We start from the raw sequence: 57,671 nt of genomic DNA, 5'->3' as shown, positions 1-57,671 counted from the left end.
GCGCAGGTAGGGCCACCACTCCTGGTAGCCGACGGTTTGCAGGACGGGTAGGTCTTGGTGGGGGGCGAGCGACTGCACTTCGGCTTCCAGGCCAGCGGCAAGCATTGCGTCGACCCGCGCGTCGATGCGGGCGTAGAGCGCCTCCCGGGGCGGGTGGGCACGCAGGTAAAGGCAGCGGAAAGGACGCGCAGTCGTTTGCCCGAGGAAAGAAGAATAGGGCTGGCCGCTGGCGTAACACACTTGTAGCGCGCGCTCGAGACGGCGGGGGTTGGCCCGGTCCACTACGGCGTAGTAGGCGGGGTCCAGGCGGGAGAGTTCGGCTTGCAGTCCGGGCAATCCCTGCTCATTCAACAGACTTTGCACCTGCGACCGCGCCCCTTCCGTCACCTCCGGAAATTCGTCTAAACCCTCGCAAAGCGCGCGCAAATACAGCCCACTACCGCCCACGAGCACCGCGTAGGGATGGCTTTCGAAAATGGTATGGAGGCGCTGCAAAGCCTCCTCAGCAAAACGACCAGCGGAGAGGGGATCGAGCAAACTACGGTCCGCAATGAAGTGGTGCCGCACCAGTGCCAGTTCCTGATCCGTAGGCCGTGCATTCCCGATGGTCATCTCGCGGTAAAACTGCCGGCTATCTCCACTGATGATCTCCGTGCCGAAATGCTGCGCTACGGCAATGGCCAGGCCCGTTTTGCCGCTGGCCGTGGGGCCACCAATGACGATCAGCGTCTTCTTTTCCATGTACTCTTTTGGGCGGGCTAAAGCACTGGCTCCAGGATGCTTTCTACAAATGCTGTGGTGGTAGCGGCCACGTCTTCGGTATCCTTGAGGGCCCGGATAAACGCGCTGCCGATGATGGCCCCGTTGGCGTAAGCGCAGGCTTTCTGGAAGCTGCGCGCGTCGCTGATGCCGAAGCCAATGAGCCGGGGCTGCGGCAGGTTCAGGGCGGCGACGCGGGCGAAGTAGGCCTCCTGCTCCGGCGTAATCTCTCCGCTCTTGCCCGTGATGCTGCTGCTGGAAACGACGTAGAGGAAGCCCGTGCTGATGGCCCCTATTTTGCGGATCCGCTCCTCGCTCGTCTGCGGCGTGATGAGGAAGGTCACCTGCAAATCCTGGGCTTCGGCCAGGTGACGGAACTCGGCCTCGTACTCGACGATGGGCAAATCGGGTAAAATCAGGCCATCTACGCCGGCGGCTTTGGCGGCGGCAACGAAGCGTTCCGGACCGTACTGCAGCACCTGGTTGTAGTAGCCCATGAGCACCAGGGGAATGGTGGTGCCTTGGCGGGCGGCGGTGATTTGGGCGAAGAGGACATCCAGGGTCATCCCGTTTTTCAGGGCGTGCATGCTGGACTGCTGGATGGTCTCCCCATCTGCCATGGGATCGGAGTAGGGCATACCGATTTCGATCAGGTCGGCCCCCGCCTCGGCCAGGTTGTGGATGATGACGCCGGTACTCTCCAGGGTGGGGTAACCTGCGGTGAAGTAGACATTAAGGATGCCGGTGCTTTTGGACTGGAACAATTCCGTCAGGCGATTCATTGGACGCAAATTTTGGGTGCTCAGAGGCGGTTCAGGTAGGTTTCGTAGGCGGCCAGGTCTTTGTCGCCGCGGCCACTGAGGCAGATGACGATCACGTCTTCGGGTCCGTACTGCATCTGGTTGAGGGCGGCAAATGCGTGGGCGGTTTCCAGGGCGGGGATGATGCCTTCGGTGCGGGTGGTGAAGAGAGCCGCGGCCAGGGCGTCATCGTCGGTAACGCTGATGGCTTCGGCGCGGCGGGAGTCGATCAAATAGGCGTGCAAGGGGCCGATGCCGGGGTAATCGAGGCCGGCCGAGATGCTGTAGGGTTCGACGACCTGCCCGTCTGCGGTTTGCATGAGCAGGGTGCGGGCGCCGTGGATGATGCCTTCGGTCCCCAGCACGGAGGTGGCCGCCGACTCGCCAGAGTCTACGCCCAGGCCCGCTGCCTCAACGGCGATGAGGCGGACGCGCTCGTCGTTGAGGTAGTGGTAAAAAGCCCCGGCGGCGTTGCTGCCCCCACCCACGCAGGCCACTACGGCATCGGGGTATTCCCGGCCGACCTTTTCCTGCAATTGCCACTTCATCTCTTCAGAAATGACCGACTGGAAGCGGGCCACCATATCGGGGTAAGGGTGTGGGCCCACCACCGAACCGATGATGTAGTGCGTGTCTTCGGGGTTGTTGATCCAGTCGCGGATGGCCTCGTTGGTGGCGTCCTTGAGGGTACGGGAGCCGCTTTTGGCGGGACGCACCTCCGCGCCCAGCATGCGCATGCGGGCTACGTTGGGGGCCTGCCGCTCAATGTCTACCTCGCCCATGTAGACGATGCATTGCAGCCCGACCAAGGCACAGACGGTGGCCGTGGCTACGCCGTGCTGTCCTGCGCCGGTTTCGGCAATGATGCGGGTTTTGCCCAGGCGCTGGGCCACCATGATCTGCCCGATCGTGTTGTTGATTTTGTGGGCACCGGTGTGGTTGAGGTCTTCCCGCTTGAGGTAAATCCGGGCACCGTAGTGGGCGCTGAGGCGCTTGGCGTAGTAGAGCGGGCTGGGCCGGCCAACGTAGTCTTTCAGCAAACTGTCAAACTCGGCCTTGAAGGCAGGCTCGGCAATCATCTCCCGGTAGCAATTCCGCAGCTGCTCGATGTTGGGGTGCAGCATTTCGGGGATATACGCGCCGCCAAAACGACCGTAGTAGCCGTGCTCATCAACGTCGATGTGAATATTCTTGGTCATGGTAAAAACGCCGGGTGGCGTGGTTTGGAAAAGGTAGGAAAGTTGCTTCTCCGGGGCTGGAGCTAAACCCCGGTCGGCGGGGAAGGTTCCGCCGGGAAGTTTATACCACAGCGGGCTCCGCCACCCGCTGGCGGACGTACTGGAGCACGTTGCGGATCATCCGCCGGCCGTGGGCCGTCATGATGCTCTCGGGGTGAAACTGGACGCCAAAGATCGGGTACGCGCGGTGCTGGACGGCCATGATGCCCCCGCTTTCGTCGGTAGCCGTAACCTCAAGTTCGGCGGGTAAAGTGGCCGGGTCGAGTACCCAGCTGTGGTAACGCCCGGCGTTGAATTTTTCGGGAACGCCGGCGAAGAGCACATCGTCCGTTTTCGTCCGCAGCATCTCCGTTTCAATGCCGTGCAAGACCTGGTCGAGGTTGTGCAAAGTCCCCCCAAAGGCCTCGCCAATGGCCTGGTGCCCCAGGCAGACGCCCAGGATGGCCTTCTGGCCAGCGTACTGCCGGATCAAATCCGGCATGATGCCCGCTTCACGCGGGACGCCCGGGCCGGGAGACAAAACAATGAGGTCGTACTCCCCCACCCGGTCCAGGCTGATTTCGTCGTTGCGGAATACATCAATCTCACATTCCAGCTCTTCCTCGATGTACTGGACGAGGTTGTACGTGAAGCTGTCGTAATTATCGAGAACAAGAACTTTCATTTTGAGAAAATTTTGGATGAGTAACAATTAAATACCGATTCCGCCAGGGCTACTGGTGGCTCAGAAGGTTTCGGCCTTCGCCAGTGCTTTGGTGAGGGCCCCGAGTTTGTTGTAGACTTCCTGGCATTCACTGGCTTCGTCGCTGGCGGCAACCACGCCGGCACCGGCCTGGTAGTAAAGGACATTATCCTGGCTGAAGAACGAGCGGATGAGGATGGCCTGGTTCATGCCGCCCCGGAAGTCGATGAAGCCGATGGCCCCGCCGTAAAAACCCCGCTGCTGGTTTTCGTACTGGTTGATGAGTTCAATGGCCTTGTACTTCGGGGCGCCCGAGAGCGTGCCGGCGGGGAAAGTATCGCCGAAGATCCGTACCGTATGCGCAGCGTTTTCGAGGTCGCCTTCGACGGTAGAAACCAGGTGGATGACGTGGCTGTAGTAGTGGACTTCCCGCAGGCTCGTTACCCGGACGTTTTTGGTGTGGCGGCTGAGGTCGTTGCGGGCCAGATCGACGAGCATGACGTGCTCTGCGTTCTCCTTGGGATCGGCCAGGAGGGCTTTGGCGGCGGCATCGTCTTTGAGCTTATCCCCCGTACGGCGGTAGGTGCCGGCGATGGGGTTCAGCCGGGCCGTGCCATTGCCAATCACCATCTGGCTTTCCGGACTGGAGCCCATGATGCGGTAGTCGCCGTAGTCGAAGTAAAAGAGGTAGGGCGAAGGGTTGATGCTCCGCAGGGCGCGGTACACCTGAAATTCATCCCCCCGGAAGCCCTGCTGGAACTGCCGGCTGAAGACGATCTGAAAAACATCGCCGATCCGGCAGTGGTGTTTCCCCGCAGCAACGAGCTCCCGGAAAGCTTCGTCGGTGAGGTTGGAAGTTTCCTCGCCCCGGCGCGCGAAGGGGTGTACTCCCCCACCCCGCTTGATGGCCGCTTCGACCTCGGCAATGCGGGAGCTTTCCCCCACCGGCAGGTTTTCCAGCATAATGAGCTCATCCCGATAGTGGTGAAAGACGAGCACGAAACGGTAGAGGTGGTAGCGGAGGTCGGGAGCCCGCAACACCCGTTCGTTATCGAAGGTCAGCGTATCGAAGTACTGTACCCCTTCAAAATTGGTGTGCCCGATCAAGCCGTTGAACTGCCCGCTGACGGGGTCGGCCGTCGTGGTATCCAAGGCGAAACTGCCCAGGAATTCGTGCAGCGCCTGGGAGACGGTATTGACGTCCGTCACCCGCTCTGCGGGCAGCGCCCGGCCCAGCACCCGACGGTGAATGGTGCCGGCATCGACGCTGAACGAGGCCAGCGTTTCGAGGCCGAGGATGGAATAATAGTGTTCGTTGTCGCGCGCTTCGTTGGACTCCAGCAAGACGGGGTCAGTGAATTCATCGCGCAGGGCCAGGTAAAGCATCACCGGGGTGAGCTGGTCGGCGGTCAGCCGGTGGGTCAGCACCTGGAGGTGGGTACGGGTGGAAGGATCGGCAGAAACAGTCACGGTAAGGAGTTTGGGGTCAGAAAAGCCACCGGGCGGGCACAAAAAAAGCCCGCCGGAGCAATCCGACGGGCTTTCATTTTCTTTGTTTTACGCAAACAAGGCCACATCAGCTCGCTCGGAGAGAACGCTGCAGCCACCACCAGTTGTTGTTAAGGTTATTCGTTTGCATGGCGTGAAGGTAAGGGCGCGTGCGGGACATGTGCAAATGATTTTTAGCGGGGGATGGTTTTGTAGTTCATAGTTCAGTAGTTCAGTAGTTCATAGTTCAGAAGTTCATGGTTCAATAGACACACTTAAGAGGAACAGTCTCCGAAAGTGCCCTGGTCGAGGCGTTGTAGGCCGAACTGCCCCGTGCGGCAGCAAACCACGAAGTAGCAGCGGAGCTAATCAAATATCAAATATCAAGAATCGTCTATTGTCTATCAAAACGCCCCTTCGCCGCACAGCAATCAACCTTCTCAATCCACAATCTGCCCCGTCAAACGCAGCAGCTCGGTCTCGGTGTTCTTGAGGTTGAGCAGGGCGTTGAGGAGCTGGAATTCGGCGTTGACGTAGTTGAGCTGGATGGCGCGGTAGTCGAAGCTGTTGATGGTGCCGCCTTTCAGGCGTTCTTCGCTGATGTTGAGGTTTTGTTCGGCGTTAGCGATGAGGCGGCGGGTGAGGTCGACGATGGCGCGCTGGTTCTCGTAGCGGTCGAGGGTATTGAGCAGGGTGGCCCGGAGTTGCTGGCTGGTGGCCTCCACGTCGAGGCGGGCGGTGATTTCCTGGAGCTTGGCGGATTGGGTCCGGACGTTACGCGCGCCTCCGTCGAAGAGCAAGTGGTTAACGGTAAAGCCGAGCTGGCCGTTGAGCGTAGTGGCACCGATGCCGGGCAGGTCGCGGGGGTCGGGCGGGCCATCGCCAAAAACGAAAGTCTGCGTTCCGGTAGCTAAACTGTAATCGTAGCTGACGCCTGCGGTGAGGCCAATGGTGGGTTTGTGCTCGGCGGCAATCAGGCGGGTATTAAGGCTGGCCAGCACTTGGTTGACGCGCAGGGTGCGCAGTTGGCTGTTGGTGGCCAGCAGCTGGTTTTCCAAGCCCGCCCGATCGTAGTTTTCGGCCACCTCGTCCAAGGGCGTTGTCAGGGTCAGTTCCTGGTTCAGGTCTTCCTCACCCACCACCTGGAGGAGGTTGCGGATGGCCAACTGGAGATTGAGTTGTTGCACCACCAGGTTGGTGGAGTCGGTCAGGTAAGCATCCCGCGCCTGCAACTCTTCAAAGGTGCCGCCCTGGCCGTATTCGGCGCGGATTTGCTGGTAAGTGATGCGGTCACGGCTCAGGCCCAGAACGCGCTGGCGAACCTCTAGCTGTTCCTGCTGGACAACGGCGTTGTAGTAGGCATTGATAACGGCGGCCAGGGTGTTTTCCACCTGGATCTGGAGTTGACCGGCGCTGAGGTCGGCCAGCGTGGCCAGGCGGTCTTTGGTCATCTCGATTCGTCCGCCGTTGAACAGCGTCCAGTTGAGGTTAGCGGCCGGGGCTACGTTGTAGGAAAAAGTAGAGGAACTGACGACGATGCTGGCCGGGTTGTTATTGCTCCGGTAGCCGATGCCGGGGCTCAGGCCCAGGGTGATGGTGGGCATTTTGCCCGTCAGCGCATAGTTGTCGTCGTTGCGGGCCACGTCGAGATTGGCCTGGGCCAGCCGGATCTGGTAGTTGTTGGCCAGCCCCAGCTGGATGGCGTCGCTCAGGCTCAGGCTTTGCTGGGCGCTGACGCAGGTGCAAAGGAGCGGGATGAGAAAGCAAAGTTGGAGTGTACGCATTGTCGTTGGGTAGTAAATCTTGGGGATTGAAAATAGAATGGGTTGGCAGGCAGGCAAAATCAGCCGGGGTCCGACTCCTCCTTGCTCCTTGTCCAAACTCCCCCCTTCGGGGGGTCGGGGGGGAGCACCTGCGGCCGCGCCCCTTCGAACACGCGCCGCTTGGCGTAGAAATTGTAGAAAAAGACGACGCCCGTCGCCACCAGTTTGATGGCCCATTCCTCGGTGCCCACCAGGGGGAAGCGGTGGAGGCCGGTGACGATGAGCCAGTCGAGGAGCAGGCCCACCGCGCTGGCCAGCATGCTGAGCACGAAGGCACTCCAGAGCGAGCGCCGCAGCTGGAAAACGAAGTAACGCTGGAGAAAAAAATTGAGCACCACACTACTGGAATACGCCAGCACCGTGGCCGGCCCGGGCGGCAGGTAACGGTCTACCAGCACCAGATAGAGCCCGTAGTTGATGCCCGTAGCCACCAGCCCCGTCAGGGCAAAGGGGATTTTTTCCCGCACGAAGTGCCAAGCCCTTTCCCTCATGCCGTTTCCGCTCCGTTGGCCAGGGCCCGGAAGTAGTCGCGGACCTCCAGCCAGTTGTTTACGCGCCGGTACCCCGTGGCGTGGACGTTGTGGAAGGAAGTGAACAGCAGCCCGGTGCCGTTGAACCCGGCCAGGTTGCTCACCTTGTCGTCAATCATGTAATCACCGTGCACGATGCGCTTATCGCCGCAAAAAACGATGCGCGTGTGGTGGATGAAGGGCAGGTGCTCCTCCAGCCAGTTGTACTTATCGATGAAGCTGTAGCGGAACTCGGTGGCCGTAGTAACGATGAAGACTTCGTGGGCGTCGTAGAGTTCCCGGACGACCTCGGCGGCGTCGGGGAACAGGGCAACGTCGCGGAAAAAGCCCGGGTCGTACATGGCTTTGCGCAGTTCGGCGGCTTCGGGAAGGTCGTAGACCTTGATGCCGTGCAGTTCTTCGGCGCTGGGGCGGCGGCCGAAGCGTTGCTCGTGCAGGTCGATAAACTTAACGTAAGTATCGGCCAGCACTTCGTCCATGTCAATGATGATGCGGGGCATGAGGACTAAAGTTCGATTTCCTGGGGCGTTTCCCTGGCGGGGCTGCCGTAGTTTTCGTTTTCGAAGTTCAGTTGCTTGTACGCCGGTTCCACCTCGCGGTACTCCTCGATGGAGGAGTTCGTCAGGCGGGCCAGGTAGTAGCGGAAGCGGTTGAGCAAGACCACCAGGGCGGGCAACAGGACGAGCAGGATCAGCGTAGTGGCCAGCAACCCGAAGGCCACCGAAATGGCCATGGGGATGAGGAACTGGGCCTGCCGGCTCTTGTTGAGCAGCAGCGGCGCGAGGCCCGCAAAAGTAGTCACGGTGGTGAGCAGGATGGGCCGGAAGCGGCTGTAACCCGCATCCCGCAGCGCATCCATCATCGTCATCCCGTTGCGGATATTGTCGTTGTAGGTGGCGATGAAGACCAGTCCGTCGTTAACAATTACCCCCACCAGGGCAATGACGCCAAGGGCGGAGAAGAGCGAGATGGGCTTATCCATCAGCCAGTGCCCCCAGATCACGCCGATGAATCCGAAGGGGATGAGGAGGAAGAGGATGAGGGCCTGAAGAACGGACCGGAAGGTGAGGGCGACCACGAAAAACATGAGGGCCAGGACGACGGGTACGACGATGGCCGCCGAGGCCGCCGTCTTCTGTTGGTTGCGAACCTGCCCGTCGGTAACGGTACTCACGCCCGGGTAGCGATCAAGCACGGCGGGCAGGATGACGCCCTGGACTTTCCCGTTGACGTCGGTGACGGACACCGAGTTATCGGATACGTCGGCATCGATTTTCACTTCGCGTTTGCCATTGACGTGGTTGATGGCGATGACGCCGCGCTGGGGCTCCAGGTCGGCAATCTCGGAGAGCGGGTACTCACTGCCGTCGGGCAGGCGGATGCGCATATTTTGCAGGTCATAGATGCTGCGGCGGCTGTCTTCGCCGTAGCGGAGCCAGACGCGGACTTCATCCTCGCCCCGTTGCAGGCGCTGGGCCTCGGTACCGAAAAAGGCGGAACGGACTTGCCCGACGATGTCTTGGAGGTCGAGGCCGAGGTAACGGGCTTTTTCCTTGAGCGAAATGTTCATTTCCCGGAGCCCTTCCTGGTTGTTGTCGACTACGTCGGTCAGTTCCGTCATCTGTTCCAGCTCGGCTTTGAGGTCGGCCGTAGCCGCTTCGAGTTCGTCGATGTTGCTGCCGACGAGACTGACGCTGACGGGTTTACCAAAGAAGGAACCGCCGCCGAAGGAGAGTACCTCGGCTTCGTCGACCGGCCCCACGGCGGCGCGGATGGCGTTGGTGACCTCGCGTTGCGTGATCGGTTCCCGCTCTTCGCCGGGGATCAGGGCAACATTGATGCTTCCCTGGTAGGCGGTGGGGCCCACGGTGGTCTGGATGCGTTCCACCAGTTCTTTTTCGCCGTTGTACGTTTCGTCGCTCATCCGGCGATTGACTTTTTCGGCGGCCAGCACGATGCGGTCAAGGACTTCCTTGGTTTTGCTTTCCGGCGTGCCCGCGGGCAGTTGCAGCGTGATGGCCACGTCATCGCCCTCAATGATGGGGAAGAAAGTGGTTTTGACGAATCCGCCCTGCACGAGGCCAAAACTCAGGAAGAGCAGCGCCAGGCAGCAGGCCAGGGTAACGAATTTGTGGCGCACCGTCCAGTCGAGCACGGGCACGTACATGCGGTCGCGCATCAGGTTCATCAGGGCATCGAAGCGCCGCTGGATCCAGTTGGGCTCGGCCCCGGCGGCCAGGGCCTTGCTGTGGGCCACGTGAGTGGGCAGGATGACGGCACCCTCCACCAGGGAGAAGGCCAGGGAGAAGATCACGACGATGGCCATTTCCAGGAAAAAATCGCCGAGAGATCCATCGAGGAAGAAGAAACTGGAGAAGGCGATGATCGTCGTAAGCACCGCCGCGAATACGGCCGATAAGACGTTGTTGGTGCCGTCGATGGCGGCCTTGACGCGGGGCACTCCTTTTTCGTGGTAGCTGAAGATGTTTTCCCCGATCACGATGCCGTCGTCAACGAGGATGCCAATCACCAGGATCATCCCGAACAGGGAAATGACGTTGAGCGTGATGCCGAGGAAGTTGGCGATGATGAACATCCCGGCAAAACTGATGGGGATGGACAGGGCCACCCAAAAGGCAAGGCGCCAGTGGAGAAACACGGCCAGGAGCACACAGACTATGAGGAAGCCCTGCCAGCCGTTCTGGATCAGGGTATCGATGCGCTGCCGCAGCGTAATGCTGGCGTCGCTGATGACCGAGGCCCGGATGTTGGCGTTTTCGGCGTTGAATACTTCGAGGTACTCCTTGACGCGGTCGGTGATGTAGAGCATGTCTTCATCCAGGGTATTCTGGACGGAGACGCTGACCGAGGGGCTGCCATCGAGGTAGGCGCGGTTGGGTTGGTCGGACCAGCGGTCGCGCACCGTCGCCACCTGCGAGAGGCGGACGACGCCGCCGGCCGGGGTGGTTTTGACGATGATGTCGCGCAGGCCATCGGCGTAATATTCCTTGTTGCGGGCGCGGAGCAGCAGTTCTTCTTCCGTTCCTTTGACGGTGCCGCCGGTGATGTCAACGTTGGTGCGCCGCACGGCGTCGGCCGCCTCCTGGAAGGTCAGTTGGTAGGTCTGCAAGTCGGCTTCGCGGAAGGCGATTTCGATTTCTTCGTCGGGGAAGCCGGAGAGCTCCACCTTGGAGAGGCCTTCGATGGCCAGCAGGTCATCTTCCACCTGCCGGGCGGCGGCCTTGAGGGCTTCGAGGCTGACGTTATCCCCCGACAGCGCGAAGGTGATGGCCCGGCCCAGCTGCTCCTGCTTGTAAATCACGGGCGGCTCCATGCCCACGGGGAAGCTGCTGATGCGGTCTACCTCGTTTTTCACATCCTGCAAAATCAGGTCGGTATCGTAGCCCTTGAGGACTTCGACGGTGATGCGGCCGGAGTTTTCGGAGCTGACGCTGGTGTAGCGCTCCACGCCCGTAAGGCCCTTGAGGCCCTCTTCGATTTTGTTGATGATGCCCTCTTCCACTTCCTCCGGGCTGGCACCGGGGTAGATCAACTGTACGTTGATGATGCGGCTGGGGGACTCGGGAAAGAAGGTCGCCTTCATCTGCCCGAGGCTGATTACGCCCAGGATGAGGATGCCGAACATCAGCAGGTTGGCCGCAACCGGGTATTTGACGAAATAGGCAATGAATCCTTTCATCTTACTGGATTTTTGGGGTGGAACCGGGGTTCCTAAGGGGAAGGATTAGCGGGAAACGGGCTGGGGGGTGGTTGGGGCGTTCTGCTGCGCCTGGCCGGTGCCACCGGTGTTTTTCGTCTGTACGCGCATGCCATCGAAGGCACCGGCAACTTCGCTCACCAGCAGTTGGGCCCCTTCGGGAATGCCGGAGACGATGACGGTTTCGCGATTGAACTTCTCGACGACCACGGGATGGAGGGACAGCAGAGTGTCGTTTTTAACGAGGTACACTTCGCGTTCGTTGAGCAGGAGGTCGCGGTCAATTTCCACCACGTTGCTCAGGGTGATGGCACTGGCTTCCCCGCGCAGGTACATGCCTTCGCGGAGTTCTTTGCCGCTCACGCCCACGTAGACGCCGACGGTCTGGGTCAGCGGATCAATCTGGTCGCTGATGCGCCGGATTTGCCCCTTCCAGCTGCCGGCGATGTCTTCGCTCGTCAGCGTCACCTCGCCGCCCGTTTTCAGGGAACTGAGTTGGGAGAGGGGGACGGTAGCGACCAATTCGTAGTAGCCCGTTGCCATCAGCTCACCAATCTGCTGGCCAGTGCGGACGATGGCGCCCTTATCGATGCTCGTGGAGGTGAGTACACCGGCGAAGGGGGCGCGGATGACGTACTTAGACAGGCGCTCTTCGCCGCTTTTGATCGTGTAGTACTGGGTGTAGAGGTTCTTGCCGGCCACGAAGAGCTTTTCGCGCTGGTTCTGCGCCGTGGGCAGCGGCTGGATGCTTTTCTCCACGTCAAAAGCATTGAGGTAGGCCTCCCAGGCGGGAAAACTCTCGGGATAGTCGATTTTCAGATCGGGCATGATCGTGGCGATCGTGTTGAGCAGCGTCGCCTTCTGGGCGAGCAGGCTCAGGCGGGCCTCTTCGTCGTCAATGCGCAGGAGCACCTCGCCGTTGCCGAAGTAGCTGCCTTTTTTGAAGGGTTTGCCCGTTTCGTTCACCACGCCGCCCACTTCGCTGAACAGGGCGATTTTGTTGTAGGCTTCGAGCCGGCCCTGGACGGCCAGCTTGGTCGCTACCTGGGTATTGGCCACCGTGCGCGTCTCCACGTTTTTGATGCGCTTGGCAATCTCCCGCTTCGGTGGATCTTCTTTGAGGGAGGCCAGGTACTTCATCCCGAAATACCCCAAGAGGATGATGACCACACCGATGATGACCAGGATCACGGTGCGCAGGGTGCTATTCTTTTTCATTTTGGCTGAGTTCGTCGTGGAGGTTTGTGTACATTTTTTGGAGGACTTTCACGCAGGTATGCATATCCTCGGGGGTAATTTCGTGGGAGGCAATATCGATCGTCCGCCGGGCCCGCTCGGCGGCGTAGTGCCACAGGCGGTGGGCTTTTTCCGTCAGGTAAATGTGTTTCTGGCGGCGGTCGTGGGGGTCAATGCGTCGCTCAATGAACTGGCCCTGTTCCAGGTGGTTGAGGGCCCGGGCGACAGTTCCTTTGTCCTTGATGGTGGAAATGGCGAGGTCTTGCTGCCGCATACCATCGTGTTCCATCAGGTCGGAGAGCAAGCCCATGTGGGTGCCCTGCGGGAGGAATTCCTCGAATTCCATCCGCTCCAACATGACCCTGGCGAGTTGCCGGCCCACGCGGTTGGTAAGAAAAATAACGTTGTCCTGGCGGGCCGTTGACGACAAAGTAGTTGCGTTTGCAACGGTTAACGCGCGGTGTGGGCTTCGGTTGAGGGTTTGGGAGGATTTTGGAAAATAAACGAGCCTTACCCTTCCTTGCTACTTATCCGAACCGATGGCACCTGCGGCCGCGCCCGCTTCCGCATAGGGCCGGTAATTGGCCTCGAAGAGCGCCTGCAACCTGGTGGCTGCCCGGTCGTACTCCGCCTCGTTGGGCCAGGTATCGCGGGGGTTGAGGATGGCGTTGGGCACGTCGGGGCACCGCTGGGGGACGCTGAGGCCGAAGAAATCGTCGGTCCGGTAGGGCACCGCATCGAGGTCGCCGTTGAGCGCGGCCTTGATGATGGCGCGGGTGTAGGTCAGCTCAATGCGGCTGCCCGCGCCGTAGCTGCCGCCGGTCCAGCCGGTATTGACGAGCCAGACGTTGATCGGGGTGTCGTTTTCGGCGGCCGCGTCGAGTTTTTCGCCCAACATGCGGGCGTAGACCGTGGGGTGCAGGGGCAGGAAGGGCGCGCCGAAGCAGGCCGAGAAGGTCGCCTGAGGCTCGGTGATGCCCGCCTCGGTGCCCGCAATTTTGGCGGTGTAGCCGCTGATGAAGTGGTACATGGCCTGCTCCTTGGTCAGGCGGCTGATGGGGGGCAAAACGCCGAAGGCATCGCAGGTGAGGAAGAAAATGTTACGCGGCAAATCCCCCCGCGAGTTGTACATGATGTTCTCGATGTGGTTGATGGGGTAGCTCACGCGGGTGTTTTCGGTGATGCTGGCGTCGGCGTAATCGGGGGTGTGGCCGTCGGGGCGCACGACCACGTTTTCGAGCAGGGCGCCGAAGCGGATGGCGCGGTAAATCTGGGGTTCCTTGGTTTCGGAGAGGTCGATCACCTTGGCGTAGCAGCCGCCTTCGAGGTTAAAGACGTTGGCCTGGCTCCAGCCGTGCTCGTCGTCGCCAATCAGGCGGCGGTCGGGGTCGTTGCTCAGCGTCGTTTTGCCGGTGCCGGAGAGGCCGAAAAAGAGGGCGGAATCGCCCTTGGTGCCCACGTTGGCGGAGCAGTGCATGGAAAGCACGTCGCGTTGGGTGGGAAGTACGAAATTGAGGACGGAAAAGATGCCTTTTTTGATCTCGCCGGTGTAGGCCGTGCCGCCAATGATGATGGTCTGTTTGCTGAAATTAATGACGGCAAAATTTTCCTGCCGCGTGCCATCGGTGGCCGGGTCGGCCAGGCAGCCGGGGAAGGCGTAGATGGTCCAGTCGTCCGTCAGCAGGTTCTTGATCTGGCCGCCGTCGGGGCGCAAAAACATGTTGTAGGCGAAGAGGTTTTGCCAGGGCTGCTCGGTGTAGACCTTGACGTTGATGCGGTATTTCTGGCTGGCGCAGGCGTAGGCGTCGCGGAAATAGACGGTATCGAGGCCCTGGGCGTAGGCCAGGATTTTGCTTTCCAGGCGCTCGTAGTCGGCTGGCGTGAAGGGGATGTTGACCTTGCCCCAGTCGACCTTCTCGCGGGTCAGGTCGTCTTCGACGATGTAGCGGTCGCGGGGGCTGCGGCCGGTGAAGGTGCCGGTGTTGATCATCAGGGCGCCTTTATCAGAAAGGCTTCCCTGCCCGGTTTTGATGGACGCTTCCACCAATGCGGCGACGGGCAGATTGCTCCGCAGGTTAGGATGTTGCATGATTTGGTTTTGTTGTTTGGTTAGGATAAAGCTTAAACGAAAACGGTATAAGGCAGGGCAAAGATAATGCGTAGGGGGGAGAGGGGAAAGGCGTAAAGGGGGGAAGGGGGCGCGGGCGCAGGTGCAGGGGTGGGGGACACAGTACAGAGTAGCCGCATGCAACGAATAAGCGCTATATTAGACGCAGAATATGCAACGAATGAGCGATTTCATTCAGCAACGGACCGATTGGCCTACCTTCATCTGGGAAAGCGATGCGGTCATCAACTTATTGGGTGAAGCCCGCAACCTCCAGGGCAGGCTGGTCGGTAAAATGGAATCTTTGGGCTTCGACCTTAGGAACGAAGCGGTGCTGAACACCTTGACGCTTGACGTAATAAAAACATCCGAAATTGAGGGGGAATACCTCAATCCTGACCAAGTCCGCTCCTCCATTGCCCGCAGATTGGGAATAGCCATAGAAGGAGCGGCAGACTCGGACAGAAATGTGGATGGTGTAGTAGAAATGATGCTGGACGCTACGCAACATTGCTTCGAGCCCCTTACCCCCGAGCGGCTGTTCGATTGGCACGCAGCCCTATTCCCCACGGGAAGAAGCGGGATGTATAAGATTAGGGTGGCTCATTGGCGGGAAGACACCACCGGGCCCATGCAAGTGGTTTCGGGCGCAATGGGAAAGGAAAGGGTACATTTCCAGGCCCCCGACTCCGCCCGGGTGGAAAAGGAAATGAACCTTTTTTTGGACTGGTTCAACAATGATCCTTCGCTTGACCTGGTATTAAAAGCGGCAATCTCCCACTTTTGGTTTGTGACCATCCACCCTTTTGAAGATGGTAACGGCAGAATTGCCCGAGCGATTACGGACATGGTATTGGCCCAATCGGATAAAAGCAAGCAGCGCTTTTACAGCATGTCCGCACAAATAAGAATTGAACGCAAGGGGTACTACGAAGTGCTGGAAAAAACACAGAAAGGGGATCTCAACATCACCGCCTGGATGCAGTGGTTTTTATCCTGCCTCATCAGCGCTATCAAGTCTACCGATTCGCTGCTGGTCAGCGTTCTATTTAAAGCCGACTTTTGGTCCAGGCACGCCAAAACATTGATAAACGAAAGGCAACACAAGCTATTGAACAAGCTACTGGACGGAATAGACAGGAAGATGACTTCATCAAAATGGGCAAAAATGGCAAAATGCTCAAAAGATACGGCGATCCGTGACATCAACGATTTGATAGAAAAAAACATCTTGCAAAAAGAGGCAGCAGGCGGTAGAAGCACCAATTACGAGCTGAAAACCTGAAACCAGGGAGTCGCCAGTTTGCCACCCGCAGCCCTTGCACTTACTCTGTCGGGAAAACTTGCTATCTTTAGGCGGACTAAGCCTAGGCTTGGCACACAAAGGCTTCGGAAACTTCCCACTTTATCGCAAGACGTATAGTCTGACCATCCTACGCAACCAAGCAGAAGCCATCAGCGTTACAGCACTAAACAGAAAGGCATGACAGTAGAAGCAAGAAAGAAAAACATAATTGACAAGATAAAAAAAGTCAAGGAAAATTGGCTGCTCAAGTCCATTGAAAAACTGCTTTCCGATGTTGAAATCGTGGAAGGCGCTGAGCCTTTGGAGGACAGTGAAAGCAATGGTGACTTTTCTTTCTACGTAGGTAACATCGAAGAAAATGTAGATGTCCAGAAGATCAAGGAGGAAAGGCCGTTAAAGAAATTAGATGTTCCAGCGTTTGAGGAGATGGCAAACGCATTAGAATGGGAGGAATCGTTAGAAGAACTATTAGAAGACTTGCGATAGATGAGATATACTCTGGATACCAACGTGCTTCTGTTTTACGTCAGAGACCAAGACACCAGAAGATTTATTGAGGAGAATTACGCACCTTTCGGAGACGAAAATGAATCTATCATTTCAATTGTTTCCGTAGCAGAAATATATTCTTTAGCAGCAAAACACAAATGGGGTGAAATAAAATTAAAAGTGGTTGAAAAACTATTAAACGACTTGATAATAGTTGAAATAAGATACAAGGACCTCATAAATATGTATGTAGACATCGAGACTTTTAGCAATAAATCTAATCCTGCAAAAGTCAAAAAGGGTAATGCCGTAAAAATGGGGAAAAATGACATCTGGATTGCTGCGACAACCGCAATTACGAACAGTAAGTTGATTACGTCAGATGACGATTTTGACCATCTCGGTGGTGAGTATTTTGAAGTTGTAAAATACACATCAAAGGGCTAAAGCCAAGCAGGTGGCCCCAGAATTCGCCTTCACCCCTGAACCAAGCCTACGGCACCATCCCCTCGCCTACCCTCGCCCCAACCCTGCACCTGCGCCCGCGCCCAGCATGAAATACTGCGAAGCAAGAAAACTATCGCAGTGCATATACCAGATGCAGGCCCCCTGGAGATACCGCTAAGCTGGCCCGGTCGCGGAAGAAGGTTTTTTTGTGGAGGGTCGGTACCAATAAGCCGATGCCAGCCCCGATGGCGTAACCGGCCAGCACATCGGAGGGATAATGCTTGGCCGCCCGTACGCGCAGGAACCCGGTGACGGCCGGCAACGTGGCCGCAAGCCCCCAAACGTAGGGTTTCAGCCGGCTTTCCGGGTAATAATCCGCAAAAACGCGGGCAAAAAAGAACGCACCAGAAGCCGCGCCGGACGTGTGGCCAGAAATCATCGAAGAACGGTCTCCGCTCAGCACTGCCCGCTCGGGATTCCAGTCTGGATTCAATACATAAGGACGAGAGCGCTGAAAGGAGACTTTAGTCAGGTTCGTAATGCCCTGGTTGGCGAGCATCGTTTCCGTAAAGAGCAGGGTGATTTTGCCCAGGTCACTGCGGGAACGACGGTCAATGGCCAGCAGGGCCGCCAAGCCCGCCGAGGCGTACATGGTATAATTACTCAGCTTCCCCGCCGTGTGGTCATTATACCGAAACATTACCTCGTCAATCTCAGGATTGAAAAGATCATTTTGCAGAATGGTGCCTAAGGAAACGGGAGCAATATCCTCCCGCAACTCCTCGGCCTTAATCAACAGCCCGGCGCTCAAGGCAAAGTAGGGCGCCTCCCGCCGCAAGGAAAGGTGGTAAGGGCCGCCGTCCCGCTGCGCCCAGCCCCATTCGGGAAAGGCCAACAACAGCAGGAGAACAACCAATAAATGCGTTCGGGAAAAGTTATGCACGGAGAAAGATTAATTCTGGTTTATTGAATTATGCAAAGCACAAGAGACCAATAACTAAGCGCTTTCGCAAGCGCCAGTAGCGGCCATTTACTACTCCCCACGTCAATACCGCCGGCCTTTCAGCTTGAAGGTCCGGACCATATTGAAGCCCAGGTGAATATCTCCGTCCAGCCAATTGCCGTTCGTTTCCCCGATGAATTGTTTTTCGATCATGGCGGTGCTGTTGGTGAGGTGCAGCTGAAAAACGTGGCTGCCGGTGTTGATGTCTACCCCCACGGAAAGCGGATTGGTGGCGCCCACCAAAACCTCACCGGCCAGGTGCTGGTAATATTCGCCGGTAAGGGCCAGATTTTTGGAGACCTGGTAGCGGAACGCCGCCCCCAGCGCAATCAAGTCATTGGCCTGGTTGCGGGCTTCCACCAGGTTGTAGTGCACCACCGAAGGCATGAGCTGAACGGAGAGGCGGTCGGAGAACTTACGCGCCGCGTAAAGCTGGTAGGTAAAAGCCAAACGGTTTTGCCAAACCAGCGGGCGGGTCGGGTCGGTAACCGGCGAGGAATTGTAGGCCGTACTGGCAAAAAAGGTGAGGGAAAACGGCACAAAACCCTGGCCCGGCAACCGCTGCCGCAGCAAACGCAGCTTCAAAAAAGCATCGAATTCTTTACCCAACGAACTGCGCCCGGCACCCACCGTCAGCGCATTCCGGATCCCGTAGTCGAGGCCAATGCGGATGTTCGCCTGGTCCAGACCAAACAACTCGTTGAAGCCCTCGTTGAAGCGGCCAAAGCGGTGGTTGACGATCATTTCCATCTCCCCCTGCCGCAGCAGTTCTACGGAGTGGCCATTGATGACGCGGGTACCGCGGAAGGTAGCCGTAGTGAATTTGTCGGCCTGGGCAGACAAAGCCACCGGTACGGCAGCGAGCAGGACGATGGCTAAAAGGCGGAAAGTGTAGAGCATGGCTAATGAGTAGCGGCCGCTGGGAAGCAGCGTAGTGCAATGAATGTTTGGTGGGTGGGCGCTGGCAATCCCGGGAAGCGGATGAGATGGCAAATTTTTCTCTGCACCCCCGGTCAATTGTTCAGCGCCCCGGCCTCAATCCAGGCCGTCAGCTTTTGCAAATCGCAGGCGGGAATGGAGCCTCCGGAAGGCGGCATGGCGGGGAAACCGGGCTGCCGGCCAGCAGTGCCCAGCAGGGCACCGTTGTTGACGTAGGGCAGCACCCGGCTGTAGCCTTCGAGGTTGACGTTGCCATCCGTACGCCCCACCCGGTGGCAGCGGGTGCAGTAGGTGGTCAGGAGCGGACCAACGTCCGCCGAGTAGGTCACCACCGTCACTTCGCAGGAAGCGGGGTCTTGCGCGACATACTGAAAAAGGTCCTCTTCATTGTCGTAATAACAAGCCGTGAACAGGAACAGGAGGGAAAGCAGAGCAATGGGCCGCATAGGATTGGCTTGGTTAAAATGCATTAGTTGTTTGGCGCACCCGCCTCGATCCAGTTTCTCACCTGCGCTACACGGCATTCGCTCAGGGCACTGCCCAGCGGCGGCATGGAGGCAAAGGAAGGCTCCTGACGAATGGCACCGAGGAGGGTGCCGTTCCTGACCGTAGCCAGGATGTTGGCGTGCGAGGACAGATTGACGCCGCCATCCTGGCGGTTGTTGCCGTGGCAGCCCGCGCAGTAGTCCTGGAGCATCGGGAAGATCTGACCGCTGAAGGTGAATACGCTCGGGTCGCAGGGAACGCCGCAGTCCGTGTTCTTGGCCCCTTGGTTGATCCAGTCCCGGATGACGTTTTTCTGCGTCGTCGTCAGCGGCTGGGCCGGCGGCTCGGGCATGAGGTCATCACCGTTTTCCGTAATCGATTCGTATAAATCGCTGCGGTTGGCGTTGCCTGGGCGGACTTCCCGCAGGACGCTGGCGTAGTCGACCAGCACGACCCCATCGCGGTGCGAAGCCCGGTCGTGGCAACCACTGTATCCACAGGAAGCCACCATGATGGGCAGGATCTGGTACTGGAAAGAGATGGTGCCTTCCGGGCAAGGATTATTTTCCCCGGGATCAATCACGATGGGATCTTCCGGGATAATGCCACTGGCGGGCAGGATGGGATCGGTCGTGCAGGCGGCCACCAGAAGGAGGCCCAGCAGTCCTCCGAAGAAGAAAAAGGGGGTGATTTTCATGGTTGCGCGTTGCTTATTTTTTTGCCCGGAGCTCGATGTAGGCCCGCAGGTCCTCTACCTGTTGTTTGCTCATCCGCTCGGCGGGGTAATGTGGCATGTAGGGGCGGTGGCCGGGGATGGCGTAGGTGCCGTAGGCGATGATCTGGTAAAGCGAGAAATGGGAATCTTTGGGGATCATCTTGTTCAGGTGGCGGAAACTCAGCTGGTCGTTCCCCAGGGGGTAGTGGGAAACGCCGCCGGCTTGGTGGCAGTGCAGGCAGCTGAGTTCGTAGAGGTCTTTACCCCGGCTGGGGTTGCCGCTCAGGCCCGGATAGCCATCCTGCTTACTGGGTGGGGAATCGTAAAAGTGGGCCGGAGATTGCTGGGCGTAAAAGCTGCGCAGCCACTGGCGCAGGCTGTCCCGCTGCTCGGGCACGGCCAGGCCCTGGTTCAGCTTTTCGAGGTCGGTGGGGCCCAGGCCGAGGTCGTCGAGGGTAAATTGCAAGGTCCAGAAGTAAGCCAGCACGGCGTCAATTTCCCAGGCTTCCATGGGGCGGCCCTGCGAGCATTCCACGGCGCAGAGCTGAATGGCTTCGCGGAGATCGCCATGAGCGCGGCCAATTTTATCCGCACCGTACTTGCGCACGTAATCGTCGTTGTACCACGATTCGCGGTTGACGATGCCGCGGAAGGTGCTACCTTGCAGAAAAGGAATACCCTTGGCCTTCACGTAGGGCAGGCGCGCTTCGGGGTCGCTGAAGCGCAGGTCGGGGTCTTCGCGCTCGATGTTGTGGCAGGAGGTGCAGGAATAGTACTTGCTTACGAAATCGGTCCGGCGGCCCTTGGCATCGGTCGTGCGGCCTTCCAAAACAATTTCCCTTCCTTTGCGCGCGCTCTCGGCGTTGGGCGGCAGGTAGTGGGCCGGGGCGGGTTCGCCCAGTTGGCGCAGGGCGCTGGCCACGGGGGTGCTGCCCACCAGGCTACCTTCCACCGCAGAAAGCAGCAGGGTGACCGCCAAGACCAGTAGCATGATGATTAACTTCTTCAAGGTGGCTGTTGGTGGGCGTCCGTTTTAGTGCCCACTTCCGCCCAGTACGGGAAGCCCGGAAAAAAGGTTGCCCGCAGCCGGGGGCGGCCGGGCGGGGAGCGAGGAAGCCGAAAGCTTAAGCGACTGCAAATCAGCGCGTTTCAACACGAAATGGGCTGGCAAAAAAAATGAAAAATGCAGCGGGCGCGGACGCAGGTGCAGGGGTAAGGCCGAGGGAGCGGGGGCCGACCAACCCCCGAGGCAACCATTTTGACGCCAAATGCGTACGGACCAAAAAAGATGTTTACTGTGCCGGCAAGTCCAGCGGAAGAAAAGATGGGGCTGATCATCAACGCGTGTCGCACTGGCAACCGCAAGGCCCAGGAAACGCTTTATCAGCACTATTTCAGTTATGGGCTGAGCATCGCCCTGCGCTACGGCCACGACCGCGAGGAGGCCCGCGACATATTGCAGGAAGGCTTCTACAAAGTCTTTTCCGGACTCGATCACTACGACCCGGCCTTGCCCTTCAAAACCTGGCTCCGCCGGGTGCTGATCAACGCGGCCATTGATTACCTGCGCCGCTACAAACGCCGGCCCGAGGAGCTTTCCGAAGACCTCCCGCCAGCGTCCAACAGCCACAACGACGGCTGGGAGCACCTGCAATACGACGACGTCCTGGCCGCCGTCTGCCAACTATCGCCGGCCTACCGGCTGGTCTTTAATCTTTACGCCATCGAGGGTTTCCGCCACCGGGAAATCGCCGAAAAACTTTCGATCTCTGAAGGAACTTCTAAATCAAATTACGCCAAAGCCCGGTTACAGCTTCAGCAGTACCTGAAGAACAAGGGCATTGACCAAAGCAACTGGTATGAAAGATGATGCTTTCGCAGACCGGATCAAAGACTTGCTGGATGCGGAGCGTCCCCAGGCTTACGAGCCTGAGGAATGGCGACGGCTGGCCCGCCGCCTCGGTTCCGGTGCCCAACATCCTCTGCCGTGGTGGCAGCGCTGGTTGCCGCTGGGCTTTGGTCTGGTGGTGGCCCTGCTGGCTTGGCAACTCTGGCAACAACGGGTACTGGCGGGCGAGGTGACTGCCCTTACGGCCCAACTGCACCTTAGTCAGCGCAGTTCTTTCCAGGCCGCAGCGGATACCCAGCGGCGGACTACCATCATCTCCGACACCCTCTATCTGCGCAGTGCAGTGGACGGGGGACAGCGGGCGGCCTGGGCTGGCTGGCCCGGGACCTGGCCCGGCAGCCAGGGCTTGAAGATTGGCAGACAAGCCTTCGGCGCAGAACCCGACCCGCTGGATGCCTCGCCCGCCGCCGGCTTCCGACGCTACCTGGCAGAACAGGGCATCACGAGGGGCGAGAAAGGACCTACTTACCTCACCAATTACCTCCCTGCCTTGGGTATCACTCCCTTGCGCGTCCCATCCCCTGCTTTCCCAACGGAGTTGGCACCTGCGGCCGCGCCCTGGTCCATGCCCCGCCCTCCGCTGTGGCTGCGGATAAAACCCAAACACTATACCTTCAGCCTCGGCGTGGGCAGTTTCATCGGTCTGCCCTACGCCAACGACGACGCCAACGCCATGGGCAGCGCCGCCCTGGAGCTGTTTCCCAGCAGGCGCTTCAGCCTCGAGCTGGGTGCGAATTGGCTGCCCCGCACCTTCAGCTTTGAACCCGACGACCACGAACCACCCACCGACCTGCCCGTGCTGCCCCCGGACTATCCCTGGGACGAACTCGAAACTGTCCGTGGCAATCTCCACCTCCTGCAACTGCCCGTCGGGCTGCGCTACTACCCCCTGCGGCGGGAACGGCTGCGGGCCTTCGTCGGTGCCGGCATCGTGCCGATCCTCGGCCTGCCCTCTTCCCTGCGCTACACCTACGAAGACGACGACGATGATTATTATGACCTCATCAACACCCGGGTGATGCCCGCCGGATTGCGCATCGGCGCCCTCTATGGCAGCCTTGGCCTGCAATACGGAGTTGGCGAACGCTGGCAAATCGAAGCCAGCGGAACGCTGCAACGCGGCATCGGATCCTTTGATTATCCCTACCAAAAACCCTCCCTCGAGCGCTGGCAGTTGGGCATGGGGTACCGGTTTTGAGGGAAAGGAAATTTTGCAGGTGCATACTGCTCCCTTACCAGTAGGGCAAAACCACCCTACACCCGCTCACCGCTCCCTCAGCTTTGCCTACCGATCCCCCCGCCGTTGGCTCCACCTACCCGGGGTCGACCGGCGGCCCACTGCGGCACTTGCAGCCTGAGCGTCAATCGATTATCTTTGCTCGGATATGCTGCGATTTACCTATTACCAACAGCTGGAAGAAATGGACTGCGGCGCGGCTTGCCTGCGCATGGTGGCCCGTCATTACGGCCGGTACTATAACCTGGAACACTTTCGGGAACGGACGCGCATCAGCCGCGAGGGCGTCAGCCTGTTGGGCATCAGTGAAGGCGCCGAAAGCGTGGGGTTTCAGACCCTCGGCCTGCCGGTTTCGCTGGAACAATTGGAAAATGAAATCCCCCTACCCTGCATCCTGCCCTGGAATGAGGAGCATTTCGTAGTGCTGTACCGGGCGCGGAAGGGGCGCTTTTACATTGCCGACCCTGACCCGGCCATCGGCAAACGTGAAATCGGTGAGCAGGAAATGATCCGCCACTGGGCCACGCAGCAAAATGCCGACGGCAGTTTTTCCGGCAACGTCCTGGTCCTGGAAACCACTCCTGATTTCTTCGCTAAAGACCGCGAAGGCATCGATAAAAGCAGCTGGAAATACATCCTCGATTATTTCCGCAACTACAGCATCCTGCTCTGGCAATTCGTGGCGGGGCTGGTGCTGGCCAGCATCCTGCAGATTCTGCTGCCATTTTTACTGAAGAATATGGTGGACTTCGGCATCGTCCACGACGATTTCGACTTCATCAAACTGGTGGTTCTGGCCCAGGGCATTTTGCTCCTCTCCACTACTGCGCTGGTGGCCCTGCGGCGGTACACCATGCTACACATTGGCGGGCGGGTCAACGTAAGCCTCGTTTCCGACTACATCCGCAAGCTCACCCGCCTGCCGCTGGAGTTTTTTGACAGCCGCAGCCGGGGGGATTTGCTGCAAAGGATCAATGACCACGAACGCCTGCAGAACTTCCTGACGGGGCCGACGCTCATCCGCGTATTCAGCATTTTCAACTTCCTGGCCTTTGCCGTGGTACTGGCGCTGTGGAGTACGGCGCTGTTCGTCATTTTCATCATCGGCATGGCCCTCAACATCCTCTGGGTGAGTTGGCTGGAGGGGCGCAAGCGCGACCTGGATTTCAAGTTCTTCGAGCAAAGTGCGGCGGGCAAAGAGCAGCTCATGGAGATCATCGACGGGATGCAGGAGATCAAGCAGGGCAACGCCGCCCGCCAAAAGCGCTGGGCCTGGGAACGGCAACGCGCCGGCCTCTACCGCACCCGCCTGAAGCTGAGCAACATCGACCAGTGGCAGCGGACCGGCGGCACGGCCATCAACCAGCTCAAAAACCTGATCATCACCCTGGTGGCGGCCAAAGCCGTGCTCGAAGGCGACCTGACGCTGGGGACACTGGTGGCCATTCACTACATCCTGGCCCAATTGGACAGCCCGATTGACGACTTCACCGAGTTCGCCCGCGGTTTCCGCGAAAGCCTGATCAGCCTGGAGCGGATGAACGAAATTCACAACAAAGCCGACGAAGAAGACGAATCCCACCGGCTGTCGACCATCCCCGGCGATGGATCATTGGAGCTCAATAACGTCGGTTTTCACTACAACCTGCCCAACGCGCCGCAGGTCTTGAAAGGCCTCACCGCCGTCATTCCCGCCGGAAAAACGACCGCCATTGTGGGCAGCTCGGGGAGTGGAAAATCAACCCTGCTCAAACTTCTTCAGGGCTTCTACCAACCGACGGAGGGAGAAATTTTGCTCGGGGGCACCAACCTCGCGACGATCGACAAGCGCTACTGGCGGTCCGTCTGCGGCGTCGTTTCCCAGGATGGCTACATCTTCAGCGATACGATTGCGCGTAACATCGCCTTCGGTGAAGCGTACGTTGATCAGGACCGGCTCCTGCGGGCGGTCAAGATCACCCAGATCGAGCGCTTCATTGATAGTCTCCCGAAGGGTTACGCCACCGTCGTGGGCGAAGGCGGCGTGGGCCTCAGCAAGGGCCAGCAGCAGCGCCTGCTCATCGCCCGGGCCCTTTACCACCAGCCGAAGTACCTCTTCCTGGACGAAGCCACCACCGGCCTCAATGCCTTTACCGAGGTGACGATTATGGACGACTTGTTTGATTACATGCAAGACGCCACCATCGTCATCGTTGCCCACCGCCATTCTACTTTTGAACGCGCCGACCACATCATCGTGATCAACGAGGGCGTTATCGTCGAGCAAGGCACCCACAAAGAATTGATGGGGGCCCGCTCGAACTATTTCCGCCTGGTACGCAACCAAACCCTGCTCGGTAACTGATGGTCGGCTACGAAGAACATATGCCCTACGACCAGCGGAGCCAGGACATGGAAGAAATCCTCGGCACGCCCCCCACCTGGATTGCCCGCTGGGGAACCGTCGTCCTGATGGTCATCATGGTCTTGCTCATCCTGCTCGCCTCGGTATATACCTACCCCGACGTAGTAACCGGGCGGTTAACGCTCACGACCATCGACCCGCCCCGCCCGCTGCGGGCCCGGCAGGATTTCATGATTGATCGCATTGAAGCGAAGAACGGGGATTCGGTGGCCGCCTCGCAGGTCATCGTGGTGGCCAGAACCCAGGCTGACTTTTTCGACGTCTCCACCCTCGATAACCGTCTTTTTTTGCCGGGCGACGAATCCGACCAGGGCCTGGCGGAGTTCAGTATTCCCGACAGTTGGAACCTGGGCGAAATAAAGGAGGCCGTCTACGAATTCCAGGAAAAGCAGGAGATTTATAAGAACCTGAAAGAGCGCCGCCTCGACGGCCTCACCACCCGCGAGCTGCAGCAAAAGATCGTTGCCCAGGAGCTGACCGTGCGCCAGGAGCGCCAACGCCAGGGAGCCCTGGAAGACGAACTGGAACGCACCCGTGAGCGCCTCTCCCGCGAAGAGCAGCTGGCCGCCGATGGGCTGGACAACCGGGAGCAGCTCAACCTGGCCCGCCGGAACGTGGAAATTGCCGAAGACCGGCTCCAGGCCAGCCGTACCCTGGTCCGCACGGCCAGCTTCGACATCGAGCTGATGCGCAACCAGATTGAAAGCTACCGCGACGGGGTGCCGAGTACCCTTTTGCAGGCGGCTTCGGACCTCCGCAACAGCTACGATGCCCTGCGTGCCGCCGTCTCGGGCTGGATGCAAAACTACACGGTGATGAGCCCGGTCCGCGGGATGCTCCTGCTCAATCGCGACATCCGGCCCGGGGCCTTCATCCTGCGCGGCGACGACATCGCCACCATCATCCCCGCCAACCCGGGAGACATGATTGGCCGCATCCGCCTGCCCGTCCGGGGATCCGGCTCCGTCGCCAACGGGCAGAAAGTGATGGTTCGCTTCGACAGTTACCCCTTCCTGGAATACGGCTCGGTGGAAGGGCGCGTAGTGCAGAAAAACGACCTCCAGCAGGACGGTTTCATCAGCGTGGAAGTGAGCTTCCCCAAAGAACTGCTCACCACCACCGGCAATCGCCTGGTGGCAAGTCCGCTCATGGAAGGCGAAGCCAGCATCATTACCGATGAAAAGCCGCTTTTGCGGCGGTTTTTTGATCGGTTTTAGGGGGGGTATCTCTACCCAGCTTTTGACCCCTCCCCCAACCCGTGCGCTACGCGGCTGGCTGCGCCGGTCCCGCAGGCGGAGGGGTGACCCAAGCACCATTCTTTTGACGTTAATGGAATGTTTTTCAGTCGCTAGAGTTTCCGTGGTCTGGGCGCCCCTCTATACCCCTCCCCCGGCCCCTCCCCGCAGGCGGAGGGGTGACCCAAGCACCATTCTTTTGACGTTAAAGGAATGTTTTTTAGCCGCTAGAGTTTCCGCTCAAAAGTCTCTCATTCTGCGCCAGTGATTAATCACGGGGAAAGCGATAGCAAAAAGCGGCCTCTTTTTAAAAACCTCACCTAAAAAACTGAAAATCAAACCTTTGCGTCTCCCCTCTCCTGTGGAGAGGGGTCGGGGGAGAGGTATAGAGGGGTGACCCAAGCACCATTCTTTTGACGTTAAAGGAATGTTTTTTAGCCGCTAGAGTTTCCGCTCAAAAGTCTCTCATTCTACGCGAATGATGAATGACGGGGAAAGCGATAGCAAAAAGCTACCTCCTTCCAAAAATCCAACCTAAAAAACTGACAATCAATCCCTTGGGTCACCCCTCCCCTGTGGACGCGTTTTCTGGGGTAGGGGCCCCAGAAATAAGCCGGGGGAGGGGTACCACCCGCACCTAAAAAACACTCCTTATAAATGAAAAAAGACCAGAGCAATCCCCCACCCTCCCTCCCGTATCTTTGCCCCCCTAAACCATCCCCATGCGTTTTCGCGCAAAAATCCTGGCTGCTTTTCTGCTGTTGTTCGGCTTCGGTTATTGGCTGTTTTGCCTGCCGAATCCCTTGTTTCGGGCACCACTTTCCACGGAGCTGCTCAGTACGGAGGGGGAACTGCTCAGCGCCCGGATTGCCGAAGACGGGCAGTGGCGGATGCCGGCGGCGGACAGCATTTCCCCGAAACTGGCCACGGCCGTGATCGTCTACGAAGACCGGCGTTTTCACCGGCACTGGGGCATCAGCGTGGCCGGCATTGTCCGGGCGGTACGCGATAACTGGCGGGCCGGCCGGGTCGTATCCGGAGCGTCTACGCTGACGATGCAGGTAGCGCGCATGGCCCGCGGCAACCGACCGCGGACCCTCTGGCAAAAGCTCATTGAGGGCATCTGGGCCACGCGGCTGGAGGTGCGCTATTCCAAGGAAGAAATTCTGGACTTCTGGCTGGCCAACGCGCCGTTCGGGGGCAATGCCGTCGGGGCCGAAGCCGCCACCCGGCGCTATTACGGTCGCTCGCCGGCCAACCTCAGCTGGGGCGAAGCGGCGACGCTGGCCGTCTTGCCCAACAGTCCCGGCCTCATCCACCCCGGCCGCTCGCGCACCGCCCTGCAGGAAAAGCGGGACGGTCTGCTCGACGACCTTGCGGAAGCCGGCTATCTCGACCGGGAGAGCGCCGACCTCGCCAAGCTCGAACCCCTGCCCGACGCGCCTTATCCCCTGCCCCGGTCGGCCGACCACCTCCTCGAACGACTCCGCATTCAGTACGGCGCCGGGCGCTACACCAGCAGCCTGGAGGCCAATCTCCAGCAACGGCTCAATGACCTGGTCGAGCGCCACCACGACCGGCTGGTGGGCAATGAGGTCCACAACGTTGCCGCCACGATCACGGAGGTGGCCACCGGGCGGGTCCTGGCTTACGTCGGTAATGTCCCCAACCTTGCACCTGCGTTCGCGCCCGATGTCGATATCGTCACGGCCCCCCGCAGCTCGGGCAGTTTGCTGAAACCCATTTTGTACGCCCTGGCACAGGAAGAAGGCCGCCTGGCCGCGCGGCAGTTGATGGCCGACGTGCCGACGAGTTTCAACGATTTCCAGCCCGCCAATTTTTACAATGAGTTCGACGGCGCGGTGCCTGCCGACGAAGCGCTGGCGCGCTCGCTCAACATCCCCTTCGTCTTTTTGCTGCGCGAATACGGCGTCCCGCGCTTCCACGCGGCGCTGCGCGAATACGGATTCCGGCAAATCAGCCAGCCGCCCGACCACTACGGCCTGTCGCTCATTCTGGGCGGCGGCGAGGTGACCCTGGAAGAAATCACGACCTGGTTTTTGGGCATCGCGCGGCAGCAGCGCTACTACTACGAGCGGCAGGGGCAGTACGCCCGGGCCGACTTCCTGCCCCCCACCCTGCTGGATGCCGAACGCCGCGCGCCGCTGGCGGAACTGAGCCGCAACGCCGGGGCCATTGGCGCGGGGGCGGGCTGGAAAACCCTCCAGGCCATGCTGGAACTGAACCGCCCCAACGAAACCGGCGGCATGGAACGCTTCAGCTCCCACCGGCCCGTGGCCTGGAAAACGGGCACCAGTTTTGGCTACCGCGACGCCTGGGCGGTGGGCTGCACGCCCGAGTACGTGGTGGGCGTCTGGAACGGCAACGCCGACGGCGAGGGCCGCGCCGGACTGGTGGGCGTGGGCGCGGCCGCTCCCCTGCTTTTTCGCATCCTGCGCCTGCTCGAAGAGCGCCCAGATGCGGGCCCCAACTGGTTTGAAGCACCCTTCGACGACCTGATTTTGGCCACCACCTGCCAGCAAAGCGGCTTCCTGGCCGGTCCCGATTGCCCCACCCAGGAAGAATGGCTGGCCCGCAACGCCGAACGCGGGGCCGTTTGCAACTACCACCAGCGCATTTTTCTGGAACCCTCCGGGCAGTGGCAAGTGCGGCAAGACTGCGGTCCGGGCCCCGCCAGTCCCACCACCTGGTTTGAACTGCCCGCCCGCCAGGCCTGGTTCTACCGCCGCAAACACAGCGACTACCAAGCGCTGCCGCCACTGCACCCCGACTGCGGCGGCAACCCACGCGCACCCGGCGGCGCCATGGCCTTCCTCTATCCCCACCAGGATGGCGCGCTGAGCCCGAGCAAAAACTGGACCGGCGCCGAAGAAGGCATCTATTTTGAACTGGCCCACCCGGACGACCAGGCGAAGGTCCACTGGCACCTCGACGAGCAGTACCTGGCCACCACCGAGACTTTTCACTCCCTTTCGGTTCGCACCACGCCGGGTCAGCACAGCATTACGGTCGTCGATGATGCCGGGCAGCGCCTCGTACGGCACTTCACGGTCAGGTAGTTGGCAGCCTTTCGGGTACTTTGGGCGCGGCCGCAGGTGCTCCCCCCCGCCCCCCCGAAGGGGGGAGCAGTCGCTTCGAGAGCAAGGAGAGGCCCCCACCTAAGCTAGATCCGGAAAGGAAAAATTCGCAGGCCGAAAATGCTTGGACGTAACATGTTGCGGAGGAAACAGCTGGACGCTTTCCAAATTTAAGTTGGACCTAACCAAGAAAAAATTCCACAAACTTCGCCACGAATCGAAAAGCAAAATTTTGTGCTTCGGATCCTGCGATTTGCCGTGAAGGCCGTCCAGATTTGGGTTAACAATGCGGCTTAGACTTCGCATCTTGATTTCATACCCGCCCGCGTATGTTTGTACCAGCAAACGGAAGAGCACAGTGTTTTGGCCTCCCGGTAAGAAGGGCACAATGAATTTCTTAACCGCGCCACCAACCTTCTCCCCGCTTGTCTTTGGCATTGGCATGATCGACTTTAAGCTTTATACGTGGCGGCTTCCCCATCGGGAGGCCGCTTTTTTTTGGGGTAGATTGGTCGACTTAGGGAAGGTCTGCGTATTCGTTCAAAAAGTGGGGGGGGGCGGGGGCTACGTTTACTTGTGTCTGAATTGTGGGGAATGAACCAGCTACTTTTCAATGGATGCTTCCAGGGTCTCATTTTGGATTTTCAGTTGGTTGTAAGACCCCTCCCCAGTCCCGTGCGCTAGGCGGCTGGCTTCGCCGGTCCCATGTGGGAGGGATGCCCAGGAGCCATGATTTATTTTGTTTAAAATATTGATTTTCATCAGATTGTGCGTTAACTATCTTTGCATAAATAGTGCCTACCTCCTTCACTCTGGGTACTAAAAATATTTTCCTCAAGCACGAAAAATGACAAGAGAAGGTCACCCCTCCGCCTGCGGGGAGGGGCCGGGGGAGGGGTAATATCCTGTGGCCCCCCCACTTTTTTGAACGGATACAGGTCTGCTTTGGCTCAGGAGTTATACTCCTCCAACTGGAGCAGCACTTGATCTAGTGGATACGGCGCCCTGGGAACTATCGCAAAGCTTACAGTTGGGCGCTAAACGTTAGGGGCGGAAGGCCCCGGGGCTTACCTTCGTTGGTGTCCTTTTTACACTCCCCCTCGTATGCGCTACGTTTGCTCCGTCCTGTTCTTTTTGCTCTTTAGTTTGTCACTGGTGGCTAGTCCCTGGCCCCGGCAGAAGGGAGCGGCCTACCTGAAGTTGTACGAATGGTGGTTGCGTTTTGACCAACACTACACCAGCACCGGTGAACTGGACCCCAATGCGACCCTGGGATTGTACAACACCACCCTCTACGCAGAGTATGGCCTGACCGACCGCCTGACGGGCATTGTCAACCTCCCCCTACTGAGCCGGAGTACGATCAACGCCCAGATTTCGGGCACCCGCGGCAACGTCATCACCCCCGGCGACGCCATCAATGGCATTGGCGATGCCGACCTGGCCCTCCGCTACGCGCTCAACAAACCGGGCTCGGCCGTACCCATCTCCGCCACCCTCACGCTGGGCATCCCCCTGGGCGAAGACGCCGGTGGGGAGCAGGGCAACCTCCAAACGGGCGACGGCGAATTTAACCAGATGCTGAGCATCGCGGCGGGCAAAAGCCTGGGGGCTAATGCCTTCCTTGCCGCCAACGTTGGCTTCAACAACCGCACCCAAGGATTCAGCGATGAGTTCCGCTACGGACTGGAAGGTGGCTACGCTTTCGTGGGCCGCAAACTTTGGCTGATTGGCCGATTGACCGGCAGCAAATCTTTGCTCAACGGCGATACGGCTGCTACCACCAGCTCCACCAGCATCTTCAGCAACAATGCGGAGTTCCTGAGCCTGGGCGGAGAGGTGAACTATTACCTCACCCCCAAACTGGGCTTGAGCGCGGGCGCTGCCACGGCGCTCAGTGGTCGGGTCATCGCCGCTGCGCCCGTTTTTTCCGCCGGCGTATTCCTGGATCTGAACAGATAAGTCCGCTTTGGGCTTGTAGGGGTGGCATAATTGCCTTTATTTACCCCCCGTATGCAAGATTATTCCCGCTGGGTCCTGGGTTGGATCAAAAATTTGGGCCGCAGCGTCGCCTTCCTGCCGGCCCCTATGATGTTTGCCGGCATGGTGATCGGGATCGGGCTGTACTATTTCGAGACGAATACGGACATCAGCGCCAAGATTACCGAGTCTTTTCCGGCTGTAATGGTCAGCAGTCAGGAGACGGCCCGCAACATCCTGGGCCTGTTCATCGGTGGCTTGATCACCCTGGTGGTCTTCACCTTCACCCAGCTGATGAACCTGTTTAATCAGGTGGCCAACAGCTACAGTCCGCGCCTGTTGCCCTTTTTTACGGGTGACCGCTCCCTGCAGTTCACGATGGGCTTTTACCTGGGCACCATCATCCTGACCTTGATTGTGCTGCTCAGCATCCGGGGCAACGACGACGGTTACGTGCCCAATCTTTCGGTGCTCATCTGTATTGTGCTGGGGATTGCCAGCCTGGGGATATTCATTTACTTCGTCACCACGGTATCGCGAAAAATTCAGGTCGATAACCTGATCCGGAAAATCCACCAACTGGGCTTGGATTTCATCGACGCCGACCAGGCCCGGGAGGGCTACGCGGTAAAGACCTTGCCCGCTGACCTCGGCAATTGGTACGTCGTCCCCTCCCCCATTGACGGGTTCATCGGGACGGTCAATTTCTCGCGCCTCTCCGAGCTGGCGGCCAAGTACGAGACCCAGTTTTATCTCAGTACGGCCAAGGGTGAATACCTGCCCAAGGGCCATCCCTTGTTCCAGAGCCAGCGGGTGCTGAAGGAAGAGGAGGTACAAAAAGTTCTCTCCGCCGTAGCGCCCATCACCCAGAAATTTGACGACTGGTACTTACCCACCCTCCGGCTGTTGGTGGAGATTGCGATGAAGGCGATGTCGCCCGGCATCAACGACCCCGGTACGGCACTGGATGCCATCGACCGCATCCACGGCATGCTCGGCCACCTGCTCGGCACGCCCATCCCCAACCATTACGCTGCGGAAAAAGGTGGGGCAGTGTGGTTCACCAACAAGGACTTACCGGCAATCCTGAACGACACCCTCTCGCACCTGCGCACCTACTGCCGCGCCGACGTGGTGGTGAGCCGCAAACTGATGAAAATGCTCTTCCAACTCCTCAGCCTGGCGCAGAGTGAGCCAGCGGTGGAGGCGGCCCTGCGGGAGGAAATCCAGGCCCTGGCCGAAGACATCGGCCGCCACATCACCAATGCCCACGACCGCGCGACCATTGCCCGGGAGGTTTGGGCCTACCGGGCGTTTGTGGCGGAGTTTCCGACGGAGATGGATTTTTTGGGGGTGGCTGGGGGGGAGTGAGGGAGGGGATTATTCGCCAAGGCTACAATAACCTTAGTGACATCCTACACAATTTCCTATCTCCAAAGGACCATTTTCCGTTGTCCTATTATTTATTTTGATCTTTTTCCCAAAAACTGTCATGAATAGCCAATCCGTTACTTGTTCATATTCCGCACTATCTAAAACTCCGTTTTCCTTTTCAAGGAACTCTTTAATAAGTAGGAGTTCAAATTTCGCAGTGTCGGAGATTATATTTTGAGTATTTTCAAGTTTAACAAAGCACTCTTCCCTATTGTCACTCGCAAATACACAAAGGGAATTATCCGAAAAATGCAATTTGAAACTACCATCAGTCGTTTGGTATCCATTTTTTGTTAATTGGTAATCAATGTACACCCATGGCGAACCATTTGAATAATCCATAATAAGCAGTATACTATCACGAACTATTAGCAATTTATCAAAATAGCTATGGCCATTCTCGCTTACGCGATAAAAATAACCTGACTGGTCAAAGTCAGGTTTCTCCTGGCTAAAACAACCAGCCAGAAATACACAATAAATCAACAAAATTTTCTTCATAAGTAGTTTATTGTTAAACATATGCGAGTATTTATAATGTTTTTAGCCGTTTGCCTAATTGAGAAAAAATATGAGGCATATGTTGCCGCTGCTTTCTTGTCTGAATTAGGATTTATAGGATCTGAAGATTTGCAGGATTTAAGGGGAGGGTGGCTTTTTGTCTGCGGGAGAGGGATGGCAGCAGATCGGGGCCGCAAGGGAAGGCTATGATATGCAAACGCGGCTCATCTTTTAATCTTAAAATCTTTAAGATCCTAATTCAGACAAAATGTGACTGCTATACCAATAAATCTTAGTTTGGAAGGACTGATCAATGGGCAAGAACCAACAGACTAACTAGGAACCAACGAATTAGATACAACATTAAAATGTCTGCCAAAGAAAAGCAAAGATACGATAATAATAGATAAAACTGCGCCCCAACACCATTCCTTCTTTGTGAGGAAGAATATAAGGACTGCAAGCTGCAGTAAAAATGCGGGCACGTAATCCCATACACTGTACTCAGCATGCGGCCCAAGTCTATACAAAACAAAAGTAAATATAGAAGCGTATCTCAGTATAATGAAAGCACTAAGGTTGCAAAGTACAAAAACTACAGTTTTAATTGATAAAATCATTGCGCTTATTTAACTATGACAAGAACACCAAATTAATTTTTCACTGCACTTTGAAAGTCATTACAATGACTTGAGAAACTTTACTTATTTTTTATTTTTCGGCCTCACCTCTTTTAGGAGAGTATTGGAATACTTGTACGATGTGTCAGAGACGTACAATCGTATGTGTCCTAATTCTTTAATTTTTGCAGGCAATAACAGTGCTTTAATTAAGAACCTGTATCGAAAAGGCGTTCCTTCATGTTTTGAAATGAAGACTCTGTCATTATCAATTTTTGGCTCTAAAAGTATAAATTTTGTCTCAACCTTCTCGTCTGCGCCTCCTATAGAAAGATAGATGAACTCAATGGAATCGGCTTCCGTGGCATCAAATTCAACGAATACTGTATGAACAAATTCATCCGAACAACTTTTCCCAACTGTATACGACAGCGAATCCAGAACGATTTGCCCACAAAGCCCTGTTGAACAGCCCGCCAACCCAATTAATAAAATTAACAAATACCTCATATTTTATAATTTATGGAACAGGAGGAATTGGTTGTGAAGAGAAGTAGGACGCGCTGCTGTCGTGCGGCTAAGATAATGGTTTTTCTGAGTGGATGGAGAGATGGAATTTGGCGCGGTACCGGGTTGTGCTTCGCAGCTACCATAGTCAAATCTTGAGGAGCAAAGTTCAGACTAATAATTGCCGTTAGTTTTTTGTCTGAATTAGGATTTATAGGATTTTAAGATTTACTAGATGTTGGGGAGGGGTGATTTTTTAGCTTCGTACAGAGATGGCGGTAAATTGAGGCACAATGGGAAGGCGCGGTATCTGATAAGGAACGCGCCAGGGCTGATCAGTAGCGAAGCTGGGGATACGCACTGCAAACAGGAAACGGAAGGGCGAAGCAAGCCGAAGGCAGAAGCCTCTAAACAACAAAAGACGCTCACGCTCTGAGGGGGCAAAAATCAAAATTATTATTTTTACCAACCAACTTTCAGCGGAGCTGCAGAAAAGTTCGATTGATAGGGGGCAAGCTACATGGCCTGTAGCCTGTGTTGTCGGTAGTTATAATTCTATTATTGTACCACCTTTGATTTCTTTTAACTCCTTGCATTTGAGATCGGAATAATACCTGAGTTTGTATTCAGGACCAAGTTCAATGGAAATCAATCTCATCAATTCAATGCCTTTAATATCATACTGAGAAATTTCGTTGTTGCTTGGAAGGTTACGGCCAATTACACTTGAAGGATACTGATCAACCCATTCCGTGATTTGCTTCTTTAAACCATTTGATAGCGGAATCTTATCCAATTCAATGAATCCTTTGAACTCGTCTCTAACACCGGTGCCTCCCAGTTCGCCATCAATTGTTAAATACCTATGCTTCATGTTGAATTACCGACAACGTCCAGGCTACGCGCACACCCAACCGAATGGGAGGCTTGCCGCATAGCCGTTGTTAGACACTGGCCAAATCTATGCCATCCTCTCCACCCATCCAAATCTTCTGGCACAAAACTATGGCCAATCACGCTTTGGCCCATACTTCTCCAGCGGAAAGCTGCTGGGGCTTGGGGGAGATTTGGGGAGCAACTTGTGCCGCGGGTCGTTTATTACGATTGAGAGGGGGGCTGGTGGCTAACAGGAGCGCCAACGCAGCCCCGCCCAAGCGGGGTTCACGGTGGCGCATTGTTCTGTGAATTTATTTTTTTGTCAAAGTCCTCAACATGTCAATAAACGTAGGATAAATAGATTTAACATCTAAACTACTTTCTGTTAATAAGAAAATCTCAGGATTATTATCTCTTGGATCCTTCTTAAACATGAACCACGAGCATCCTTGGCTACTTAAGAAGATAAAATAATTGTTTAATTCTTTTCTTACTTCATCCCATATAGGCTCAAAATATTGACTAGCGTATGCACTTTCTTTGTATGATCTCAATTCAAATGGAGAATGATCTATTCCAACAAATACATTATTCCTTTTGCCCATTTGCTTGAGAAACTCCAGATATGCGGAGGGCAACTCTGAATATTTACGACCAAAAACTCTTCTCAACTCTTCAACTGAAAAACCTTCGTCATCAATATTTTTCAATTTATTTATTGTTTCGCCAATAGATTCCCCAGAATTGTCATTATAGATTTCAATCGGTATATCTTCTTGCAATCGTTTAGTTATATACCACACTTTCTCTCTTTCAAATTCACTAATCTTAGATAACGGAATACTATACCAATGAAACATTCCATCTTCCTCATCTCCTAAAGAAATAACATCTCTTGGATCGTCTATTTCTCTTATCCTTTTAAACCTTTTAATATCTCCGATTGAATTGTACACTATTGATCTACAGTACTGGATAAAATACCCCCCGACATCAAGTTTTTTAAGTTCATTCACTACATAGGTAGAAAAAGCAATACTACTTTTTTCTTTTAGAAATTCTAGAACATCCTTCGGTATAGTATTCATTTCACAATAAATTTACTAAGAAATACTATACTCATAATAACGTAAATCTGCTCGCTTTATATCTAATCCAGAATATCTTAAAATCGAAAACATCTGAGGGTAATCTATTGGATATTTTTCTCCCTTTAGTGCTTTCCCGTAATTTAATTCTGTTTTAACTTCATCTTTTTTGCAAGAAGTATTTGATGCAATTAGTTCTCTTTTCAATTCACCACTTTTATAAAAACGTATTTCATATGAAAAGTCAATATCACCAATGGCTATTTGAATCACTTCCTTCTCATCTCCTAATAAGCGAATAAACGACAGATAATTTTTGTGGTTGTACAGCGAATAATAAATATTATCCATTATTCCCCACCAACTACCTACTTCTGCTAACCCAAAAGAAAATTGCTTTGTGTCGAATCCATTGATATCCGTTGGAGTAATTTTTCTTATTCCAAAACACGATACAACTGAATCTATAAGTACTTCTTTTGACACATCTCTAACAAACACAACATTTGGCGAATAGATTTGATTTTCTTTATTATTCATAGTCCGATATAAATGGTTTTGAAATTCGCCAAGATTCTTCTATCTCAACTTTACCTTCGTTAATCAATTTTGATGCGTTAAAAAGAGTACTTGCCAACTTTACTCTTCTCCTCTTTTTATCAGCTAAACCATCTTCGTAAAGCTTATTTGTGATTTTTTCAATTAAATCCGATAATGCATCATATCTTAAATTACCTATATTATCTGCCAGTAATTTTGATTTACCCCTGTAGTGCTCAATATAGTCTTTATGGATTTTCATAGGTCAAATTTTTTGTTCTACACAATAATTGGTCTTCAACAGACTGTTTTTACATTTTTCTCGAATACAGTCTCAAAATCATAGATTTTAGTCATAATCTATAGTGGTCGCGTTAGTGTATTTCACAGAACGGCTCGTATACCTGCCGTGCGGAGCTTCGCGGAGCATGGACAGGTATGCATTGTTATGTGCTGCGTTTATTTTTCATTTCTTGATTCTACTTCTCTAAGTTTCTTTGCCCAATATGATTCTCCATTTTCTGGTTCATTATTGTGCTTCAATATCATTTTTAGAGATTTGATATGACTCTCACGATCATCAAGATACTCTGAGAATGTTCTGAAACGATATATCTTACTTTCACTCCATTCATTATTTGAATCTATCCAACTTTGAAAATTAGCTTTAAGAAGTTCTTTTTCATTCATTGAGTAGAGAAACCACATAGGGTCTTCAATTGGCAGAATATAGTCTTTAAAGTATTGATATTTAAAGTCTCTCCAAACTTTTAAGTCATCATCTTTATAACCACAATTTTCGATTGAATTTCCAATGTGCTTATAAATTTTATTTACTATTTCACTTCCTGATTCTGATAAATATTTGAAGGTCTCTTCTTTTCCGCTTGATAAAAGAAATTCTCCGTCAAATCCAATAGATGAGTCAAAGTCTATCATTTTTGTTTCAAAGAACTTAATTACCATTTCTGGTTTTTGATACTTGGAAACTAATAGTGCTGAGAAGTACAAATTGTCAACATCTTCGTTATCGTAGTCAATCTCTGATTTTCTCCAAATTGATTCTTGCTCAAATAAATATTTAGATATCCAAAAATCAGTTTGCTTGAAATCGTTAAACAATGCTATGTTTATCCTAAGTCGTTCAAAATGATTTGATTTGTCATTAGTAAATCTATATTCCTTCAATAGGTTTTTATCGCCTCTAATTAAATTAAGTTCTTCAATATATTTATTAATCAGCGACTTTGTTAATTCCATATTCGATTGTGAATAAGCAGTAATTGAAATACAAGCTATTATTAAGGATAGTATGATTTTCATCTTTTTCTCGTTGCACATAACTACCTTATACCCGCAACAGTCCTGTATCTCAATTGCGCTTTTCGCCGCCCAGGAGGTCATCCAGGGGGCTGACGATGCTGCGCAGGTGCTGATCCAGAAACGTGGGTATAGAGCAGGATAGTCTTGATGTCTTTGTGGCCGAGCAGCTCCTGCATGTAGCGCACGTCGATACCGCGTTAGAGTAAGTGGGTGGCAAAACAGTGATGAAGGGTGGGTGTAAAGCACCGCATTTGGCGCTTGTTCAAACACAAGGTAAGTCTACTCCCATAAATTTCTACCCCTCAGCAAAAAATATTTTCCAGGGCGATGATATGTCCTCCCCCCAACACGGCTTCGCCGTCCATGCGTCGAAGCGGGTTTCGGGCAGGTGGGGTGGTGCGGTAGGAAATAGGCGAAAGGTTTCACCGGGTGGAAGATAGGGCACGGGGGAGGAATTTTCCAAGGGCGAGGGGATAGTTCGGTAGTTCGGTAGTTCGGTAGTTCGGTAGTTTGGTAGTTCTGTAGTTCTGTAGTTCATAGTGCAGTAGTGCATAGTGCATTAAGTGCATAGAACTAGGATGTTCCCTTGCGCTGGCTCCAGCAGTAGCAAATTTTCTCCTCCCAAAATAGGCGCACGCTGGCCGATGGGATACCTTGGACCCAGACCCGGAGGATTCATCCCCTCGTTTTCGTTGCGCGAGGGGACCCTTTAAGACCGATGGAACAGCCTATACAAGATGACTGCATTGCAGTGGCTTAATCATTGGGCGAATATCCAGGTAATCTCCACCGCTGAGCCCTCTCCTACCCTACCCGCTCCCCAAGTTCCCGACCCGGCGCAACAGCCTTCTTACGGCGATAAAACCCATAATGCTTCTCCTTATCCAACACCAAACCCGGGCCGTGAAAGAGGATGCGCCACCAGGCTACGGGATGGCGGTACTTGGCCAGATCGCGCAGGATGTCAACGTGTTCGTGGAATACGAGCTTGACGGGGTTGTAGCTGTTGACGGGCTTGAGGATGCCGTAATTCGGCGTTTCCTCCTCGGCGGCGAAGGTGCCGAAGATCCGGTCCCAGATGATGAAGGCCGCGCCGTAGTTTTTGTCGAGGTATTTTTCGTCGGTCCCGTGGTGCACCCGGTGGTGACTGGGGGTAACAAAAAAGTATTCGATGGGCCACCAGAGCTTACCAATCAGTTCGGTATGGATCCAGAACTGGTACAGTACGCCCAGCTGCATACAGATGAAAAACACGAAGGGATCAAAACCGAGCAGCCCGGCGGGAATAAAAAAGATCACCTTGATGTGCTGCGTCCACGAGAGACGGAAGGTGACGGAGAAATTGTATTGCTCGGAACTGTGGTGCGTAACGTGCGTCGCCCACCAGAAGCGCTGCTCGTGGGCGATGCGGTGGGCCCAGTAGTTGCAGAAATCGACCACAAAAAAGCACAGCACAAAGCTCCACGGCGCTGTCGGGATGTAAAGCGGGGTCAGGTTGTAAAAGAATAGAATGAAGCCGAAAGTCAGGGCCTTCACCATTGCCGTACTGACGAGGTTGCCGACGCCGACGCCAGCGGCCGCCAATCCATCTTTCACGTCGTAGCGGTGCTTGGCGGCCACGGACGGGTCTTGCCCGCTGGCCAAAGCCTCTTCCAGGTGGTGGCGGTACTCCCGCCGGCGCAGGAACCACTCCAAAATGGTGAAAAACAGCATCACCGGCACGGCGTAGACGATCACCGGGGGGAATTCCAGCGCAACGATGTCCTGGTAAGTGTAGTAAGGCTTCATAGACGGAAGATTTAACAATAGCGCAAAGCCACGGCCTCGGACTCTGCCTGTTTCAACACCACTACTGCACTATTCACCGGCGGGGCACTATCCCCCAGCCTCAGGGCTAACGCATCACAACTTAGCGTAATGTGTATTTTCTCCATGATTGCAAAGCGTTTCGCCACATAATGCGATAGTGTACAATAGAATTGCACTTTTTCTCACTTAAAATATTGGTTATGAGCTGGTTTTGAGACCCCTCCCCCGGCCCCTCCCCATGGGAGAGGGGTGACCCGGGAGCCATGATTTCCTTGCTTTAAGTGTTTGATTTTCAGTTAGCTATGTACCTGCATCGGTCTGTAGGAATAGTGTTTTCCTACTTCGCTCTGGGAACAGTAAATATTGCCCTCCAACAGGAAAAAGACCAGAGAGGGTCCCCCCTCTCCTCTGGAGCTTATCTTGGCACAGTTTGGGGTTTTATAAACATTTCGTAGGTTTCACACATCACCTTTAGCTTGTACATGCCCTTGGTAATCACCTTGATTCCGGGGTAAGGCTGTGCTTTGGTTGGCTCAAACTTCACCAGACTGCCAATGGCTAGGCAGGCTTCTTTCAAGGATATGACCGGATGCCCCATAGCTGTTGATAAGATGGTGAGCTCCAAGTCATCCAAACAATGTCTAGCCTGGACCTCCTCCTGTCTCGCCTCATAAACCAGACAAAGTATTTTCCATGCGACTACTGTATTAAGGATCAACCCATTACAAAGAGTTCGGACATCATCAAACTGTAACCACTCTGAGTTTAGAGCTCCGCTTTTCATCGTGTAATGCAGTCGCTCGATCCGCCAACGCAGGCTATAAGAGCGGACTACAAACCGAACCTCCTCCAGGTTAGATACCGGCAGGCTCGTTACTAAAAGCCACTCCGAAGCCCCTTCAGGTTTAAAAACATCCTCACCTCCTTCTGTAATCGAAGCGATTTCGCGTGCTACTACCAAATTGAGCCCCTCTGCGGAATGCAGTCTCTCACTCCGATGTTTATCCGGATGAATCCTGATTGGGGCGGCACTCATCTCAAGGGTAATCCTAACGCGGCGATTCTCCCGGTAAATGCTCACTTCTTCAATGCCTATGATGGGAAGGTTTCGAGCCATTTCAGACAGGTAGCCGATCACGCGTTCGCCGGTAGCCTGCTGTTCGGCACTGATTAATTCGTAGCGGCGAGGCTGATGAACACGGTTAATCAAATGGACATTGGGCAGCCGAGCAGCTTTGAACAAGCCGAGGATATCACTTTCCCGGTCGTTAACAACGGTGAATCTCTTATCGGGCATCTCAGCGGCCAACTCGTTAGCGTAATCGAGACCCACAAACCATTTGTCGGATTCGACCTCCCAAGTATCCTGATGCCCGCCTCGGGTCCAGTTATGTGCCACCGGAACCCCGTGACAAACCCCAGTGCGGGCATTGAGAACCATAACGTTGTGCTGCACAATACCAGGGACTTTGCCTTGAATGGGATTAAGACCCTCTGTTTTTCGATGACCAGGAAAGGTGAAGAAAACCGTATCGGTGGGGATCAAAAAATCAGTATCAGGATCTCCTTTAATCCGACCTAGTGTTGCATCGCGATGACCGGTCAAGAGCGTTTCAGAACTGAGACGCTGATCGCCAAGAACACGCGAGACTATCCGCCGGCTCTTTCCGCAGGCCATACTGAAAGAAGTATGAGGATTGTCATGAAGCAGCATAGCTGCTTTGGCCAGGGTGCCATTCATCTGGGGACGACACCTTGGAATTGGAACGCTAAACTCTGTTGACGCCCAGCCGAATGATAGGTTTTGTTGCATGTTAACTTACATTTGAAACTGTGCCAAGATAAGCCTCTGGAGAGGGGACGGGGGAGAGGTAAAATCAGGTGGGGCAAACACTACTTGAGATTCTACTTCAAAAACACAACCGTCTGTTTTTAAAACACTTATAATTTAAGTATTTCAATGATGCGTTAGCCCTGGCCCAGTCTACCGCTCCTTATACAGCTCCAATCCAGCCGCTTCGTACTTGTCTCCGGCTACCCAGACGGGCCGGGTATCCCGGTTGGCAATCAGGCGCGCGGCAAGGGTGAAGATCTGGCAGTATTCCCGCAGGTAGACCATATCGATGGTCTCCGGGTTGTCGGTGACCTGGTGGTAGTACTTGAACAGCTCGTCGCTGAAGCCCGTGATGCCGGGAGAGAAATTGAGCGCCGGAATGCCTTTGGCGGCAAAGCTGACGTTGTCCGAACGGTCAAAGAGGCCTTGCTCGGGCGCGGGGTCGCTGATCACTTTTTTACCGAAGACTTCGGCGGCGATCCGCACCTGCTCGTCAATCCCCGTACGGTTGGCCCCGATGAGGGAGATGCCCGTTTTGTCGTCGTAGCCCGCGCCGTCGGTGTTGAAGTTGAAGACGGTTTTTTCCAGGGGCACCAGGGGATGCTCGGCGTAGTAGCGGCTGCCCAGCAGGCCCAACTCTTCGCCCGTTACGGCCAGGATGATGATGGAACGCCGGGGCTTTTTCTCCGCGAAGGCGCGGGCTGCGGCCAGCAGTGAGATGGTCCCGAAAGCATTGTCCCGCGCACCGTTGAAGATGCTGTCCTGCTCCGTGAAGGCACCGCCACCCTGCGATCCCACGCCAACGTGGTCGAAGTGCGCCGTCATGATCATGTATTCGTCTTTCAACTCCGGGTCGGCCCCTTCGAGGATCCCCCCGACGTTGAAGCTTTCGAGTTTGGTGGAGCGGATGCCACTGCTGGTCATTTTTCCTTTCAGGCCATTCTTTTTTCCCTGGAGGGCGGTGAGCAACTCGTCGCCCACCCGCACGAAGCCGTAGGGGATGGAGGCTCCGGGACTCCCGTCGTCAAGACCAATCCGCTCACCGCCGAAGTAGCCCTTAAAGCTGTTCCAGGGGAAAGGCATGGCGTAAATTTCGAAGATGCCAACGGCCCCGCGGGCCGCCGCAATCTCGGCTTTCTCGCGCACGCCGCGGAAGATGCCCGATTGCCCTACGTCGCCCGGAATGCCCGCGCGGGTGATGATGATTTTGCCCTTCACGTCGATGTTGGCAAAGTCGTCGTGGTTCGTTGCTTCGTCTACCCAACCGTAATTGGCAAAGACGACGCCAGTGGCGGCGCTGGCGGCGGGGCCCCGCATGATGAGGAGTTCTTCGCCGTGGGTGAAGGAGAGGTCACCGACTTCGAGGCTGCCCGTCGCCGGACTTTCCGTTTGCAGCAGCTGCACGGCCTGGAAGTAGCTGCCGTCGTTGATGGGTGCGTAGCCGTAGGCCCGCAGTTGGGAGGCGATGTACTGGCCGGCAATGACGTTGCCCTGGCTGCCCGTGCGCCGGCCCGCCAGGAAATCGGAGGCGAGGAAGTGCATTTCTCCGGCCAGATCCAGCGTCTGGAAGGAAAATTCGGGCAGGCTGCGGTCGATCGCGTCTTGGCCGGGCAACAAGGTAAAGCCGCCCAGGAAGAGCAGGAAAGTGAAGATGGCTGATTTCATAGCGCGTAAAGATAGTGGCTGTGGCAATTCTCGTGGCGGGGAAATGGACCTTATTGAGTCTTTGGTATTCCTGGCGAGAGAAGGCCATTTTCCGGAGAAAAGTACCTTTAAGAGAAGATAGTCCGGACGCCCGCAGGTCTCCCGCCATAAGTTTTCGCAGTAAATCTGAGTTGGTTTGTGGGCGGGACACGCTACGGGGTCCTAACTTATGCGAATACAAAAGACTCATTATCAATGATTTATGCAGGACCCCGTAGCGTCCTCCCAGCCCCTGGAGCGGAGCGGAAGGGGGTGGGAGGACCTGCGGGCGTCCGGTCTGTCCATCACCCCAACTCACCCCGGAATGCCTCGTCCCCTTCAATCGGAATTCAATCATTGCAGTCTTACTAAAGGACTAAAGTTGAGTTAAGGGCTTTCCCTCCCCTCGCTAATTTGTCCCCTACCCTGCACCTGCGTCCGCGCCCAACTACTTACCTTGCCGTCATAAAACTGCCTGAATTGACGCCTACCGAGATCCTGAAAAAGTACTGGGGCTACTCCGCTTTCCGGCCCGGCCAGGCCGAGATCGTGGAGGCTGTACTGGCGGGGCGCGATACGCTGGCCCTGCTGCCCACCGGCGGCGGCAAAAGCATCTGTTTTCAGGTGCCCGCGCTGGCTTTGGAGGGCGTCACGCTCGTCGTTTCCCCCCTCATTGCGCTGATGAAAGACCAGGTGCGGCAACTGCGCGAGCGCGGCATCATCGCCGACGCGATCTACAGCGGGATGCGCAAAGACGACATCGACCGCATCCTCGATAACGCCGTGTACGGCAACACGAAACTCCTGTATTTGAGCCCCGAGCGCCTGCTGACGGAGCTGGCCAGGGTCCGGATTGAAAAGATGAACGTAGCGCTCATTGCCGTCGACGAAGCCCACTGCATCAGCCAGTGGGGCTACGATTTCCGGCCGCCCTACCTGCGCATTGCCGAGATCCGGGCGCTGCAACCCGAGGCGCCGGTGATTGCCGTGACGGCCACGGCCACCCCGGAAGTGGTGCAGGATATCCAGGACCACCTCCAGTTCGGCAAAGACCGTTTCGTGTACCAACAATCCTTCGGGCGGAGCAACCTGGCTTACGTCGTGCGCCGCCCCGAAAGCAAGGAAAAACAACTGCTGCAGGTGCTGGAAGGGGTGCCCGGAACGAGCATCGTGTACGTCCGCAGCCGGGGCCTGACCAAAGAAATTGCCCTCTCCCTCCAGCGCCGCGGCATCAGCGCGGCCAGCTACCACGCGGGGCTGGAACCCGAGGAAAAAGACCGGCGGCAGGAGGCCTGGATCAAGGGGCAGCTGCGCGTGATCGTAGCCACCAACGCCTTCGGCATGGGCATCGATAAGCCCGACGTGCGCAGCGTCATCCACTACGGTCCGCCCGACTCTCCCGAGGCCTATTTTCAGGAAGCGGGGCGGGGCGGCCGCGACGGGCAGCTGGCCTACGCCATCATGCTCTACCACCCCCACGATGGGGAACGGCTGCGGCAGCAGTTTCTGCAATCTTTCCCCGAAATTGCCGAGATCCGCCGCACCTACCGCGCCCTGGGCAGCTACTTGCAACTGGCCGTGGGCGGCGGAAAAGACGTGGCGTACGACTTCGACATCACGGCTTTTGTCCAGCGCTTCGGCTTCGAGGTGCGCACCGCCCTGGCTTCGCTCAAGGCCCTGGAACGGGCGGGGCATTTGCTGCTGACCGACGCCATTTACCAACCCGCGCGCTTGCAATTCATCGCCACCAAGGAACAGCTTTACGACTACCAGCTCAAGAACCGGGGCCTCGATAAGCTCATCAAATCCATCCTCCGCACCAGCCAGGGGGCTTTTTTGCAGCCCGTCGACCTCCAGGAAGGCGCACTGGCCAACTTCCTGAACCTCCCCCTCGAAGACCTCCAGCGCAACTTCCGCAAGATGGCCAGCGAAGGCATCATCGGCTACTACCCCACCAAGGAAGCGCCGCAGCTGGTGTTCCTGGAAGATCGCGTGGATCCCGACCGCCTTTATTTAGACGTCAAGCAGTACCATTTTTTGCGCGATCGGGCCCAACACCGCATCGAGACCATGATTGCCTACGTCGAAAACGGCGCGGGCTGCCGCTCGCTGAACCTGCTGCGCTACTTCGGCGAAGACCCGACGCTCGACTGCGGAATTTGCGACGTATGCCGGGCAAAACTGGCGGCGGGCGAAGAGGTCCTGACGCCCAAAAAAGTCTACGCCGACCTCCGCGCCCGCCTGGAGCAGGAGGGTGATATGCTGCTGGAAGACCTCTGCAAAAATTACGGCGCAGTGCGGGCCCAGGCCACGAAAACCATCGTGCAACACCTCATCAACGAAGGCCTCTTCATCCTGGATGGCCGCTACGTCCGCCAGCCATGAAAATCGTCTGCACCGTCACCAACGACCTGAGCCACGAGCAGCGCATGGACCGGGTCTGCACCAGCCTGGTGAAGGCCGGGCACGAGGTCACGCTGGTCGGTCGCCTGCGCGTGGGCAGCCGGGAGCTGCCGGAAAAACCCTACCGGCAGTACCGCATCAGTTGCCGCTACAACCACGGTAAGCGCTTTTACGCGGCCTACAATTACCAGTTGTGGCGGACGCTGCGGCACTGGGATTTTGACGCCCTGTGCGCCGTCGATCTCGACACCCTGCCCGCTGGCGTAGCCCTGACGAACGGCCGCCGCAAGCTCATTTTTGATGCCCACGAATGGTTCAGTGAGACGCCCGAAGTGGTGGGCCGCCCCCTGGTGCGGGGCGTCTGGCGGGGCCTGGGCAAGGCGCTGGTGCCGCGTACCGACCTGCGCTACACGGTCGCGCCGGTGCTGGCCGAAAAGCTGGGGGCGGAGTACGGTGTACCCTTCGGCACCGTCCGCAACCTCCCCTTGCGCAGCCACCGGGAACCCGCGCCGGTGCCCGCCCAAAAAATCATCCTCTACCAGGGCATGCTCAATCCCGGCCGCGGCCTCGAAGTCGCCATCGCGGCCATGCAGTGGTTGCCCGACTGCGAACTGTGGCTGGTGGGGAAGGGTCCGGAAGAGGGCGCTTTACGCAGGTGCCAGGAACGCTTGGAGGAGCCGGGGAAAGTCCGTTTCCTCGGCTTTCGCCCTCCGGAGGAATTGCCCGATCTGACGCGAAAGGCCTGGCTGGGCCTTAACCTGCTGGACGCCGTAAGCCCCAGCTACTACTACAGCCTGGCCAACAAAGCCCTGGATTACGTACAAGCCGGTCTCCCCTCCGTGCAGATGGACTTCCCCGAGTACCGCGCCCTCCAAAACCAGCACCACTGCTACCTTCTGCTGGACCAACTCGACGCCCGCGCCCTGGCCCAACGCATCGCCACCCTGGCCAATGACCCCGCCGCCTACGAGCAACTGCGCGCCAACTGCCTGCGCGCCGCCGAGGTGCTTTGCTGGGAACGGGAGGAAGAGGTATTGCTGGGCTTGTGGGCGGACCTGGCCCCTGGTTGAGCCGTTGTGCGGCGAAGGGTGGTGCCTGACGGCACTACCGTTTTTTGAACCACTAAGAACACGAAGAGGGACTAAGGCTTTGGGGGAGCTTCGCTCTCCTTTTTGAACCACTAAGCGCACGAAGAGGGACTAAGGTATGGCAGGAAAACCTGGTTGAGGGTGTCTCAACTCAAATAGGAAGACCCGGTTGAGGGTGTCCCCACCCGAACATCCACGATTCGGGTAGGGACACCCTACATCCCGCACATTTTGCGCTTTCTGAACCACTTGTTGAAGCTTCGCTCTCCTTTTTTTGAACCACTAAGGACACGAAGAGGGACTAAGATGGGCCTGGCCAAACTCCAAGCAACTCCATGCTCCAACTCCATGCAACTCCATGGGCAAAAACAGCCGGACCAGAGGTCCGGATCCAGCCAGCAACTCCATGAGCTAAGAAGGGACCTTCGGTCTTGGTAGTCGGGCTGAAGCCGCGACAATACCTTGAGCGAAACTCCATGCTCCAACTCCATGCAACTCCATGGGCTAAAACCAGCCGGACCAGAGGTCCGGATCCAGCCAGCAACTCCATGAGCTAAGAAGGGACCTTCGGTCTTGGTAGTCGGGCTGAAGCCGCGACAATACCTTGAGCGAAACTCCAAGCAACTCCATGCTCCAACTCCATGCAGCATGAAATACTGCGAAGCAAACTCCATGGGCTAAAAACCACCCGGACCAGAGGTCCGGATCCAGCCAGCAACTCCATGAGCTAAAAACAGCGAAAGCGCTTAAGCCCCCGGCACCAACGCAATTTTCCCGCCCTCAATGCGCAGCGTAAGCTGATCGAAGTTCTCGATCCAGGTGATGAAGTCTTCGCCCAGCAGTTCCTGTCGCCAGCCGCTGCCGAGGATGGCGGCGCGGGCTTCGGGTTCCTGCTTCATCCGTTTGATGGCGTTGCGGGGCATGACCAGGGCGTGGCTGATGTCGGCTTCGGAGGCGCGGTACTTCATGATGAGGTAGAGCAGCTCGATGAGCATATCGTCTTCCTCTTCTTCCTGGCTGGAGCGTTGGACGCTCTTGATGATGGCGTTTTCTTCGTCGCTGGCCGGCTTGTTGTACATATCTACGAACATCTGGCCGTAGCGTTGGATGGTCTTGGCGGGCAGGCGACGGTTTTCGAGCATGGCTTCCATCCCCCCGCGTACGCCGCGGAGGAGCTGGCTGATGATTTTGCTGGGCAGGATCATCTCCTTGCTGTAGTTTTTTTCCTCCGCCACCGAACGACGCCACTCAAAAAGGCGCAGGAGGAAGAGGCGTTCTTTGGACCGGCTGGAGCGCGCCAGGTTGCTGTTGAGGAACTCGTGATGGGGGTCGCGGTAGTAGTAGGCGGGGTCGGCCATGACGTTGCATTCCTCGAGGGCCCAGGCCTGGCGACCGTTTGTGGCGAGTTTGGCCATGATCTTGTCGTAGAGCTCGCGCAGGTAGAGCACGTCGTTGAGGGCGTACTTGATCTGCTTTTGGCTCATGGGGCGCTGGGACCAATCGGTAACGGCAAAGCCCTTGCCGAGCATATCGCCCGTTTCTTCCTCGACCAATTTGGCGAAGCTCAAGGGGTAGCGGTGACCGATGAAGCCCGCTGCCACCTGCGTATCAAAGAGGTTTTTGGGGACCAGGCCGTACTGCTGGTAGAGCAGGCGGTAGTCGTTGTCTCCGGCGTGGGTGATGGTTACGATGTTTGGGTCGGCCAGCAGGTCGAGAAAAGGCGTGAGATCGGAGATGGAAATGGGATCGATCAGGTAGTAGCCGCGGTCGCAGCTGACCTGGATGAGGCAGAGCAACGTGAAGTAGCGTTTTTCCCCGATGAATTCGGTGTCGAAACCCAACCAGGTGATGCCCTGGCAGTCTCTTTTGAATTGTTCCAGGCCTTCCTGGGTGTCGATAAATACGTAATCAACGGTGCGTTCTGACATCAAAACTGTTTTAGGAAGCGCAAGGTAAGCCGGGTGCCGTAAGTTGTGGGGGAAAATGTGGGAAAGGTCACGCTTTTTACCACCCGGACACCGTTATTCCCTGGGAATCTGGCGGGGCGGGAACGGAAAAAACCCAGCCGGATCGTCCGGGAACCAGTGGGCCGTTGTGCAAACACCTGAGTCTTTACTGCGTTTACCTAAAGGCGCCCATTGCTGCTTACTTTTTTGCCTGCCAGGGCTACTGGAACCTACCTACCAATGAAAATATTCAAACGCATTCTCCTTGCCATCGTCGCTTTCCTCGTTTTGGGCATCGCCTTTTTGCTGGCGGCACCCATCCTGTTTAAGGACAAGATTATGGCCAACGTCAAATCCAGCGCCAACCAGGCCCTCAACGCCAAGGTAGACTTCCGGGACGTCAACCTGAGTTTCCTGCGGAGCTTCCCCGACGTGGCCCTATCGATCGACGATCTGGAGGTGGTGGGCATCGATACATTCGCCGGCCTGCCCCTGCTGACGGCGAAGAACGTGGGCGTTGACGTAGGCTTCTGGTCCGTCGTCGGCGGAGACGGCAACTACTACATTGACGAAGTGCGGATGGATTCCCCGACGATCAACCTGCTCGTACTGACGCCGGAGCTGGCCAACTACCTGATTGTCCCCGAGTCAGACTCCCCCGCTCTCGCAGATACGGTCACGGCACCTGCGACCGCGCAAATCAACCTCGAACACTACGAAATTCAGAACGGCACCCTGGTCTACGACGACCGCACTACCGAGACCTACCTTAAAATCGAGGGTCTCGATACCCGGGGCGACGGCGATTTTACCGCCAGCATTTTTGACCTCGACACCTATTCCGAAGCCGCTGCGCTGACCCTGCGCCAGGGCGGGATGACTTACCTGAGCAAAGTGAAAGTTGTGGCCGACGCCATCGTGAACGTTGATCTGGACAACAGCCGCTACACCTTCCGGGAAAATGCCGTGCGCCTCAATGCCCTTGACCTTGTCTTCGACGGCAGCATTGATTTGGAAGACAACGACGACATTGTCTTTGACCTCACCTACTCCGCCCCCGCCAACGATTTCCGGCAGCTCTGGAGTTTGATCCCCGCCGCCTACACCCAGGGCTTCGAGGAAGTGCAAACCAGGGGAACCTTTACCCTGAACGGGACGGTGAACGGAGCCTACAACGGCGAAAAAGAAATCTACCCTGCTTTTACGGTGCAGACCGACATCAGCGGCGGCAGCGTCCAGTACCCCGGCCGGCCGGTGGGCCTGACGGGCATCGATGCCCAGGTGGCCGTCAACAGCCCAAGCAGTGATCTGGACCAGCTGAAGGTGGACATTTCCCGCTTCAATTTCAACCTGGGCGGCGATGATTTTGCCGGCAGTTTCAGGCTTTCCACGCCCCTGAGCGACCCCAACGTAGACGCGCGACTGAAAGGCAAAATCGATCTCGACAAATGGGCCAAAGCCATCCCCCTCGACGGCGTACGGGAACTCGGCGGCATCATCCTGGCCGACATCACGATGAACAACGTGCGGCAGAGCCTCCTCACCGCCGGCCGCTACGCCGAAGTGGCCCTGAGCGGGAATGCGAGTGTGCGCCAGTTGGTCTACGTGGCCGACGATCTGCCCGCCGTGCGGATTGCTACGGCTGCCGCCGACTTTACCCCGCAGGCGGTCAACATCAACGACTTTCAGGCCACCCTCGGGCGGAGCGACCTGCAAGCAAGTGGCCGGATTACCACGCCGCTGGCCTACTTCAGTCCGACCCAGACGATGCGGGGCGACATGACGATCCGCTCCCGCTTCTTTGACGCCGACGAGTGGATGGAGGAAGAAAGTTCGGCAGCCGTGAGTCCCGCCGAATTGGGCGTTGCAGCAGCCGCTCCCACCAGCGAAAGCGAAGTTTTTGACCGTTTCGATTTTGACATCGACGCCGAAATCGACGAACTGCAGTACACCAGCTACCGCCCCAAAAACCTGAAAGCGGTGGGCAACATCAAGCCCAACCAGCTTTCCATTGCCACGGCCAGTGGGACTTTGGGCAGCAGCAGCTTCAGTGGAACGGGAACCATCACGAATCTCTTTGACTATACCTTCGGCAACGGCGTGCTGGGCGGAGACCTGAGCGTGCGTTCGCCGTTTATTGACCTGGCCGACTTCATGGAGGAGGAAAGCAGCACCGCAACGGCGGAGCCTGCGACGGCGACCGGGGAAGAAGCTTCGGCAGCCATCCCCGTACCCGCCAACATCAACCTGAAGATGGACGTGGTGGCCGACCGGGTGAAGTACGATAACCTCACCCTGAATGCCATGCAGGGCAAAATGCTGGTGCAGGGTGGACAGGCCGTGATTGAAGACGGATCGGCGGCGCTGCTGGGCGGGCGGATGTCCTTTGCCGGAGCTTACGACACGAGTGAGCCGGGCGACCCGGGCTTCCGATTCCACTATGACCTGAGCGCGCTGGACTTTAAGGAGTCTTTTGCGGTCCTCAACAGCTTTGCGGCGCTGGCCCCGATCGGGAAATTCCTGGAAGGCAACTTCAGTACCGACCTGGTGCTGGAGGGCAAGCTGGGCCCCGACCTCTTTCCCAAGCTCAATACCATTGATGCCCAAGGCTTTTTCCAGACGGCGGAGGCCCGCCTGACTGCCTTCCCTCCCCTGCAAAAGATCGGGCAGGCCCTCGACGTCGAAACCCTGAAACAGAGCGCGGTTTTCAAAAACCTGATGACCGTTTTTCAGATCAACGATGGTAAAGTCAGCATCGAACCCTTTGACCTGAAACTGGCCGGCATCCCCATGACGGTAGCCGGTACCCACGGGCTGGAGCAGGACATGAACTATACCATCAACGCCGCCATTCCCCGCTCCCTGATCAAAGGCAATATCGTCACGGGAACGGCGCTATCGGCCCTGGATAAGCTGGCGGGCGAAGCCGGTAAACTTGGCCTGAACATCACCCCCGGCGATACCCTCAACATTGCCATTGGCCTGACGGGCAGCATCGGTAGTCCGCAAACCTCCTTCAAGCTCCTGGGCACCAACGGCAGTGGCCCCCAAACGGTGGAGGATGCGGTAAAAGACCGCCTCCAGAACGAACTGGATACCCGCCGCGACGAAGTAGAAAATGAAATCAACCAGCAAGTAGACGCCGTCCGGCAAGACGCCGAGCGCCGCCTCGATAGCCTGAAGAACATTGCCACCGACCGTTCCCGCGCCATCCAGGACTCCATCCGCAACGCCGTCAACGCCCAAACGAACCGGTTGCGGCAGGAAGCCGAGCAACGGCTCCGCATGCAGTTGGATTCAGCGCGGCTCGACTCGCTGCGCCGCCTCCTCCCGCCCGGCGTCAATGAGAATGCCAACAAGGTGAAGGAGGAGTTGGAGAAGTTCAATCCGTTCAAAAAGAAGAAACCCGGGGGCGGCAGATAGCGCCGCTTGCCCGGGTCAGCACGCGCAATTACCTTAGCCCTTACTATGCCCCGTTACGCCCTGACTGATCTCCACGGTTGCCCGAAGACTTTTTTGACCATGCTGGCGAAAATCGGCCTGACCCGGGAGGACGACCTGTTTTTGCTGGGCGATTACGTTGACCGGGGGCCAGATAGCGAAGGAATGCTGACGGCGATCTGGGACCTGGAAAACCAAGGCTACCGGGTGACCTCGCTGATGGGCAACCACGAAGCAATGTGGCTGAACGACCTGTATCTGGAGATGGCACGCGGTAATTCCCTGGGCCCCATCCGCAGCCAGGCCCTGGAGTGGATGTACCGGCTGCCGCGCTACGCGGAAACGCCCGGCTACCTGCTCGTTCACGCTGGCTTAAACTTCCGCCACCCCAATCCGCTGCACGATCAGGAGTCCATGATCTGGATCCGCAATTGGTACGAATCCCTTGATAAAGATTGGCTGGGCGACCGCGTGCTGGTCCACGGCCACACGCCAGAGCCACTACAAAGCGTGCAGTACGGCATTGAACACATCCAAAGAGACCAGCGGGTGTGCATTGACAGCGGCTGTGCTTTCACCCTGCCGGGAATGGGCTACCTCACCGCCCTGAACCTGGACACCCAGGAAGGAATTTACCTGAAGCGGGTGGATTAAGAGCGTGTCTAAATTTTTACTTCCTGATAACCAAGTAGTTTGCTACGCAGTACTTCGTGCTATGAACCTGGCGTCACAAAAAATGGCTTACGTAGTCCACTATGCGCGCAATTTTTTGTCTAGCCAGAACCATAAGTCATTGATTATCAGTTCTTAAAAATTTAGACACGCTCTAAGGCGTGGCCTCCGCCTACTTTTGCCCTTAGAAAATTTATCGCATGCGCTTGCTCTGTTCCCTGCTCCTTTCCGCCCTGCTCCTTTCCTGTGCGGGAGATGGCTTTGACTCCACGGCCTTCCCCGCCGACCAGATCGACGTGGAGCTGGCCCACAAGCGCCTGAAAGACCACGGTGACCTGGAGCCCGTCTTGCTGGAGGAACAACCCGTAGAGGGCTGGCAATTCTACGTGGAGGGTTACGAAAAAGTGGCGGGCCTGGGCGGCGACCCCGTAGAACGCTACCGCTTGAAAGACCGCAGTGGCGTGCGCTACGAGGTGAATTCCGCTACCAGTCCGGAAGTAATTGCGGTGCTCCAAACCGGGCAGTATGGCTTTGCCCGGGGCCGCGTGGGGGCCGTTAAGCGGGACCTGCTCGCAGGAGATATTGAAGCCGAGTTGTTGCTGACGGCGTGGCAGGTCAGGGAAGAGTGATTTTTTCCCTTGCTCCTCCCCCTTTGGGGGTTGGGGGGCGTCCTAACTCCCCCCTTCGGGGGGTCGGGGGGGAGCACCTGCGGCCGCGCCCTGCTTAAAAAAGTGATCCTTACCAGAACCAGCCTACCAGCAGGAAGGTGATGATGAGCAGGAAAACCGCCTGGATGCGGTAGTTTTTGTACCAGGGCAGTACGGAAAGTTCCTCCGTTTCCTCCTTGATCAGGCTGCGGTTCCAGGTGAAACCATTTACCTTTTCCGGGGCGGGAGCGGGGGTGAGGGAACTGACGATAAAGTTGATCAGGCCGCAGAAGACGAAGAGGTAGAAGGTCCGGTGGAGAAAGTGCATTTCCGTGAACCAATTGTCGGCTTCCCACCGCACCATCAGGAGGTAGATGATGCTCACGGCGGCCCCGGACAGCAGGGAAATGAAGGCACCGGTACCGTTGGCACGCCGCCAGAACATCCCCAGAATAAAGGCCGCAGCAACCGGCGGCGCGATGAAGCTGAGGACCAGTTGCAAATATTCCCAGAGCGAGCTGTAGCGCTCTATCTGCGGAGCCCAGAGGCAAGCCAGAATGACGAGCACCAGGGTGGAGATCTGCCCGACACGGACGAGCTGTTTGCTGCTGAGGTCGGGCTTGATTTTTACGGCGAAGTCCATGGTAATGAGCGTCGACGCCGAATTGAAGGTAGCGGAGACGGAAGACATCATCGCCGCCAGGAGGCCCGCCAGCACCAGGCCAACGATACCGTTGGGCAGCATCTGGAAGAGCAGCATGGGGTAAGTGGCGTTGGGGCAATCGATCAGGTTTTGGCAGTAGCCGCCGCCGGGCAGTTGGTAGTTCATGCTGGCGATGTCGAAGCCATTTTCCATGCCGCCCTGCTGCTGGATGTAGATGATGGCCGCCGTGCCGGGCAGCACCATGATGAACAGTACCGGCAGTTTCAGTAAACCGGCGAAGAGCGCTCCCCAGCGGCCGTGGTTGAGGTCTTTGGCCCCCAGCACGCGCTGGACCATAAACTGGTTATTGGCCCAGAAGTAAAAGCCCAGCAGCGGAGCGCCCAGCAGCAGGCCCGTCCAGGGCATAAAGCCATCGCCACCGGTGCCCAGCAAAAACTCCCGCCAGGTATCCCCCGCCGGTCGGACCAAACTGAGCACTTCCTCGGCGTTACTGGGTTGATAAGCCGCGCCATTATCGGGCAGGGTGCCGGCTGCGCCCATCTCGTTGAGCCCGGCAATCATCTGGTTCCAGCCCCCGATTTCCTGGAAGGTGTAGTAGGTAATCATACAACTGCCCAGGACCAGCAAAATGGCCTGGATGACTTCCGTTTGGATGACCGAGTTGAGCCCGCCGGGAACCGTGTAGGCCGCCGCAGCGATGGCCAGGATAACCACAATGGCCGCCGTGGAAAGGTCGGGAAACAGCAGTTTGAGGATCACGGTACCCACGTAAAGGCCCGAGGCGGTGTCCAGCATGACGTTGCCCACGATGGTAATGAAGCTGAAATAGTAGCGGGAACGCACGTCGTAGCGCCGCTCCAGAAACTCGGGCATGGTATAGACCTGCGACTTGAGGTAAAACGGCAGAAAAAAGATGGCAAAAAACACCAGCACCACTGCCGCCAGCCACTCGTAGTTGAACACCTGGGTGTTGGTTTTGTAGGCATCACCGGCCAGACCCACCAGGGTTGAACTGGAAATATTGGCGGCAAACAGGGAAATGCCCACGATGGGCCAGGTCATGTTCCGGCCCGCCAAAAAGTACTCTTCCGAACTCTGGGCCTTGGCACTGTACAAGCCATAGCCAATAATGCACACGGCGTAGACCGCCATAACTATCAAATCGACGTTAGAAAGCGAAAAGGAACCCATAGTGGAAGTTTTCTTGGAGAAGGACCGGAAAACCAGCGGTCTGCACCCGGGAAGCGACTTTCCGCAAGCCCGCTTCAGCGGCAGCTACCGGGCCAGAAAAAGCGCGGGAAGCCCTAAGCCAGAAGGTGTTGCGAAAATCGATCGGGGGGTGCTGGGCCATTGCCGCGTCTTTCTCTTACATGATCGGTGGCCCAAGTATACACATTTAAGTCAGCACGCAAATAAAGCACCCCACAAAATTTTGGATTCGCGGCCCAACGCCGCTTTTTCAGCAACGCTTTCCGGGCGGAAGGCTGGGCCGACCGCCCGAAAATGCCTTAATTTGCCGCATGCTACGTTGCCTGCTTCTCCTTCCCTTCCTGTGGCTGTCTTGCCAGGGCACCCCAACCGCTCCCCAGACGCCCCCGGCCGACACCGACGCGCCGCCGTTGGCCCTGGCGGTCAGCCCGGTGGATACGGCCGTCACCGAGGCCCTGTTTGGTAAGGCCCCCGAATTCACCGTCCTTTTCGGCGGCATGGAATGGGCCGAGGGACCGCTGGTTTTGCCCGACGGCGGAGTGATTTGCTCGGACGTCCCGAAGAACCAGATTTTGCGCTGGACGGGCAGTGGCAGCAGCGTCTACCTGGAAGGTTCCGGTGCGGCGCCCAACGATTATTCCGGGGAACCGGGCAGCAACGGCCTCCACCTCGATGCCGCCGGCCGGCTCCTGCTCTGCCAGCACGGGGCCCGCCGCATCGCCCGCATGGACGCCCCGCTGGACGATCCCCAGCCCGTTTTCGTAACCGTGGCCGACAACTACGACGGCAAAAAATTCAACAGCCCCAACGACCTGGTCGTAGCCCCCGACGGCAGCATCCTCTTCACCGACCCCACCTATGGCCTGCCCGGACAGCGGGAAAGCCCCCTGCGCGAGCTCGATTTCCAGGGCGTCTTCCGCATTCGGCCCGACGGAAGTGTGCAGCTCCTTTCCGATGCCTACGTCCAGCCCAATGGCATCGGCCTGAGTCCCGACGGAAAAACGCTTTACGTAGCCGATTCCGACCGCAGCCGCTTAACCGTCACGGCCACCCCTATCCTCGACGAAAACTACCGCCTCGGCCCGGGGGACACACTGATCAACGCCCGCAGCCTGGTGGGAAAAGCAGAAGGTTCCACCGACGGGTTGGCCGTTGCCAAAAACGGACGCATCTTTGCCACCGCCCCCGGTGGCGTTTGGGTGATTGAGCCCGACGGCAGGCTGCTGTCCAAGATCAGCACCGGGCAGCGGGTGGCCAACGTCGAGCTCGCCCCGCAGGAAGACTACCTCTACCTTACCAGTGATTACTACCTGATCCGTTTAAAACTTTTGTAGCAAAATGCCCCATCTAAGCGACGCCGAAATCAATGATGCCGCCACCGCCATTCGCCGCGGAATGGAAGTTTACGTCCACCGCGAGCACGGCCGCATGCTGATTGCCGACGATCCCGAGCGCAACGTCCGCGCCGATCCGGAAGTCTTTGAAGCCATTATGCAGGACATTTCGACGGACCCCGACGCCTACATCCACATCGAACGGATGCCCACGCCGGATGCCCTCCAGATCATGAAAGACTTCACCGACCGCGTCCGCAACCAGGAACTTTGGCAGGCCCTGACCTACGCCCTCAAACGGCCCCACCCCTTCCAAACCTTCAAGGCCGAGCTCGAAGGCTTCCCAAAAAATTATGAACTCTGGCGCGATTACCGCCAGGTGCGCTACCGCAAATACGTCCAGGACGTCATTGCCGCCGACCA

At 56.6% G+C, this 57,671-nt stretch carries 46 protein-coding genes (2 of these 46 cut by a window edge); 17 read left to right on the top strand and 29 right to left on the bottom strand.

Annotated elements, in window-relative coordinates; translation table 11 throughout:
* From miaA to pckA, 12 genes are all read right to left on the bottom strand, one after another.
* Window positions 1-741, bottom strand: the 5' portion of a protein-coding gene (gene miaA, locus H9S92_RS14565; RefSeq protein ID WP_187467427.1) for a tRNA (adenosine(37)-N6)-dimethylallyltransferase MiaA. The gene continues 150 nt to the left of window position 1, outside the view; 741 of the gene's 891 nt are visible here — the first part of the coding sequence; its start codon is at window positions 739-741; its stop codon lies off the left edge, out of view.
* Between the two features lie 17 nt (window positions 742-758).
* Window positions 759-1,541, bottom strand: coding sequence for a tryptophan synthase subunit alpha (gene trpA, locus H9S92_RS14560; protein WP_187467426.1), 783 nt, complete (start codon window positions 1,539-1,541; stop codon window positions 759-761).
* A 20-nt stretch (window positions 1,542-1,561) separates the two neighbouring features.
* A complete protein-coding gene (gene trpB, locus H9S92_RS14555; RefSeq protein WP_222936119.1) occupies window positions 1,562-2,758 on the bottom strand; it encodes a tryptophan synthase subunit beta in 1,197 nt (398 codons plus the stop codon).
* 100 nt (window positions 2,759-2,858) lie between these two features.
* Entirely contained in the window at window positions 2,859-3,461 is a 603-nt protein-coding gene (locus H9S92_RS14550) for an anthranilate synthase component II (RefSeq protein WP_187467425.1), read from the bottom strand.
* Window positions 3,462-3,521: 60 nt separating this feature from the next.
* Window positions 3,522-4,949, bottom strand: a complete 1,428-nt coding sequence (locus tag H9S92_RS14545; RefSeq protein WP_290282137.1) for an anthranilate synthase component I family protein — start codon at window positions 4,947-4,949, stop codon at window positions 3,522-3,524.
* A gap of 458 nt (window positions 4,950-5,407) precedes the next feature.
* Window positions 5,408-6,751 carry a TolC family protein gene (locus H9S92_RS14540; protein WP_187467424.1) on the bottom strand — a complete coding sequence of 448 codons (1,344 nt, stop codon included), beginning with the start codon at window positions 6,749-6,751 and terminating at the stop codon, window positions 5,408-5,410.
* Between the two features lie 59 nt (window positions 6,752-6,810).
* The gene (locus H9S92_RS14535; RefSeq protein ID WP_187467423.1) at window positions 6,811-7,281 is read right to left on the bottom strand and encodes a GtrA family protein; all 471 of its coding nucleotides are present in this window, start codon (window positions 7,279-7,281) and stop codon (window positions 6,811-6,813) included.
* Window positions 7,278-7,820, bottom strand: a complete 543-nt coding sequence (locus H9S92_RS14530) for a 5' nucleotidase, NT5C type (RefSeq protein WP_187467422.1) — start codon at window positions 7,818-7,820, stop codon at window positions 7,278-7,280. Before H9S92_RS14530 ends, H9S92_RS14535 begins: the two co-directional genes overlap by 4 nt.
* Window positions 7,821-7,825: 5 nt before the next feature.
* Window positions 7,826-11,020 (bottom strand): efflux RND transporter permease subunit, encoded by a 3,195-nt coding sequence (locus tag H9S92_RS14525; RefSeq protein ID WP_187467421.1) that lies wholly within the window; start codon window positions 11,018-11,020, stop codon window positions 7,826-7,828.
* 45 nt (window positions 11,021-11,065) lie between these two features.
* Window positions 11,066-12,256: an efflux RND transporter periplasmic adaptor subunit gene (locus tag H9S92_RS14520; RefSeq protein WP_187467420.1), complete on the bottom strand. Its 1,191-nt coding sequence runs from the start codon at window positions 12,254-12,256 to the stop codon at window positions 11,066-11,068.
* Complete coding sequence (locus tag H9S92_RS14515; protein WP_187467419.1) at window positions 12,243-12,704, bottom strand: MarR family winged helix-turn-helix transcriptional regulator; 462 nt, start codon at window positions 12,702-12,704, stop codon at window positions 12,243-12,245. The genes H9S92_RS14520 and H9S92_RS14515 overlap by 14 nt, the downstream gene beginning before the upstream one ends.
* Before the next feature lie 93 nt (window positions 12,705-12,797).
* Window positions 12,798-14,390, bottom strand: coding sequence for a phosphoenolpyruvate carboxykinase (ATP) (gene pckA / locus H9S92_RS14510; protein ID WP_406612198.1), 1,593 nt, complete (start codon window positions 14,388-14,390; stop codon window positions 12,798-12,800).
* A gap of 172 nt (window positions 14,391-14,562) precedes the next feature.
* Here pckA and H9S92_RS14505 point away from each other — a divergent pair, with 172 nt between their 5' ends.
* From H9S92_RS14505 to H9S92_RS14495, 3 genes are all read left to right on the top strand, one after another.
* Window positions 14,563-15,666 (top strand): Fic family protein, encoded by a 1,104-nt coding sequence (locus H9S92_RS14505; RefSeq protein WP_187467417.1) that lies wholly within the window; start codon window positions 14,563-14,565, stop codon window positions 15,664-15,666.
* 198 nt (window positions 15,667-15,864) lie between these two features.
* The gene (locus tag H9S92_RS14500) at window positions 15,865-16,173 is read left to right on the top strand and encodes a hypothetical protein (protein ID WP_187467416.1); all 309 of its coding nucleotides are present in this window, start codon (window positions 15,865-15,867) and stop codon (window positions 16,171-16,173) included.
* Window positions 16,174-16,623, top strand: coding sequence for a type II toxin-antitoxin system VapC family toxin (locus tag H9S92_RS14495; RefSeq protein ID WP_187467415.1), 450 nt, complete (start codon window positions 16,174-16,176; stop codon window positions 16,621-16,623).
* A gap of 130 nt (window positions 16,624-16,753) precedes the next feature.
* Here H9S92_RS14495 and H9S92_RS22685 read toward each other — a convergent pair whose 3' ends face one another.
* The 5 genes from H9S92_RS22685 to H9S92_RS14470 all read right to left on the bottom strand — a co-directional run bounded on the left by H9S92_RS22685 (window position 16,754) and on the right by H9S92_RS14470 (window position 20,757).
* The gene (locus H9S92_RS22685; protein ID WP_187467414.1) at window positions 16,754-17,566 is read right to left on the bottom strand and encodes a phosphatase PAP2 family protein; all 813 of its coding nucleotides are present in this window, start codon (window positions 17,564-17,566) and stop codon (window positions 16,754-16,756) included.
* A 102-nt stretch (window positions 17,567-17,668) separates the two neighbouring features.
* Window positions 17,669-18,526, bottom strand: a complete 858-nt coding sequence (locus H9S92_RS14485) for a DUF5777 family beta-barrel protein (RefSeq protein ID WP_187467413.1) — start codon at window positions 18,524-18,526, stop codon at window positions 17,669-17,671.
* Window positions 18,527-18,639: 113 nt separating this feature from the next.
* The gene (locus tag H9S92_RS14480) at window positions 18,640-19,011 is read right to left on the bottom strand and encodes a hypothetical protein (RefSeq protein WP_187467412.1); all 372 of its coding nucleotides are present in this window, start codon (window positions 19,009-19,011) and stop codon (window positions 18,640-18,642) included.
* Between the two features lie 23 nt (window positions 19,012-19,034).
* Complete coding sequence (locus tag H9S92_RS14475) at window positions 19,035-19,748, bottom strand: c-type cytochrome (protein WP_187467411.1); 714 nt, start codon at window positions 19,746-19,748, stop codon at window positions 19,035-19,037.
* A 13-nt stretch (window positions 19,749-19,761) separates the two neighbouring features.
* The gene (locus H9S92_RS14470) at window positions 19,762-20,757 is read right to left on the bottom strand and encodes a c-type cytochrome (protein WP_187467410.1); all 996 of its coding nucleotides are present in this window, start codon (window positions 20,755-20,757) and stop codon (window positions 19,762-19,764) included.
* A 297-nt stretch (window positions 20,758-21,054) separates the two neighbouring features.
* On the opposite strand from H9S92_RS14470, the gene H9S92_RS14465 reads away from it, so the two are divergent.
* From H9S92_RS14465 to H9S92_RS14435, 7 genes are all read left to right on the top strand, one after another.
* On the top strand, window positions 21,055-21,636 hold the full coding sequence (locus tag H9S92_RS14465; protein WP_222936118.1) for an RNA polymerase sigma factor: 582 nt from the start codon (window positions 21,055-21,057) through the stop codon (window positions 21,634-21,636).
* Complete coding sequence (locus H9S92_RS14460) at window positions 21,626-22,873, top strand: hypothetical protein (protein ID WP_187467408.1); 1,248 nt, start codon at window positions 21,626-21,628, stop codon at window positions 22,871-22,873. Before H9S92_RS14465 ends, H9S92_RS14460 begins: the two co-directional genes overlap by 11 nt.
* Window positions 22,874-23,060: 187 nt before the next feature.
* Window positions 23,061-25,256, top strand: a complete 2,196-nt coding sequence (locus tag H9S92_RS14455; RefSeq protein ID WP_187467407.1) for a peptidase domain-containing ABC transporter — start codon at window positions 23,061-23,063, stop codon at window positions 25,254-25,256.
* The gene (locus tag H9S92_RS14450; RefSeq protein ID WP_187467406.1) at window positions 25,256-26,533 is read left to right on the top strand and encodes an HlyD family secretion protein; all 1,278 of its coding nucleotides are present in this window, start codon (window positions 25,256-25,258) and stop codon (window positions 26,531-26,533) included. Before H9S92_RS14455 ends, H9S92_RS14450 begins: the two co-directional genes overlap by 1 nt.
* 740 nt (window positions 26,534-27,273) lie before the next feature.
* On the top strand, window positions 27,274-29,631 hold the full coding sequence (gene pbpC, locus H9S92_RS14445) for a penicillin-binding protein 1C (RefSeq protein ID WP_246463882.1): 2,358 nt from the start codon (window positions 27,274-27,276) through the stop codon (window positions 29,629-29,631).
* A 1,122-nt stretch (window positions 29,632-30,753) separates the two neighbouring features.
* Window positions 30,754-31,611 carry a hypothetical protein gene (locus H9S92_RS14440; RefSeq protein WP_187467405.1) on the top strand — a complete coding sequence of 286 codons (858 nt, stop codon included), beginning with the start codon at window positions 30,754-30,756 and terminating at the stop codon, window positions 31,609-31,611.
* A gap of 51 nt (window positions 31,612-31,662) precedes the next feature.
* On the top strand, window positions 31,663-33,000 hold the full coding sequence (locus H9S92_RS14435) for a DUF2254 domain-containing protein (RefSeq protein ID WP_187467404.1): 1,338 nt from the start codon (window positions 31,663-31,665) through the stop codon (window positions 32,998-33,000).
* A 33-nt stretch (window positions 33,001-33,033) separates the two neighbouring features.
* Here H9S92_RS14435 and H9S92_RS14430 read toward each other — a convergent pair whose 3' ends face one another.
* The 10 genes from H9S92_RS14430 to H9S92_RS14385 all read right to left on the bottom strand — a co-directional run bounded on the left by H9S92_RS14430 (window position 33,034) and on the right by H9S92_RS14385 (window position 43,826).
* A complete protein-coding gene (locus H9S92_RS14430; RefSeq protein ID WP_187467403.1) occupies window positions 33,034-33,585 on the bottom strand; it encodes a hypothetical protein in 552 nt (183 codons plus the stop codon).
* A gap of 683 nt (window positions 33,586-34,268) precedes the next feature.
* The gene (locus H9S92_RS14425; RefSeq protein WP_187467402.1) at window positions 34,269-34,694 is read right to left on the bottom strand and encodes a hypothetical protein; all 426 of its coding nucleotides are present in this window, start codon (window positions 34,692-34,694) and stop codon (window positions 34,269-34,271) included.
* Between the two features lie 544 nt (window positions 34,695-35,238).
* Window positions 35,239-35,565, bottom strand: a complete 327-nt coding sequence (locus tag H9S92_RS14420; RefSeq protein ID WP_187467401.1) for a hypothetical protein — start codon at window positions 35,563-35,565, stop codon at window positions 35,239-35,241.
* A gap of 313 nt (window positions 35,566-35,878) precedes the next feature.
* On the bottom strand, window positions 35,879-36,655 hold the full coding sequence (locus tag H9S92_RS14415; RefSeq protein WP_187467400.1) for an SMI1/KNR4 family protein: 777 nt from the start codon (window positions 36,653-36,655) through the stop codon (window positions 35,879-35,881).
* 15 nt (window positions 36,656-36,670) lie between these two features.
* Window positions 36,671-37,195, bottom strand: a complete 525-nt coding sequence (locus H9S92_RS14410; protein ID WP_187467399.1) for a hypothetical protein — start codon at window positions 37,193-37,195, stop codon at window positions 36,671-36,673.
* A complete protein-coding gene (locus H9S92_RS14405) occupies window positions 37,188-37,457 on the bottom strand; it encodes a hypothetical protein (protein WP_187467398.1) in 270 nt (89 codons plus the stop codon). Before H9S92_RS14405 ends, H9S92_RS14410 begins: the two co-directional genes overlap by 8 nt.
* A gap of 197 nt (window positions 37,458-37,654) precedes the next feature.
* Window positions 37,655-38,518 (bottom strand): hypothetical protein, encoded by an 864-nt coding sequence (locus tag H9S92_RS14400; protein ID WP_222936116.1) that lies wholly within the window; start codon window positions 38,516-38,518, stop codon window positions 37,655-37,657.
* 804 nt (window positions 38,519-39,322) lie between these two features.
* Window positions 39,323-40,306, bottom strand: a complete 984-nt coding sequence (locus H9S92_RS14395) for a sterol desaturase family protein (protein WP_187467396.1) — start codon at window positions 40,304-40,306, stop codon at window positions 39,323-39,325.
* Window positions 40,307-40,742: 436 nt separating this feature from the next.
* Window positions 40,743-42,140 (bottom strand): IS4 family transposase, encoded by a 1,398-nt coding sequence (locus H9S92_RS14390; protein ID WP_187467395.1) that lies wholly within the window; start codon window positions 42,138-42,140, stop codon window positions 40,743-40,745.
* 171 nt (window positions 42,141-42,311) lie between these two features.
* Window positions 42,312-43,826 carry a M28 family peptidase gene (locus H9S92_RS14385; RefSeq protein WP_187467394.1) on the bottom strand — a complete coding sequence of 505 codons (1,515 nt, stop codon included), beginning with the start codon at window positions 43,824-43,826 and terminating at the stop codon, window positions 42,312-42,314.
* A gap of 498 nt (window positions 43,827-44,324) precedes the next feature.
* Here H9S92_RS14385 and H9S92_RS14380 point away from each other — a divergent pair, with 498 nt between their 5' ends.
* On the top strand, window positions 44,325-46,229 hold the full coding sequence (locus tag H9S92_RS14380) for a RecQ family ATP-dependent DNA helicase (protein ID WP_187467393.1): 1,905 nt from the start codon (window positions 44,325-44,327) through the stop codon (window positions 46,227-46,229).
* The gene (locus H9S92_RS14375; RefSeq protein WP_187467392.1) at window positions 46,226-47,317 is read left to right on the top strand and encodes a glycosyltransferase family 4 protein; all 1,092 of its coding nucleotides are present in this window, start codon (window positions 46,226-46,228) and stop codon (window positions 47,315-47,317) included. The genes H9S92_RS14380 and H9S92_RS14375 overlap by 4 nt, the downstream gene beginning before the upstream one ends.
* Window positions 47,318-48,081: 764 nt before the next feature.
* Here the strand turns inward: H9S92_RS14375 and H9S92_RS14370 are convergent.
* Complete coding sequence (locus H9S92_RS14370) at window positions 48,082-49,263, bottom strand: ribonuclease D (protein ID WP_187467391.1); 1,182 nt, start codon at window positions 49,261-49,263, stop codon at window positions 48,082-48,084.
* 258 nt (window positions 49,264-49,521) lie between these two features.
* On the opposite strand from H9S92_RS14370, the gene H9S92_RS14365 reads away from it, so the two are divergent.
* The 3 genes from H9S92_RS14365 (at window position 49,522) to H9S92_RS14355 (ending at window position 54,023) form a co-directional block, all read left to right on the top strand.
* On the top strand, window positions 49,522-52,704 hold the full coding sequence (locus tag H9S92_RS14365) for an AsmA family protein (RefSeq protein WP_187467390.1): 3,183 nt from the start codon (window positions 49,522-49,524) through the stop codon (window positions 52,702-52,704).
* A gap of 45 nt (window positions 52,705-52,749) precedes the next feature.
* Window positions 52,750-53,376, top strand: coding sequence for a metallophosphoesterase family protein (locus H9S92_RS14360; RefSeq protein ID WP_187467389.1), 627 nt, complete (start codon window positions 52,750-52,752; stop codon window positions 53,374-53,376).
* A gap of 218 nt (window positions 53,377-53,594) precedes the next feature.
* Window positions 53,595-54,023, top strand: coding sequence for a hypothetical protein (locus H9S92_RS14355; RefSeq protein ID WP_187467388.1), 429 nt, complete (start codon window positions 53,595-53,597; stop codon window positions 54,021-54,023).
* Window positions 54,024-54,132: 109 nt separating this feature from the next.
* Here the strand turns inward: H9S92_RS14355 and H9S92_RS14350 are convergent, their stop codons facing one another.
* Window positions 54,133-55,896 (bottom strand): sodium:solute symporter, encoded by a 1,764-nt coding sequence (locus H9S92_RS14350; protein WP_187467387.1) that lies wholly within the window; start codon window positions 55,894-55,896, stop codon window positions 54,133-54,135.
* Window positions 55,897-56,225: 329 nt separating this feature from the next.
* Here H9S92_RS14350 and H9S92_RS14345 point away from each other — a divergent pair, with 329 nt between their 5' ends.
* Together H9S92_RS14345 and H9S92_RS14340 are read left to right on the top strand one after the other, a co-directional pair.
* The gene (locus tag H9S92_RS14345) at window positions 56,226-57,248 is read left to right on the top strand and encodes an SMP-30/gluconolactonase/LRE family protein (protein WP_187467386.1); all 1,023 of its coding nucleotides are present in this window, start codon (window positions 56,226-56,228) and stop codon (window positions 57,246-57,248) included.
* 4 nt (window positions 57,249-57,252) lie between these two features.
* On the top strand, window positions 57,253-57,671 hold the 5' portion of the coding sequence (locus H9S92_RS14340; RefSeq protein WP_187467385.1) for a UPF0158 family protein. The gene runs 10 nt beyond the window's last position; 419 of the gene's 429 nt are visible here — the first part of the coding sequence; its start codon is at window positions 57,253-57,255; its stop codon lies off the right edge, out of view.

Source organism: Neolewinella lacunae (genome assembly GCF_014349155.1).
In the GTDB taxonomy this organism is placed as follows: domain Bacteria; phylum Bacteroidota; class Bacteroidia; order Chitinophagales; family Saprospiraceae; genus Neolewinella; species Neolewinella lacunae.
The sequence above is the reverse complement of the archived record's forward strand: the minus strand, read 5'-3'. Positions and strand labels throughout refer to the sequence as shown.

Bases quoted from the DNA above. Each gene is read 5' to 3' on its own strand.
- H9S92_RS14525 (WP_187467421.1), bottom strand. From the start codon at position 11,020: ATGAAAGGATTCATTGCCTATTTCGTCAAATACCCGGTTGCGGCCAAC.
- H9S92_RS14540 (WP_187467424.1), bottom strand. From the start codon at position 6,751: ATGCGTACACTCCAACTTTGCTTTCTCATCCCGCTCCTTTGCACCTGC.
- H9S92_RS14385 (WP_187467394.1), bottom strand. From the start codon at position 43,826: ATGAAATCAGCCATCTTCACTTTCCTGCTCTTCCTGGGCGGCTTTACC.
- trpB (WP_222936119.1), bottom strand. From the start codon at position 2,758: ATGACCAAGAATATTCACATCGACGTTGATGAGCACGGCTACTACGGT.
- H9S92_RS14440 (WP_187467405.1), top strand. From the start codon at position 30,754: ATGCGCTACGTTTGCTCCGTCCTGTTCTTTTTGCTCTTTAGTTTGTCA.
- H9S92_RS14460 (WP_187467408.1), top strand. From the start codon at position 21,626: ATGAAAGATGATGCTTTCGCAGACCGGATCAAAGACTTGCTGGATGCG.
- H9S92_RS14405 (WP_187467398.1), bottom strand. From the start codon at position 37,457: ATGAAAATCCATAAAGACTATATTGAGCACTACAGGGGTAAATCAAAA.
- H9S92_RS14500 (WP_187467416.1), top strand. From the start codon at position 15,865: ATGACAGTAGAAGCAAGAAAGAAAAACATAATTGACAAGATAAAAAAA.
- H9S92_RS14420 (WP_187467401.1), bottom strand. From the start codon at position 35,565: ATGAAGCATAGGTATTTAACAATTGATGGCGAACTGGGAGGCACCGGT.
- H9S92_RS14370 (WP_187467391.1), bottom strand. From the start codon at position 49,263: ATGTCAGAACGCACCGTTGATTACGTATTTATCGACACCCAGGAAGGC.
- H9S92_RS14395 (WP_187467396.1), bottom strand. From the start codon at position 40,306: ATGAAGCCTTACTACACTTACCAGGACATCGTTGCGCTGGAATTCCCC.
- H9S92_RS14415 (WP_187467400.1), bottom strand. From the start codon at position 36,655: ATGAATACTATACCGAAGGATGTTCTAGAATTTCTAAAAGAAAAAAGT.
- H9S92_RS14365 (WP_187467390.1), top strand. From the start codon at position 49,522: ATGAAAATATTCAAACGCATTCTCCTTGCCATCGTCGCTTTCCTCGTT.
- H9S92_RS14475 (WP_187467411.1), bottom strand. From the start codon at position 19,748: ATGAAAATCACCCCCTTTTTCTTCTTCGGAGGACTGCTGGGCCTCCTT.
- H9S92_RS14495 (WP_187467415.1), top strand. From the start codon at position 16,174: ATGAGATATACTCTGGATACCAACGTGCTTCTGTTTTACGTCAGAGAC.
- H9S92_RS14550 (WP_187467425.1), bottom strand. From the start codon at position 3,461: ATGAAAGTTCTTGTTCTCGATAATTACGACAGCTTCACGTACAACCTC.
- H9S92_RS14470 (WP_187467410.1), bottom strand. From the start codon at position 20,757: ATGCTACTGGTCTTGGCGGTCACCCTGCTGCTTTCTGCGGTGGAAGGT.
- H9S92_RS14505 (WP_187467417.1), top strand. From the start codon at position 14,563: ATGAGCGATTTCATTCAGCAACGGACCGATTGGCCTACCTTCATCTGG.
- H9S92_RS14485 (WP_187467413.1), bottom strand. From the start codon at position 18,526: ATGCTCTACACTTTCCGCCTTTTAGCCATCGTCCTGCTCGCTGCCGTA.
- H9S92_RS14355 (WP_187467388.1), top strand. From the start codon at position 53,595: ATGCGCTTGCTCTGTTCCCTGCTCCTTTCCGCCCTGCTCCTTTCCTGT.
- H9S92_RS14430 (WP_187467403.1), bottom strand. From the start codon at position 33,585: ATGTTTAACAATAAACTACTTATGAAGAAAATTTTGTTGATTTATTGT.
- H9S92_RS14450 (WP_187467406.1), top strand. From the start codon at position 25,256: ATGGTCGGCTACGAAGAACATATGCCCTACGACCAGCGGAGCCAGGAC.
- H9S92_RS14410 (WP_187467399.1), bottom strand. From the start codon at position 37,195: ATGAATAATAAAGAAAATCAAATCTATTCGCCAAATGTTGTGTTTGTT.
- pbpC (WP_246463882.1), top strand. From the start codon at position 27,274: ATGCGTTTTCGCGCAAAAATCCTGGCTGCTTTTCTGCTGTTGTTCGGC.
- trpA (WP_187467426.1), bottom strand. From the start codon at position 1,541: ATGAATCGCCTGACGGAATTGTTCCAGTCCAAAAGCACCGGCATCCTT.
- H9S92_RS14455 (WP_187467407.1), top strand. From the start codon at position 23,061: ATGCTGCGATTTACCTATTACCAACAGCTGGAAGAAATGGACTGCGGC.
- H9S92_RS14530 (WP_187467422.1), bottom strand. From the start codon at position 7,820: ATGCCCCGCATCATCATTGACATGGACGAAGTGCTGGCCGATACTTAC.
- H9S92_RS14465 (WP_222936118.1), top strand. From the start codon at position 21,055: ATGTTTACTGTGCCGGCAAGTCCAGCGGAAGAAAAGATGGGGCTGATC.
- H9S92_RS14375 (WP_187467392.1), top strand. From the start codon at position 46,226: ATGAAAATCGTCTGCACCGTCACCAACGACCTGAGCCACGAGCAGCGC.
- H9S92_RS14435 (WP_187467404.1), top strand. From the start codon at position 31,663: ATGCAAGATTATTCCCGCTGGGTCCTGGGTTGGATCAAAAATTTGGGC.
- H9S92_RS14360 (WP_187467389.1), top strand. From the start codon at position 52,750: ATGCCCCGTTACGCCCTGACTGATCTCCACGGTTGCCCGAAGACTTTT.
- H9S92_RS14350 (WP_187467387.1), bottom strand. From the start codon at position 55,896: ATGGGTTCCTTTTCGCTTTCTAACGTCGATTTGATAGTTATGGCGGTC.
- H9S92_RS14535 (WP_187467423.1), bottom strand. From the start codon at position 7,281: ATGAGGGAAAGGGCTTGGCACTTCGTGCGGGAAAAAATCCCCTTTGCC.
- H9S92_RS14480 (WP_187467412.1), bottom strand. From the start codon at position 19,011: ATGCGGCCCATTGCTCTGCTTTCCCTCCTGTTCCTGTTCACGGCTTGT.
- H9S92_RS14520 (WP_187467420.1), bottom strand. From the start codon at position 12,256: ATGAAAAAGAATAGCACCCTGCGCACCGTGATCCTGGTCATCATCGGT.
- H9S92_RS14400 (WP_222936116.1), bottom strand. From the start codon at position 38,518: ATGAAAATCATACTATCCTTAATAATAGCTTGTATTTCAATTACTGCT.
- H9S92_RS14345 (WP_187467386.1), top strand. From the start codon at position 56,226: ATGCTACGTTGCCTGCTTCTCCTTCCCTTCCTGTGGCTGTCTTGCCAG.
- H9S92_RS14425 (WP_187467402.1), bottom strand. From the start codon at position 34,694: ATGAGGTATTTGTTAATTTTATTAATTGGGTTGGCGGGCTGTTCAACA.
- H9S92_RS14390 (WP_187467395.1), bottom strand. From the start codon at position 42,140: ATGCAACAAAACCTATCATTCGGCTGGGCGTCAACAGAGTTTAGCGTT.